Raw genomic sequence first — 56,352 nt, forward strand, 5'->3', positions numbered from 1 at the left:
TTGGCAGCTCCAGGGTCGCGACCAATTTGCAGCGCTGACGATTGGCGAAAGCAAGGCGGCAGTCCGATCTCCCCCCCGTGTGGGGGTTGAGGAGTGGTCCGCGCAGCGGACGGAAAGCCAATTGCTTGGCTTTCCGAACGACGAACGTCCGGCAGGCCAGAGGGGGGCTGTCCCGCCGACATCCGATATCCGCACGTTGTGGGCATCAGGAAAACAAAACCCGCCTCGTGGGCGGGTCGGTGGCGCAAATCAGCACCATGGACAAATCATAGCAAAGCTGCCCTCACCCGTCAATGCAGATAAGAAATAATTCCTACTCCGGTCAAAGCCTCGTCCTTGGCGGCGGCGCGCATTGCGCGAGGGCCGCATCGATGGGATGCTGGGTCTCGTCGGAGAGCGAAATGAGCGATGTGACCAGTCACTATGGCAGCGGCGGCATTGTCGAGCGCATCCTGTCGGCTGTGCCGGACGCAAAGGCCGGCAGCCTCGCAGCCAAACAACTCTATCCGTTCGATCAGCTTCATGGCCGCGAGCTGATCGCCACGCAGGACCATGCTGCGCGTCTTGCGCCCTCCGCCGGCGATCGGGTTCTGGACATCGGCAGCGGCATTGGCGGCCCGGCCCGGTTCCTTGCCGAGACCTATGGGTGCAGCGTCGACGGCGTCGACCTGACGCAGGCGTTCGTCGAGGCATCCCGCCGATTGACCGAGCTCTGCGGCCTCGGCGACAAAGTGCGTTTCCATGAGGCCGATGCGACAAGGCTGCCTTTTGCGGACGACACATTCGACGCGGCGATCTGCTTCTATGTCGGCATGAATATCGCCGACAAGGCGGCGGTCATCGGGCAAGCGTGGCGCGTACTGAAGCCGAAGGCCAGGCTTGTCTGGACCGAGGCGGTGCTGGCGGACGGCGAGCCTCACTATCCCTTGCCTTGGGCGGTGTCGGCTGTGGCCAGCCATCTCGTCGACCGCGAAACCCTGAAGGCTCTGTTTGCTTCAGCCGGATTCCAGGTCGACGACGTCATCGACGAAACCGGCGATCACGTCGAGCTGGCGTTGAAACGGGCAAATTCCAGCATGGTTCCGTCGCCCGCCCAGCAGCAGGCCAATGAGATCGTGCTCGGCGCCGAGTTCGTGCATCGGCGAAAAAACTACATAAGCAGCCTGAGCGAGGGAAAACTCGCGTCACTGGCCATCATCGCTTCCAAGCCGGCCTGAAACAAAAAACCCGCCTCGGCGGCGGGTTGGTGGCGCAAATCAGCAACATCGACAAATCATAGCATAGCTGCCCTCACCGGTCAAGATATGTCAGGAAAGAATTCCTACATCGACATCGATCGGAGACTCGGCGATGCTAGCGCTACCACATCCGGCGTCAAGTCATATGCATATGTTCTAAAGTGCCATGCCGTCGGCGGATGTTGTCTGATAATTTGTCCTTTGGCATCAAGGGGGCAAAAGAAGCCATGTCTGAGGACAAAATCCGAAATATAAATCTGACCGCCGACATCGTCGCGGCATTCGTGCGCAACAATTCAGTGCCTCCGGATAGCCTGCCGGCGTTGATCGAGAGCGTCAATGCAGCGCTCGCGGCCGTGGACAATCCCGTTGCTCCGCCGCAACCTGCGCCTGAGCCCGCGGTCAACCGCAAGCGCTCGGTAACGCCGAATTTCATTTACTGCCTCGAGGATGGCAAGAAGTTCAGGTCGCTGCGGCGTCATCTCGGCTCCGCCCATGGCATGACGCCGGAAGCCTATCGCGCCAAATGGGACCTGCCCGGCGACTATCCGATGACGGCGCCCAGCTACGCCGCCAAGCGCTCGGAGCTGGCAAAGGAGTTCGGGCTCGGCATCAGGACACCCGAGGCCCCGGCCGCCAAGGCGCCGGCCAAGAGCAAGACCAAGGCGTAAAGGCACGCCCCCTCCGTGCCGTACGCCTGCTGGAGGACGATCGTGGTGGCCGGAGAGCCCAATGACGTTCGCGTGGAACGTGTGGACCGCCGCCAATGGGCGGTGCTGGTTGCCGAGAATGGCACGGTGACCCAGCATCTGTTCATGGCCCAGGAAGCGGCCGAGGAGTTTGCCGACGGCGAGCGGACAAGGCTCGGCCTTCCCGCCAGGCCGCCGGCGGCGGATCCGCTGGCCTGAACAGTCCTTCAACGGGCTGCAGGATACAAGACGCAGCCTTCGACAGGCCGTCTAGCGACTGGTCATTAGCTGGCTCTTATGGAATCATTCCACTCCAACTCGGGGGAGAGCGGGATGGACAAACCAGCCATGGCATCCGTGTTCAGGATGCGGCAAGCGCCAGCCACTGTTTCGGGCGTTCGCAGCGTCGGCCAAGGCCAGGCCGATCCGGTCATCGGCAGAAGGCCGCTCGGCGAGGCGATCCGCTTCGTCATCGACGCCCATCCCCATTACGACATCAGCTGCGTTTCGATCGCCTATGGCGACGGCTCGGCCCCGCGCCTCGGCAGCCGGGAGGTCAAGGCGCTGTGGGCCGAATATGGCCGCCGCTGGATGGAAGAGTAGCGCAGGCCATCGGCCGACGCCTATCGCTTGCATCCCCGTCCGGATCGTAACAGCGGCTCATGCGTTGAGCGTGAGCCAAATGGGAGCAACAGCCATGAACGTCGCCAATCTGCAACTCGAAGGCCTGCTGATGGCCGTCGCCTCGATCAATCAGGTGCTGGTGCGCAAGGGCCTGCTCACGGTGGAGGATATCGACATTGCGCTGCGCAAGGCCGAGGCCATCGAAACCGGCGAGGAGCGGTCCGACGGCATGTCGGAGTCCAACCGCGACGCCGTCAACTTTCCGATCCGACTGCTGGAACTGGCCAATCAATGCCAGCCGGAGGCGGACATGCCGTCCTTCTCGAAACTGGCCCGCATGGTCGGTCAGATGAAGGAACCCTACAACGACCAGATGTGAGGCGGTCTGCCGACGCGGGGCCTCACCCTCGGCCAATCTTCGAGGCCAGCACGCTGCCCGGTCCATGCACGGCGGCGAACAGCAGGCCGGCGGCGAACGGGAAATGGGACATGAAGGCGCCGAACTCGGCCTGGTTGCCGGTCCAGTGCGACGGACCGTGGAAGGCAAAGCCGAGGAAGACCACGTAGACGGCGGCGACCAGGGCGGCCGGCGTGAAGAACGCTCCGGTCAGCAAGGCGATCACCAGCAGCGTTTCGAGGATCGCGGCGCACCAGGCCAGAAACAGCGGGAACGGGAAGCCGGCGGCGGCGATGTAGCCGGCGGTCATGTTCATATCCATGAACTTGAAGGCTGCTCCCATCGCGAACATGGCGGCCAAGGTCAGGCGGGCGATGAGAATGGCCGCGGTCTGCCACGGCGATTGAACGGCTTCCATGATGTGCTCCAAAGGTTTGCAACGGGTTTCGCCCCAAGGACGGGCGCCACGCCGCCGATCCTACACCAGCCCGCGAAATTCTTTCGCGGCAAAGCCGGACCTCGCAAAAGGAGGCGCTTGCAATCCTCTTGCCGCGCGTGGCCGCTCAGAGCTTCGCCATCAGCTCCCGCCCCAACCGTTTCGGCGGCTCGGCGCGCAGCACCACATTGGTCGTCACCGCGCCGTAGCGGCCGATGGCATCGACGATGCTTTCGAGGTCGGGCGGCGACGGCACGACCACCTTGACCAGAAAACAATCCTCGCCGGTCACCCGCAGCACCTCGACCACTTCCGGCATGGCCGCGAATTTCTTCAGGCAGGTCTGGATGTGCTCATGCGTGGTGCGCAGGCGGATCATGGCCATGGTGCCGAGACCGAGGGCGGTGGGATCGATCGCGGCCCGGTAGCCGGCGATGATGCCGCGCTCCTCCAGCCGCTTCACCCGCTCCGACGTCGCGGGCTGGGACAGGCCGACGCGGCGGCCGAGTTCGGAAATGCCGATGCGGCCATCCTCCTGCATGATCTCGATGATTGCCATGTCGGTGGGGTCGAGCCGTGGCCGGTAATCGCCGTTTGCCATGAACACCTTCAATCCATCGGAATTCTTCATCGCTTTCCGATGATCTCTCATTCCGCGAACAAGGAGAAGCCCTAGGATTGGGACATCATCTGCGGCGAAGAAACAGGATTTTCCATGACCGACTTCATCATTCTGCCGGGCAGCGGCGGATCGGGCGAGGCCCACTGGCAGACACGCTGGCAACAGGCCGACCCGGCGATGCGCCGCTTCAGCCCGGCAAGCTGGGAGCTGCCGGATTTCGACGACTGGGTGGCGGCGCTGGACGTCGCGGTGTCACAGGCACAGACCCCGCCGGTGCTCGTCGCCCACAGTCTCAGCTGCCTGCTGGTCGCGCATTGGCAGGCGGTGTCGAGCCGTCGGATCGGCGGGGCGTTTCTGGTTGCGGTTCCCGACCCGGCCTCGCCGGTCTATCCCGCTTACGGAATTCCCTTCGCCGATACGCCGCGCGGGCCGCTTCGCTTCCCCTCGCTGATCGTGGCCAGCACCGACGATCCCTATGATCCGAACGGCTATGCCGGTGAGAAAGCCACACAATGGGGCAGCGAACTGCACATCGCCGGGCCGCTTGGTCACATCAACAGCAATAGCGGGCTGGGCGACTGGCCGGCGGGAATGGAGCTGCTGACGGCCTTCGTGAGAGACAGACAGGCCGACCACGCAATCGCACCGTAGGCGCCCGAAGCGTGCGCGCGGGCTTGCCCCGACTTGTCCCGCCAGCTATCTCTCGGGAGGGGCGTTTGTGAGGGAGCCTGCGAATGGTGTCCGTCCGATATCTGGTCCGCGATGTCGATCTGTCCATCGCGTTTTATACGAGCTATCTGGGCTTCGCGCTGAAGCAGCAATTCGGTCCGGCGATGGCCATCCTGACGCGCGGCGACCTCTCGCTCTGGCTCGCCGGTCCCTTGGCGTCGGCAGCCAGGCCGATGCCGGACGGCCGGACACCCGAGCCGGGCGGATGGAACCGCTTCGTGCTCGAGGTCGAGCAATTGCCGTCAATCGTGACTAAGATGGTCGAGGCCGGCGTGCGGTTCCGCAACCAGATCGTCGAAGGTCCGGGCGGGCGACAGATTCTTTGTGAAGACCCGTCCGGCAACGTGATCGAGCTGTTCGAGCCCAGCTAGACTTCGGCCGTCGCCTCGGATTCGGCGCCGGGCTTTGCCTGGCCTTCCCACTGCCGCTCCGCCTCTGCTTTACGCTTCGGACAATCCTCGTAGTCATGCTCTCGCGAACCGCAATAGGAGCAGCATTTTGCCGGCGTGTCGGTTCGAAGCATTGTGGCCATGCACAAGAATGCACGAAAATTCATCCGGTTGCAGCAGCGTCCGCGACGTCGCTGCTGGGATGCGTGACCGCCAGCCTGGCACCGCCCTCAATAGCCGCCGCCGAGGATCGGCAGAATCTCGGCGGCAGACATTGCGCGCGGCGCGTATTCGTCCGGCCTATATCAAAGTTAAATGCGGATGCTGGGCGTGAGGTGGTAGGTGATCGCGATGGGGGGACTCTCAACGCGCTCGAGGTGTCCCATGGACGTTCGAAATCTGATTGCCAAATTGTCAGCCGCGGTATTGCACCGCCGCGCCGCGTCTTCGCCGATACTGTTCAGGCCGATCCGCAACTCGCTCGCCGACATCCCGTTGAAGCCGGCGCCGCGGCCGCCTTATCGTCCGCATCGGCCGATCTGGCCGGCAAGCAACATGTAGCTCGCCGGGCTGCAACCAGTTTGTGATTTCCTCGTTTATGGCGATCCCGTTTTCAAGGAGGCAAGTGATGAGATCGATCCGGGCGAGGCGCGAATGGTTTGGATGGTGAGCGCATGAGCCGTTTTCTGCCCCTGACGATCAGATTCGTGGACGGCAGCGCGATGACGGTGTCGTCGATCGCCGACGCCAGGAGGGCGCTAGGCGGAACATGGAAGAACAAGCAGACGGCGGCCTACAAGGCGGCCGACAGGCTGGTGGATGACGCGTTGAACGGCATTTGCCGCCCGGACATCGCCTTTGCCGCTTTCCAGAATGCCGCCGCCCAACAGGGCTTGCTGAAGCCGGCGAAGCCAAGTGCCGCCCTTGCCATGCTCGACGAATTGGCGTCGCTGGATGGGCATCGTTGAAAGACCGGCTGACGGATTGCCTGCGATGTCATGGCGAACGCCGGATAGCCTATCTCGGCTCGCGGTTCATGCTGAGATAAGTCGGGTCGAACTCGGCGATTTCCACCAGCTGCTGCCAGTCCAGAATGGTCACCATGTAATTTGCCCAGCCGATCACACCGATCTTGCGCAGCGCGCCGATGACCCGGTTCATGTGGACGACCGAAAGCCCAAGCACATCGGCCAGTTCCGCCTGCGACAGGGGAAGCCGGAAACTCATGCCGTTGGTCTGCTTGACGACCTGGAGCCGCACGAACAGCTCGCACACAAGATGCGCCAGATGCGAAGTCTTGGACCGCCGGCCCATGGCCACGATCCATTCCCGATGGATGGCGCCATCGACGAGCGTGTCCAGCCAAAGCAAGCGGCTGAGATGAGGTGCCTGTTCGGTGATCGTCCTTAGCCGACTGTGGTCGGCGGCGATCACCCGGCATGGCGACAAAGCTATAATGCCATGGTCCATTGTCTTGAGCAGGAAGGCGTGCAAATCGACAAAATCGCCTGGCACCTGCAACGAGGTGAACTGGCGCCCGCCATCCTCCAGCACTTTGTAGCGCGCCGCCAGACCCTCGATGATGAGCGTGCTGTAGCCTGGCCTCGATCCCTCGGAAACGATGTCCTGACCGGTGGCAAAATCCATCTCGATGGTCATGGCGGCGGCCAGCAGCCCCTTTTCCTGCTCGGACAAAGCGTCATGCTGGCCAAGGTTGAGATAAAGCGGTTCTAGCATCGAGGATCCAGTTCGAGATTTCGTGGACATTCGTGGCCTAGCCAAACGCCGGAGATCGGGTGCGGTTGCAATCGGCCGGCACGGCGACGGCTCCTGGCAGGAAATCTGCTCAGGACACAGTCGCATGGAACCATGGGTGCGGGTTGGGATTTAATCCATGTCGCTCAAAAATGGCCCCGATTTGAGACAACGACATGCATAAAAACACAGACCTGAAGCGCGTCGCCTGCGCCCTTTCAACCGCGACGCGCTTTAGCGTTCTCCAGCAGGGATCCTTGCACACATGGAACGGTTCTACTTCGACTTGTACAACGCCGAGACCCAGATTGACGAAGAGGGGCAGCTTTTTCCCAGCCGGGAGCGCGCGGGAGCCGAAGCGCTGCGCATATTGCACGATGTGGCGCGCGACGAGATACCGGAGGGCGACCACCGGCGGATCACCGTCAAGATGCTGAACGAGAACAGGGAGCAGATATTCGAAGCGTCGCTGACAATGGCGTCACTGTGGAGTTGAACTCGTCGACCCTGTCGAGGACTGTATGGAACCTCTTGCCCTCCCCTCTGTTTCCTAAGGAGGGGCCAGCGGCAGAAGCTGCACGGCTGATTGACTGGAGGCATCTATGTCCTTGCAAAAGCTTCATCCCGAGCAGGTCGACGACACACGCAGGCTTGCCTATTCGACCTTTGCCCCGGCGCTGATCGGTTGGCTCACCAAGCGTCTGGCGCGGTGTCAGGGCGTCAAGGAGCTGGGCGCCCTGGAAAAGTCGCTCATCCGCCTGATCGAAGACTCCGATGTCGATGGGCCGCAAGCCGAGGCGATGAAAGAGTTCGCCATCGAGCTGGTGGTGTCGACGATATCGGAAGCCCGCGCTCACCCCGACACCAAGAGCGATGTCGAAGCCGTTGGCGAGCGCCGCGCCGAAGGCCGCTCCGAGAACCCGCAGACGCTCGAGGAGCAGTTGCAATCAGGCCTCGAAGACAGTTTTCCGGCCAGCGATCCGCCCGCCGTCGTCTCGACCGCCATTTCCGGCGGCTCGAAGGACCTTGTCGGTACAGATGAGGTGTTGCGCCGCAAGAAAGAGGCGGCGCAGCGAAAGCAGGAAAAGGCCGACGCCGGTTAGCCGGACAAGTCGCGCGAGCCCGAGGCGATGAGAGCCGTCAGCCGAAGCGCTTTTCCGGCGACTGTCCGCTGGCCGGTGACTGTTCGCCGGCCCGCGCGACGATCGCCTCGAGCGGCTCCGGCCGGTGAAGCAGAAAACCCTGGCCATAGGCCACGCCCATGCCGCGCAGAATGTCGAGCGCTTCCTGCTGCTCGATCTTTTCGGCCACCACCGCGCAGCCGAGACTTTTGGCGATGCCCGCTATGGCCGAGACGATCTCGCGGTCGAAACGGCTTTCCGCGATATTCTCGATGAACGAGCCGTCGATCTTGATCTGATCGACCGGAAAGCGCCGCAAATATTCGAACGAGCTCATGCCGGCGCCGAAATCGTCGAGGCTGACGCGGCATTGCCGCTCGCGCGCCTTGCGCACGAACTGCTCGGCGGCGTCGAAATTGGTGACGGCCGCGGTCTCGGTGATCTCGAAGCCGATGCCGGAATGCGGCGCCCCGGTCTCGGCGATGACGGCGTCGACGAAATCCCACAGCAGCGGATCGCTCAGCGTCTGCGCCGACAGGTTGAAGCCGAGCATGATGGCGCCTGACCGCATCGCCGCGCCATGCTGCGAAAGCGCTGTCCTGATGATCCAGCGGTCCAGCCGCGAGGCAATGCCGAAGCGCTCGGCGACCGGAATGAATTCGTTGGGCGGGATCAGCTTGCCATTGCGCCCGGCAAGCCGCGCCAGCACCTCGACGTGGCGGCTCTCCTGCCAGGGCTGGCCGAGCAGATGGATTTCCTGGCCGAACAGTTTCAGCCGCCCGTCATCCATGGCGTCGACCGTGTCGGCGGCGACACGCGCCGCGTTGAGGCCGCCGGAGCCCGACGCCGCATCGGCCGAAAACACCGCGAAGCGATTGCGCCCGGCCGCCTTGGCGGCATAGCAGGCGTCATCGGCGCAGGCCAACGCATCGGCAACTGTGGTGGTGGTGTCCTCGACGAAGGCGATGCCGATGCTGGCCGCGAGTTTTCGCGAGGTCGCCGGCAGTCCGAGGTCGGCGTCACGGACCGCCGCAAGAATCGCGCCGGCCAGCGCCTCGGCCTTGGCCGATTGGCAATTGGGCACCAGCAGCGCGAACTCGTCGCCGCCGAGGCGCGCGGCACGCGCCGATGCCGGCAGGCAGCCCAGAATACCGGCGGCGACACCCCTCAGCGCCAGGTCGCCGGCGGCGTGGCCGGCAAAGTCGTTGAGCGCCTTGAAGTAGTCGAGATCGACATAGAACACCGCCAGCGGCAAAGCCCGCTCGGTGGCGATATGCACGGCCAGCAGCCGGTCGAAGGCGGCACGGTTCAACAGGCCGGTCAGCGCATCGTGGTGAGCGGCGTAGGCGAGTTCCCGCTCGCGCTTCTTGTCCTCGGTGATGTCGCGCACGGTGCCGAGAATCTGGCCCGCCGTCTCGGGCGCCGCGATGAAGCGCACCAGCGATTCGACATGGCGGATTTCGCCGTCGCGCCTGACGATGCGGTATTGCGCGGCGACGACGCCGTCGGTCGAAAGCGGCGCCAGATGGGCGCGCTCTGCGGCATCCTTGTCGTCGGGATGCAGATAGGAATGCCAAAGGTCGGCAGCCACCTCGTCGGTGTCGGCGACCAGGCCGAATATCTCCCTGGTGCGGGCGTCCCAATAGCTCTTGTTGGCGTCGATGTCGTGATGCCAGATGCCGGTGCCGCTGGCCGCCAGCGCCAGGCGAAAGCGCACATTGACCCGCTCGAGTTCGGCTTCCGCCTCTTTCTGCCGGCTGATGTCGGTCTGCACGCCCATCAGCCTGACCGGCTTGCCCGTCTCGTCACGCTCGACAATGCCGCCGCGGTCCAGCACCCAGATCCAGTGGCCGTCCTTGTGCTTGAGGCGCAGCTCGGTCTCGATCGAGGCGGTCAGGCCGGAAATGTGCCGCTCGCCGCTGGCCAGCGCCCGCTGGCGGTCGTCGGGATGCGTCAGCTTCAGCCAGAGGTCGTCGCTGTTGGCAAGCTCGCCATCCTCATAACCCAGCATGTGCGACCAGGTCGGCGAATAGAAACAGTCGCCGCTCAAAATATCCCAGTCCCATACGCCGAGATGAGCGCGTTCGAGCGCAAGCGCCCAGAATTCGCCGTTGCGTATTTTCTCTTCAGCCATGCCCTGGTTTCGCTCACTCCGTCGCCGCCACTATGCACGCAAGCAGAGAAGAAACCGTTACCGGGTGCGCCGCGCCCACAGTGCGGACAAGGCCTGCAATCGTGGACCATGCCGTAAGGCGTCATCATGCGATTGGGGCTCGTCATGCCATTGGCGCCCTGATTGGAACCGCCCTGGCCGGGCCTGGCTCGACGATCCTTATCGCGCGGCGGCGCGCATTGTCCTCGAGCAGGCCGCGCAGTTCCTCACGGCCGCGCGCGATGCGCGACATCAGCGTGCCGGCCGGAACGCCGAGCATCTCGGCGGCCTCGGCATAGGAGAAGCCCTCGATGGCGACCATGGTCAGCGCGGCACGGCGGTCCGGGCTGATCGCCTGCAGCGCGTCGATGATCTCGCGCGCGGCGACGTTCTCCAGCTGGTCGGCGGGAGAGGCTTGCGCCTCGCCGGCCTCCAGCGGCAGCATCGAGGCCTCGCCTCGCCGGTTCACCTTGCGCATCTGGTCGATGAACAGATGATGCATGATCGTGAACAGCCATTTTCGCGGGCTCTCTCCCGTCTGCCAGTTGTCCAGCCGCAGCAGCGCCCGCACCAGGCAGTCCTGGACGAGATCGTCGGCGGAATCGCGGTCGCGCAGCAGCGAGCGCGCATAGCGGCGCAGGCGCGGGATTTCGTCGAGAATGGCTCTCTGCTTTTCGTCCATGACATTTTGTCTTTGTTTCGGCATGCCGTTGCCGCAAAACCGCTGCGCCCCCGGGTGAGGACAGCTTTGGCTGATCTGAAAAATTCCTCTGTTCATGCCTGTCGTCGGCTCCAAAAACGCTGGGCACTTTTGGGCGACAGGCATGACGCGCTAGCGCGGCGTGGCGTCGATGGCGACCCGGTCGGGATAGAAGGCGCCGTGGGCGCGAATCTCGGCCATCTCGTCGAAGGGCTGCTCATAGGCCCACATCGCGTCGTTACCGGTTTCGCCCGCCGGCAGCACGTTCCAGTAGCTGGAGTCGCCCTTGTAGGGGCACAGCGTCGACCGCTCCGTCTTCCTGAGCTTGCGGAAGTCGATGTCCTCGAACGGGATGTAGAAGGAGAAGGGATGGGGCGGCTCGGTCACCATTTTGGCTTTTGCCGAGGAAGCGATGATGGTGCCGTTTGCAAACACGACGACACGCCCGTTGAAGGGCTCGACGGTGATCACCTTGCCCGGATTGCGCCTGAAGCCGGGTGACGGGTTCGCATGCTGATCCATGACTGCTCTCCTTGTCCGCTGGTGGCTCGATGCCGGTCGACGGCGTCAGCTCTCACTGGCCACTGATGGGCCGGCGACAGCGGTCACACGCGACAGCTTCTGGCGCTTTTCGAGCTGTGGCTTTTCATAGGTCTTCTTCATCGTTCTTCCTTTTCTGACGTCTGGCAGCCGGTCCGCGCGGCTGCCGGCCGTGGATCATGGCTCCAAGGGACAACAGGCGCATCTCCCGTCTGGCCGATGCGCCGCCGAAGGAAATCCGGGCCAGCGTGGCAAGAACGATTCGCATGTGTTTCGCCGCGATCCGACGGCGGTGGATTTATCTCAGCCGGGACGGCCATGCTTGGGCCGGGCGGAACACGGTTTTGGCGAATGCGGCCCTGTCAGCACGACCGCAAGGCTTGGACAGGCGCGAACAGCTACCGGCGCGGCTATGGCGATGGCCGCTTGGCGCCGGTGCACGCCGCGAAATATCGATAATAAAGGACGACAGGTGAGACTCTACAAAATCAAGATGATTTGCCAGATATTTTCGCCTTTTCGGCACGAGAAGCAAAATAAATTTTCGACAGACGAACTTTCATTTCGGAAAAATGTCCATTTCATCTCTGTTAACCAAATATTAACCAAAATTATCCGATACATACCGAAGTTATTCGCTGTCGTAATCCGAATCTAAGTTGTAATAATCATTGCACAGTTCGCTTCTGACATTACTGTATCGTTGATGTCTTGCGAAGCATGCAACGGAGGAGCTGTAGGAGTGAAATCCGGGTCAAGACTGTGTTGCGAGGAACGGTCTGCCCGACGGAGGAAACACGCATGAGATTGCTGAAATATGCGCTGCTGGCGGGAGCGTCGCTGCTTCCCATCCTGCCCGCGATCGCCGCGACCGCGACGGGCAGCATGAATGTCCGCATCACGATTACCGACGAATGCAAGGTGCAGACGGCGAGCGATCTCGATTTCGGCTCGCACGGTGTCATTGATGCGAATGTCGACCAGACCAGCACCATCAACGTGCAATGCACGACCGGCAAGTCCTACAATGTTGGTCTGAGCGCCGGAGCGGGCGCGGGCGCAACTGTTGCTGTTCGCAAGATGACCGGGCCGGCGTCGGCGACGATCGACTACACCATCTACAGGGAAAGCACCCGGACGCAGCTTTGGGGCACCACGATCCCCACCGACACGGTCGGCGGAACCGGCAACGGCGCCATTCAGCCGCTGACGGTCTACGGGCGTGTTCCACCGCAGACGACACCGGCGGCGGGCCTCTACACCGACACCGTTGCGATCACCATAACGTACTGACAATCGATACCAACACGAGGACGATCATGCGATCCATGCTTTCATGCATCGGAGCCACGGCTGTTCTGTTGCTGTGCGCCGGTCTCTCACAAGCCGCTTCGCTCAGGGTGGCGCCGACAGGTCTCGAGCTGATCTCGCCCGACGCCTCGGCGGTTCTCAACCTCAGCAACGATGACCCCAAGCGGCCGATCAATGTGCAGATACGCGTCTTCGCCTGGAGCCAGGCTGGCGGGATCGAGCAGCTGACGCCGACTACGGACGTCGTCGCCAGCCCGCCATCGACCAAACTCGGACCCAATGCCCAATACGTGGTTCGCGTCGTGCGCGTCAGCAAGGCGCCGGTGCGGGCCGAGGAAAGCTACCGCGTCATCGTCGACGAGTTACCCGACCCGTCGCGCAAGAAGGCCGGTACGGTCGCGCTCGCGCTGCGCTATTCGGTCCCGGTGTTTTTCCGCGACGCCGATGCCGCCGCGCCGGCAGTCGCCTGGAGTGTTTCGCGCAAGGGCGGCAGTCTTGTGCTGACAGCCAGCAATACCGGTGAAAGTCGTCTCCGCTTGTCCAACCTATCCCTGACCCAGAACGGCAAAAAGCTCGGCAACCGAAACGGGCTCGTCGGTTATGTGCTGGGCGGCGCGACCATGCAGTGGCCGATCGGCAGCGGCAAATCACTGTCCGCGGGCTCCGTGCTTTTGAAGGCACAGAGCGATCTTGGACCCTTCGATGCCAACGTTGCCGTCAAGGGCAAGTAGCGTCGCTGTCATCGTCGCGGTTGCGACTTTCACACCTTGCTTGGCGGTGCGTTCGCAGGAATTTCCGGCCGTGACGAACCTCGAACAGCCGGCTTCCGTTTTGCCAGCGGGCCGCAGCCTCTATCTCGAGGTGTTCATCAACGACGTTTCGACCAAGCTGGTCGGCAATTTTATCGAGATGCCGGATGGTGGGCTGGCGGCGGCGCCCCAAGAGCTGAAGGAGGTCGGCCTGAAACCGCCGGAGGACATAGCCGACGCCGGCGGCCTGGTCAGGCTCGACCAGTTGGCCGACGTTTCGTTTCGGATCGATGAGGTAGCCCAGCGCCTCTACGTCACCGCCGCCAATGACAGCCGCGAGGCGCGCATGGTGGATCTCGGCTTGCGCTTGCAGGACCGGCCGGCGCCGCAATCGGGCTTGGGCGCGGTTCTCAACTATTCGCTGTTTGCCAGCTCCAACACATTGTTCGACAAGGACGTCGAGCTGTTCCAAGGCGTTTCCGGCGGCTTCGATGCGCGCGTGTTCAGCCCCTATGGAACGCTCAGCCAATCCTTCATCGCCGGCTATTCCGACGGCAGGCTGGGCGGCTTCACGCGGCTCAACACGACATGGAGCTATTCCGACCCCGACCGGCTGATGACCTACCGCGCCGGCGACTTCATCTCCGGTGGATTGTCGTGGACGCGTCCGGTCTATCTCGGCGGCATCCAGGCGCAACGCAACTTCCACCTGCGATCGGACCTGGTGACGCTGCCGCTGCCCTCCTTCGGCGGCACGGCGGCGGTGCCGTCGACGCTCGAGGTCTATACGCAGAACGTGCGCACCTATTCCGGCGACATCCAGCCCGGGCCGTTCCAGGTCACCAATCTGCCGGTGTTCACGGGCGCCGGACAGGCGCAGGTGGTGCTGCGCGACAGCCTCGGCCGCGAGACCACGGCCACCTTGCCGTTCTATGCCTCCAGCATGCTGCTGCGCCAGGGACTGCTCGACTTTTCCGTCGAGGCAGGGATGGCGCGGCGCAATTTCGGCATCTCCTCCGACGATTATGACGGCCGCGTCATAGGGGTCGCCAGCGCGCGTTACGGCGTGACCGACCGGCTGACATTGGAAGCCCATGCCGAGGGCGGCGCCGATCTGATCAATGGCGGCATAGGTGCTGCCTTCCCGCTCGGGGCATATGGCGCGGCTTCGCTGGCGGTCGCCGGCAGCCATCATGACCGGCGCACCGGCTCGCTGGTCGATGCCAGTGTCGAATTCGGCTATGACGGCTGGGCGATCAACGCCCACATGCAGCGGGCCTTTGGCGGCTATGAAGACATCGCCTCGATGACGGCGGAGCCGGTTCTCGACCCCGACGACTTCACCCGTTTCAGCGCCGGCGTGCCGCGCGCGGTCGACCAGGTGACGCTCAGCGTGCCGATGCCGATCGATTTCTCCAGCTTCAACCTGTCCTATACGCATTTGAAGAGCGCCGAGGGCGAAAACAGCCAGATCGTCGGCCTGTCCTACAGCCAGGCGATCTTCAAGCGCAGCACGCTCTATGCCACCGCCTTCGCCGATCTCGACGACGACAGCAGCTATGGCGTGTTCGCCGGGATTTCGATCCCGTTCAACGACGACATCTCGGCGTCGACAGGCGTCGAGCAAGGCCCTGACGGCCTCAATGTCACTGCCGACCTCGCCAAATCGGAGCGGGCCGAGGACGGCAGCATCGGCTGGCGGCTGCGCACCTCGGAGGGCGAGGTCCCCAATCGTTCGGCAGCTGTCAGCTACCGCGCGCCGTTTGCGCGTTTCGAGGCCGGCGCCCAGCAATTCGACAAGGACTTTCGCGTGACCGGCCAGATGGACGGCGCCATTGCGGTCGCAGGCGGCGGGGTGTTCGCCACCAACCGCATCGACGATGCCTTTGCCGTCGTCGATGTCGGCACGCCTGATGTCGAGGTCTTGCATCAGAACCGGCCTGTAGGCAGGACCGACAGCAAAGGCCGCATCCTGGTCACCGGGCTCAACTCCTATGAGCTGAACACGGTCTCCATCGACCCGAAGAATCTACCAGTCGACGCGGATGTCCCTGCTACCAAGGAGACCGTCGTCCCAGCCGACCGCAACGGCGTCGTGCTGAAGTTCGGCGTGTCCGAGGCGGCGCAGGCCGCGCTGGTGACGCTGGTCGACTCGAGCGGAACGCCGCTCGAAGCCGGACTGTCGGGACGCGTCGATGGCGGCACTGAAGACTTTGTCGTCGGCTATGACGGGCAGGCCTACATCAAGGGCCTCGGCAAGCAGAATTCAGTGCAGGTCGAGCGCGCTGACGGCGGTTCATGCCGGGCAGAGTTTCCCTTCGAGGCGGCGCGCGGCCGACAAGTGGTGATCGGGAACGTGGTGTGCCAATGATAGCTGGAGGAAAAGTGCTGCGCGCCGTAATCATCGCCCTGCTGCTGGTGCTGCTCCCGTCGCTCGCCCGGGCGCAGAGCTGCAGTTACACCGTCACCAGTTTGAATTTCGGCCTCATCGACACGCTGTCGGGCACCGCGGCGACATCGACAGCCACCTTCACCGCGACTTGCAGCGGCAGTTTGCCATTGCTGCTGCCCGTCCTGGTCTGTCCGCATATTGCCGCCGGCACCGGCGGTGCAACCTCGGCGGCGGCCCGGCAGATGGCGAGCGGCGTCAACAGCCTCAACTATCAACTCTATTCGGACCCCGCAATGAGCGTTGTCTGGGGCACCTATAACTGGGCCTATGCCTCGCGCCCGCCACCGCTGCTGCTGAGCCCCAATCTCTTCGGCAACTCAATCGACACCCTGACGCTCTATGGCCGGGTTCCCGGCGGCCAGGCGACCGTTCCGCCGGGCACTTATCTGTCGACATTTTCGGGCGGGCAACTCGAGTTCCGCTCCCGGACAACCCTGTTGAGCAGCAGCTGCAACACCGGCGCGGGCAACTTGGGCACCAGTCCGACCTTCACCATCAACGCCACGGTCGCGGCAAACTGCCTGGTCGCCACCCAGAACATCGATTTCGGCTCCAAGGGCGTGCTCGACGCCAATGCCGATGCCACCGGCCAGGTTACGGTCACCTGCACCCCGTCGACCGCGTACACGGTTTCCCTCAATGGCGGCACGACAGGGGGCACACCGACCAATCGCAAGATGTCGAAGGGCGCCGAGAGGATCACCTACGGCCTCTACAAGGATCTGGCGCGCTCGCAGCCTTGGGGTGACGCCGGAACGCCGGGAAGCACGGTGGCCGGCACCGGAACCGGTACGGCCCAGGCGCTCACCGTCTATGGCCGCGTGCCGCCGCAGACGACGCCCTCGGCCGGCGTCTACACCGACACGGTGGTGGTGACCATCACCTATTGATCGCGGCCCGCCTCGCCGTTGGCCGGCGCCAGCCAGCGCGCGTAAATCTCGCCGACGATGCCGCGGCGAAAGACCAGCACGCAGATCATGAAGATCAGGCCGGTGGCGATGGTCACCGGGAAGCCTGAGGTGGCGAGCGTGTTTTCCAGGCCGACGACGAGGCCGGCGCCGACGACAGGACCGACCATGGTGCCGATGCCGCCGAGCAGCGTCATCAGGATCACCTCGCCCGACATCTGCCAGGTGACGTCGGTCAGCGTCGCGAACTGGAAGACGATCGCCTTGGTCGCGCCGGCAAGCCCGGCAAGGGCTGCCGACATGACGAAGGCGGCGAGCTTGTAGCGGCCGACCGAATAGCCCAGCGAGATGGCGCGGTTCTCGTTCTCGCGGATCGAACGCAGGATCATGCCGAACGGCGAGTTGACGATGCGCCAGACGGCGAAGACGCCGATGAGGAAGACGGCAAGCACGACGAAATACATGTTGAACGTGACGTTGAGATCGACGATGCCGAACAGATGCCCGCGCGGCACGCCCTGTATGCCGTCCTCGCCTTCGGTGAACGGCGCCTGGACGCAGAAGAAATAAAACATCTGCGCCAGCGCCAGCGTGATCATCGAGAAATAGATGCCTTGCCGGCGGATGGCGAGGAAGCCCATGACCAGGCCGAGCACGGCCGCTCCGGCGGTGCCGAGCAGGATGCCGGCCTCGGGCGGCCAGCCCCATGCCTTGACGGCGTAGGCGCAGAAATAGGCGGCGGCGCCGTAGAAGGTGGCGTGGCCGAACGACAACAGCCCGGTGTAGCCGAGCAGCAGGTTGAAGGCGCAGGCAAACAGCGCGAAGCACAGCATCTTCATCAGGAAGATCGGATAGACGAAGAAGGGCGCGGCTATCAGCGCCAGTATGGCCAATGCCAGCAATACCCGCTCCAGCCGCACGGAGGCGGCGGTGCGATGTTGGTGAAGGGTTGCCTCGCTCATCTCAGGCGTCCCTTCCGAACAGGCCGGCGGGGCGCAGGAGCAGCACGACCGCCATGATGACGAAGACGACGAGGTTCGACGCCTCGGGATAGAACACCTTGGTCAGGCCCTCGGCGAGGCCAAGCATATAGCCGGTGACGATGGCCCCGAGGATCGAACCCATGCCGCCGACCACGACGACGGCAAAGACGACGATGATGATATCGGAGCCCATCAGCGGACTGACCTGGTAGACGGGCGCGGCGAGAATACCGGCAAGGCCGGCGAGCGCCGCGCCGAGCCCATAGGTGAGCGTCAGCAGCAGCGGCACGTTGACGCCGAAGGCCTGCACCAGCTCGGGATTTTCGGTCGCGGCGCGCAGATAGGAGCCGAGCCTGGTCTTTTCGATCAGGAGCCAGGTGCCGATGCAGATAATGAGCGAGGCCACCACCACCCAGCCGCGATAGTTGGGCAGGAACATGAAGCCGAGATTGGTGCCGCCGGCAAGCTGCGCCGGAACGGCATAAGGGTTGCCCGACACGCCGTAGTAGAAACGGAACACGCCTTCGATGACCAGCGCCAGTCCGAAGGTGAACAGCAGCCCGTAGAGCGGATCCAGGCGGTAGAGCCGCGACAGCGCCACGCGCTCGACCGCCATGCCGAAGACGCCGACGATGAGCGGAACCAGGAGCAGCGCCGGCCAGTAGCCGATGCCGAGATGGACGAGCAGCAGGTAACCGATGAAGGCGCCGAGCATATAGAGTGCGCCATGGGCGAAATTGATGATCCGCAGCAGGCCGAAGATGACGGCCAGGCCGAGGCTCAGCATGGCGTAGAAGGAGCCGTTGATCAGCCCGACCAGCATCTGGCCGAGCAAGGCCTGGACGGGGATGCCGAAGATCATGGTCATGGCGTCACCGAGGGTGTTGCAAGCGGGATGCGTCTGTGCGGCACGTACCCCCACCCGGACCTTCGGTCCGACCTCCCCACAAGGGGGAGGTAGGGCGGTGGCCCTCCACCCTCCCCCTTGTGGGGAGGGTCGCTGCGCAGCAGCGGGGTGGGGGTACTGCCGTGGGCTGTCGTCATCATACCCCCAATACCTCGTGCAGCTGTTGCGTGTGAGCGGCAAGCTCGCTTACGGCAAAACCCTCCACCACCTTGCCGTGCTCCATCAGGTAGAAGCGGTCGGCCATGCGGGCGGCGAAGCGGAAATTCTGCTCGACGAGCAGGATGGTCATGCCGCGCTTTTTCAAGGTCGCCAGCAGTTCGCCGATGCGCTGGACGATGACCGGCGCCAGGCCCTCGGTCGGCTCGTCGAGCAGCAGCATCTGCACGCCCGTCCGCAGGATGCGGGCGATGGCCAGCATCTGCTGTTCGCCGCCGGAGAGTTTGGTGCCGGGGCTGTTGCGGCGCTCCTTGAGGTTGGGAAAGAGATCGAAGATTTCCTCGACGCTCATGCCGCCCTTGGCCACCACCGGCGGCAGGATCAGGTTTTCGTCGACGGTGAGCGTGGCGAAGATGCCGCGTTCCTCCGGCACGAAGCCGATGCCGCGATGGGCAACACGATGCAGCGGCAGGCGCATCAGGCCGCTGCCGTCGAAGGCGACGCTGCCGCTGCGCTTGCGGACCAGCCCCATAATGGCGCGCAGCGTTGTGGTCTTGCCGACACCGTTGCGGCCGAGCAGCGTCACGGTCTCACCGCGAAAAACGTCGAGGTTGACGCCATGCAGCGCATGGCCCTCGCCATACCAGGCGTGGAGATCGCGCACGGCAAGCATCGGCTCACTCATGCTCGGTTCCCCTGCTCGGTCCCCATGTAGGCGACCCTGACGCGCTCATCGTTGCTCACCGTTGCGTAGTCGCCGGCGGCGAGCACCTGGCCGCGCTGCATGACGGTGATCCAGTCGCAAAGGTCGGCGACGACGGTGAGATTGTGCTCGACCATCAGCACGGCGCGGTCCGTTGCCAGCGAGCGGATGATGCCGGAAATGAGGCCGACATCCTCGTGCCCCATGCCGGCCATCGGCTCGTCGAGCAGCAGCACTTTCGGGTCGAGCGCCAGCGTGGTGGCGATCTCGAGCACGCGCTTTCGGCCATAGGAGAGATCGCCGGCCGGACGATGCGCGACATCGTCGAGACCGACGACGGCAAGCAGTTCGCGCGCCCGTGGAGTCAGTTGGTCAAGCGCGGCCAGCGAGCGCCAGAACTGGAAGCCGAGCCCGCTCGGCCGCTGCAAGGCGACGCGGACATTGTCGAGCACGCTCAGATGCGGAAAGATCGCCGATATCTGGAACGAGCGGACGAGACCCATGCGCGCCACCCTGGCCGGCGCGGTGCGGGTGATGTCGTTGCCCAACAGTTCGATCCTGCCGCTGCTCGGCTGCAGGAACTTGGTCAAGAGGTTGAAGATTGTCGTCTTGCCGGCGCCGTTCGGCCCGATCAGCGCATGGATCTGGCCGTGATGGACGTCGAGGTCGACATTGTTGACGACGACGAAACCGGCAAAGTCGCGCCGCAGGCCGCGGGCGGAGAGCACCACCCGCGGCTTGATTTCGGCACCGTCCGGCTGGACGGCCACGGCTTGCGCCAGTGTCACTTGGTGACGAGCGGGCAGCCGCTGTCTTCAGCCTTGATGAAGGCCTTGTCGCCCGGAATGGTCGCAAGGTAGGTGTAGTAATCCCAGTCCTTCTTCGACTCCTCGGGCTTCTTGACCTGGTAGAGATACATGTCGTGCACCATCGAGCCGTCGGCCTGTACCTTGCCGTTGGCGTTGATGATGTCGTCGACGGGCATTTCATGGAGTTGCTTGGCGACCGCCTCGGTCTCGTCGGTGCCGGCCTTGTCGATGGCCTTGAGATATTGCAGCACCGCCGAATAGGTGCCGGCCTGGATCATGTTGGGCATGCGGTTGGTGCGCTTGAAGAAGCGCCCGGCGAAGTCGCGGCTCTTGTCGTCGCGGTCCCAGTAAAACCCTTCGGTGAGCACCACGCCCTGCGCCGCCTGCAGTCCGAGGCCGTGCACCTCGGCAAGCGTGAACAGAAGTGCTGCCAGCCGCTGGCCGCCGGCGACGATGCCGAACTCGGCCGCCTGCTTGATGGTATTGGAGGTGTCGAGGCCGGCATTGGCAAGGCCGATAACCTTGGCGCCGGAGGACTGCGCCTGCAGCAGGAAGGAGGAATAATCCGTCGATCCCAAGGGGTAACGCACCTCGCCCAGCACTTTGCCGCCGCTTGCCTCAACAACCTTTGTGGTCTGCTCCTTCAGCGAATAGCCGAAGGCATAGTCGACGGTGATGAAATACCAGCTGTCGCCGCCCTGCTGCACCAGCGCGCCGCCGGTGCCGACCGCCTGCGAGTGGGTATCGTAAGCCCAGTGGAAACCGTAGGGCGAGCATTGCTTGCCGGTCAGGTCGGCCGATGCCGCTCCGGTAACGATGTCGATCTTCTTCTTTTCCTTGGACAACCCCTGGACGGCGAGCGCCACCGAGGATGTCGTCAGTTCCATGATCGCGTCGACCTGCTCGGTGTCGTACCACTGGCGCGCAATGTTGGAGGCAATGTCGGGCTTGTTCTGGTGATCGGCGTTGACGATCTCGATTGGCGCGCCCTGCACCTTGCCGCCAAAATCCTCGACCGCCATCCTGGCGGCCTCGACCGACCATTTGCCGCCGAAATCGGCATAGACGCCCGACTGGTCGTTGAGGATGCCGATCTTGACCTTGCCGTCGGAAATTTCGCCGGCCGCCGCCGGCATCGCAGTCGACGCAAGCAGCGCGGCTGAGACGAGATAGGATGCTTTCACAGGTGGTTCCTCCCTTGTGGCCGACGCTGGAAAACGCGGCGGCCTTGCAATGGTTCAACAGCTCCGTCCGGTTCTCGCTGAAATCCGGGCCAGCGCCCGCCACTTCTCCTCTTGGCAACCCCTCCGCCCTGGGTGCGCCGGGAACCGTATCATCACATTTCGCGAGGCGAGAATGCTATTTTCGTAGCATGGCGTGCTAGCGCGGCCGCTACCAGTCGGGCTCAATTGGAGAGTCTTCGGAAAAGCCGCTCGGGCCAGGCAGCGAGAGCGTTGCGGCCGCAGCGTCCAGCAGTGCCCCCGGAAGCCGTTTGAGATGCTCGCTGTCCAGCGGAAGCGCAAGATAGCCCGTGGCAATGCGTGCAGCCGCTTCCGCCTGTTCACGATCTCTCATTGCCTTGACCGCAGACCGATCAGGCAGCGTGGCCAGCCAAGCCTTGTGCAGAGCGAACATTCGAGGGTCGACCGTCGGCATGCTTACGGGATAGCCACGCTCATCGATCGCCACAGCCTCCACCTTCGGGGCGTTGATGAGCCATTGCAGCCCCTCCATGGGTGCGCTGTCGAGGTCATCGACAAGCTGTGTAATCGAGGTAGTGGCGTTGTTCTTGAGGACATGTCTTGCCTGCGGACGGATCACGTCGACCAGATAGCCATCACGGTTCGCTGCCCTGAAGGCCCGGGGCTGGAGCGGCTTGAAGGACCTGTCCACTTTACGCAACACGCCTATCAGGCCGGACTGGCTTACCCTCTCGCCGGTCACGAAGCTGATGCGGCGTCGGGAATCGAAGAGCAGGTCAATGTCGCCGGTTGCCGTGAGACCGCTGGTGATCTGGACGCCCGCCAGAGCCTCGTAAGCGAACAGCGCATTCGTGCCGACGACCAGCAACTGCTTGCCCAGCAGGTCTGTTTCGGCGCACCGCCGCAATATCCGTGCGGCGATGGCCGGTACCCTGCCCAACCCCATTGCCACATTGACTTTCGCCAGGCCGTTCAGGCGATCGGCCAGACCTGCCAGCAGATCCTTGTTCTGCACCCTGCCCTCGGAAAACGCAGCGAACGCCTTCTCCGTCTGGCTGCTTTTCGGCCCGAGTGAATTCTCGACCTGCCGGACCTTCCGCAGCAGGTATTCAGCACCGCTGCGCTCAACCCAGCGCATGCTGCCTGCAAAGCGCCTTTGGCGCTGGTCATCAGCACGCTGCCAGGCCTCGTAGACCTGTTGCGTATCTATGAGTTGGCGCCGCTGCTCGCCGGTCAACTCTCTCAGCATCGTTTTCCACTCTTAAGCCAGGATCAAGTTAACATAGTGGAAAACTCTTAATTAACAATAAGTTGCTATGTTTTTTCCACTATCGCATCTATCACCCACACGCCGAGTGGAAAATACCGTAAAAACAATAGGTTATGTCCGAGAAAGGGAGGCCAGAACCTCACACGCGGGTTTTTAGCTGCGCGCGCCATGGCAGCCGCTTGCCGTCGCCTCACCGCTTCTGCGGATAGATCGGCTCGCCGCGCTTCAGCATCTCGACAAAAGCCTCGATCTTCTTCCTGCGCCCCGCCTCCGTCTTCATGTTGTGCGTTCGAAACGCCAGCGCGAACCGGTTCTGGGCGGAAAGCTTTGCCAGCATCTCCTTCGCCTTCGGCTCGGCGTCGATGGCGGCCTGCAGATCGTCAGGGATCTTCATGTCCTTGCCTGAGGCATAGGCGCGGTCCCAGCGGCCGTCGGCCTTGGCCGCCTCGACCTGTTTCAGCCCGTGTTCGGTCATGCGGCCCTCCTCGACCAGGCGGGCGACATTGTCGATGTTGATCTTGCTCCAGATGCTCTTCTTGCCGCGCGGCGTGTAGCGCTGCAGAAAGCTCTTGTCGTCGAGCGGCTTGCGTATGGCGTCGATCCAGCCGAAGCACAGCGCCACGTCGATGGCCTGCTTCGGCGTGATCGAGGCGAGGCCCGAGCCGACCTTGTGGACCTTGATCCAGACCTCGCTCTCGCCGGCATGATTTTCGCGCAGCCAGGCGTAAAAACTGTCGGGATCGGGGAATTTATGAACCTTGTCGGGATCGACCTTGAACGGCGCCATCATCACCTCGTTGTTGCCGGGCCGGCTGTATCGGCTGTCGATGCCAGTTTCCGTCAGCGGCGTCGATACCCCCTAGCCTATTGCGAGCCGGCTTGCGCCCAAGCCGGCGCTCATGGCAGTTTCCCGGCTGGTCGAGCCGGGCAAGGCAGACTGCAATTCGGGGGAAATGCCATGCGATCGATGTTACTCGGCCTCATCCTTCTGCTGCCGGCCTCGGCGCTCGCCGAACCCATCGAAACCCAGAAGATCATCACCGCGCTGACCGGCGACTTCAATGGGGACGGCGCCGCCGATCTGGCGATGATCGTCGAGACCGAGCCCGAAGACGATACCATGGACATGCATTTCTTCCTGAGGGACAAAAAGTACAATTTTCTGAAACCCGCCGGCGTCGTGCATGAGCAGGTCTACGGCGAATGGAACGACTACGACCAGCCGCATTATGAGGGCTCCGGCATCGAACCGGAGTTGACCTTGCTGCCCAACGGCTCGATCAAGATCTATCTGCCGGGGCTGATCGGCCCCGGCGAGCGGACCGACATGACGCTGACCATCGCCTGGCGCAACGAGGCCTTCGTCGTCGCCGGCGTTGCCTATGACCATTACAAATACCAGTCCGTTGTCGTCTACAGCAGCTGCGACTACGACGTGCTGACCGGCAAGGGCAAAAGTATGCAGACGCAGGATGATGACAGCAAGGTGAACAGTATCGTGTCTGTCGAAGGCCAGGTCGTGCCCTTCGCGGAGTGGGACACGGGGACGCCTTTTAGGGTATGCGGGGATTGAGGGGGCAGCCAATCTCCCCCCTCGTGGGGGAGATGGCCGGCAGGGGGGCCGCTGTCCCGCCAACGCACCGGCCAGTGTCAGCCACGTTTATCCCGCGATTCTTGTCAGAAAATATAGATTGAGAGGTCGCGATCCTTCGCGCCCCCCTCTGCCCTGCCGGGCATCTCCCCCACTTGGGGGGAGATTGGCTTCACTGCAGATGCGGTTTCTTCAAAAAGCTGTTTCGGTCGGCGGATTTCACTCGCAGCCAAGTCTCACGACCGTCACGCACGACCCTGAGAGGAATCTCCGAACCCGCCGGATTCTGCCATAGCTTGCGGTAGAAATCGGCGAGACCGTCGACCTCGCCATCGCGCACGTCGGAGATGATGTCGCCCTGGCGCAGGCCGGCCTTGGCGGCGGGGCCGCCTTCGGCGACGCTCATCACCACGACCGCACCGTTCGACTCGGCCGAGAAGGCGCCGAGCCATGGGCGCGGCGGCTTCGCCACCTGGCCGCGCGTCAGGAGATCGTCGAGGATCGGGGTCAGAAGGTTGATCGGCACGACCATGTTGATGTCGGCGACCTCGCCGTTGCGGCTCATCTGCAAAAGCAGCGAACCGATGCCGAGCAGGCTGCCATCCTGGCCGATGAGCGCCGCGCCGCCCCAGGACGGATGCGCCGGGGCAATGAAGATCGCCTCGTCGAGCAGATATTCCCAATAGCCGGCGAATTCCTGCTTGGTGACGATGTGTGCCTTGACCGAGCGGCCGGTGCCGTCGGCAAACACCACGGGGTCGCCGATCTTGGCCTTCGAGGCGTCACCCAGCGCCACCGCCGGCAGGCCGAGCGGCGCCAGCGCCTGCACTAGGCCGAAGCCTGTCTCCTGGTCATAGGCCAGCGCATGCGCCGGCACGACGCGGCCGTCCTGGTCGGTCAGCCAGACCTCCTCGGCCTCGGTGATGAGATAGCCGATGGTGAGCACCAGCCCGTCGCCGCGGATGACGACGCCGCTGCCTTCCCGGCGCGTGCCCAGGGCATTGGCCGTGAAGGCATCGTCGGGAACCATGGCGCGCACGCCAACGACGGAGCGCAAGAGCGGGGAAACGGGATCGATGGGCATGCTTTCATCCTGGCAGATATGCGTGGGCAGTATCCTCTATAGGTATGCCGCGCTGCACAGGGCGCAAGGGCTTGGGCAACAAGGCAATCATTTCAGAGGCTGGCGCTGCCCCTCATCCGCCTGCCGGCACCTTCTCCCCGTATAGTGACGGGGAGAAGGGAGATGGCCGCAACATCGGCGCTCTTGGCAACGCTGGCAATTGGGGAAATCAGTAGGCGACAGCGTCCTTCTCCCCGTCACTATACGGGGAGAAGTGCCCGGTGTTCGAACCGGATAGATAGGTAACAGAATGGACCGATAGCATGGGTGACAGTTTTCTTGTCCGCCGGAGGACCGGCGATGGTTTGGCGAGAGACTGGCATCATGGACGAGCGGCTACGGTTTGTTGTGGAGTGTCTTTCTGGGGATGAGACGATGGTTGCGCTTTGTGCGGCCTACGGGATCTCACGCAAGAACGGCTACAAATGGCTAGGACGCTATCGGACGTTTGGGCCTGAGGGTTTGCACGACCTGCCGCGAGCCCCGCTCAATCATGGCCGGGCGACAGCTCAGGATCTGGTTGAGCGGATTGTGGCGGCCAAGGAGCTGCATCCGCTTTGGGGTCCAAAGAAGATCGTGGCACGGCTCAGGCGCACGGCTCCCGAGTTCATGTGGCCTTCAGCCTCGACGGTCGGCGCGATCCTTGCGCGGCATGGGCTTGTCCGCGCCCGCAAGCGACCCCGCCTGCGGGCCTGCGGCAATGGACCCTGGCCACAGCCGCAAGAACCGAACGCGGTGTGGACTGGCGATCACAAGGGCTGGTTCCGGACCCGCGACGGCTGGCGTTGCGAACCCTTGACGGTGATGGATGCGTCGAGCCGCTATCTTCTGGCGCTCGAAGCGACGGGGTCGACGGCCGATAGCGAAGCCTGGCCGGTGTTCGAACGGCTGTTTGAAGAGCATGGCCTGCCGGATCGCTTCAGAAGCGACAATGGCCCGCCCTTCGCATCGGCCGGCGTCACCGGGCTGACGCCGCTTGTCGTGCGCTTCATCAAGCTCGGCATCACCCTGGAGCGGATCGCACCCGGCAGGCCACAGCAGAACGGACGTCACGAGCGCTTTCACCTGACCATGCTGCCGATGGCCGAGGCACCGGAAGCCGACCGAACGGCACAGGGCCAGGCCTTCGAGACCTTCCGCCACAGCTACAATGAGGAACGTCCCCATGAGGCGCTGGGCATGGATACGCCCGCCCAGCACTACCGGTCCTCACAGCGCGCCATGCCCAGGACACCACCCGAGCCCGTCTATCCGGCCGAGGCCTCGGTCCGCCGCGTGCGCCACAATGGCGAGATCCGATGGAATGGCGGCTTCATATATGTCTCGCAAGCGCTGGCGGGCGAACCGGTCGCTGCGTTGGAGACCGAAGACGGACAATGGACACTCTCATTCCATGCCCACCCGCTCGGCATCATCGACACACGGCACATGAAGCTTGTCCGCCGCAGCGCCGCGCCAACCAATCCGCTTGGCGCTGCGGCGGACGCATAGGGGGAGAGAAGTGTCACCTATGTATCCGGTTCAAAGTGTTACCCATCTATCGGCTGGACACCGGCAGGGCGATGAGGGGCGGCGCCGACATCGATAATAGTTCAACACAAGTTGAACCTTTCTGAATTGCACCTATGTGTTCCAGTATCTACGTTCCGCCGACTTTTCCGCCATCAGTCTCGCGCCGCCGTTTTCGCCCCGCCAAACCCAAGGAATTCCCCGCATGACCGAATACACCCCGCCGAAAGTCTGGAGCTGGAAGAAAGCCAATGGCGGTACGTTCGCCAGCATCAACCGGCCTATTGCCGGTCCGACGCATGACAAGGTGCTGCCGGTCGGCAAGCATCCGCTGCAGCTCTATTCGCTGGCGACGCCGAATGGGGTCAAAGTGACTGTCATGCTGGAGGAGCTTCTGGCGCTCGGCCACAAGGGCGCCGAATACGACGCCTGGCTGATCCGCATCAACGATGGCGACCAGTTCGGCTCGGGGTTTGTCGAGGCCAACCCCAACTCCAAGATCCCGGCGCTGCTCGACCGCAGCGGCAAGACGCCTGTCCGCGTCTTCGAGTCCGGCTCGATCCTGCTTTATCTCGCGGAAAAGTTCGGCGAGTTCCTGCCGACCGAACAGCCGGCGCGCGCGGAAACCTTGTCCTGGCTGTTCTGGCAGATGGGTTCGGCGCCCTATCTCGGCGGCGGCTTCGGCCATTTCTACGCCTATGCGCCCGAAAAAATCGAATACGCCATCGACCGCTTCGCCATGGAGACCAAGCGCCAGTTCGACGTGCTCGACCGGCGGCTGGCGGAGACCGAATACCTCGGCGGCGCCTTCTATTCGATCGCCGACATGGCGGTATGGCCCTGGTATGGCGGCCTGGCGCTCGGCCGCATGTACAATGATTCCGCCGAGTTCCTGTCGGTGCAGGACTACGAGCACGTACAACGCTGGGCCAGGGCGATCGACGCCCGCCCGACCGTGCAACGCGGCCGCATGGTCAACCGCGCCTTCGGCGACCCGGCCATGCAACTGCACGAGCGCCACGACGCCAGCGATTTCGAGACGAAGACGCAGGATAAATTGGTGGTGGCGGAGTGAGCTAATCTCCCCCCTTGAGGGGGAGATGGCCGGCAGGCCAGAGGGGGTCGGCTCGACTGGGCGCGACCTCCTGCGACTGATGAAGGTTAGCGCTCCACGCGCGGCGACCCCCTCTGTCGCCTTCGGCGACATCTCCCCCTCGAGGGGGGAGATTAGCCCATCAATTTCGCCAGCCTCGGCACGCCCTCACCCACGGCGCGTTCATCAGCCAGCGTAAAGCTCATCCGCATCGTGTTGCGGCCCGAACCGTCGGCGTAGAATGCGTTGCCCGGCACGAACGCCACGCGGGCTTCCTTGACCGAGCGGGCGAGCAGTGCCGTGGCGTCCGCACCTTCGGGCAGCGTCAGCCAAACGAACATGCCGCCTTCCGGTCGGCTCCAGCTGACGCCATCCGGCATTTCCGCTTCGAGTGCTGCAAGCAAGCCGTCGCGGCGCTGGCGATAGGCGCCGATCAGCTTTTCCACCTGGCTGTCGTACACGGCCTCGGAGACGCGGTGCATGACCAGCTGGTTGATCGACGGGCTGTGCAGGTCCGACGCCTGCTTCATCAGCACCAGCCGCTCGACGACACGGCGCGGCGCGCAGACCCAGCCGACGCGCATGCCCGGCGACAGAATCTTTGAGAACGAGCCGCAATAGAGCGTGCGGGCGTTTTCGATGCCGCCGGAGCGTTCGCAGTCGAGCGCCAGGATCGGCGGCTGGCCCTCGCCGTCATAGCGCAGCGCGCGATAGGCGGCGTCCTCGATGACGGCAATGTCGAGCTCGCCGGCAAGGTCGAGCACCGCCTCGCGCTGCTGGCGGTTCAGCGTCTCGCCGGTCGGGTTGGCGAAATCGGGCACGAGATAGGCAAATTTCACCTTGCCGCCTGCAGCGGCAGCCGCCGCCTGGTAGGCGGCGGGCGTCATGTTGCCGCCATCCGGCGTCAGCCGTTCGTAGCGCGGCTCATAGGCGTTGAAGGCCTGCAACGCGCCGAGATAGGTCGGCCATGTCACGAGTGCTGTGTCGCCCGGCGACAGGAACAGCTTGCCGAGATAATCCAGCGCCTGCTGCGAGCCGGAGGTGATGAAGATGTTGTGCTCGTCGCAGGCGATGCCAAGCTTGCCCATCTGGCCGGCCAGCCATTTTCTGAGCGGCAGATGGCCTTCGGAGACCTGATACTGAAGTGCTGCGCTCGCCTCCGCGCCGCCCAGCACCGAGGCGTAAGCATCGGCGATGGCTTGCGCCGGAAACAAGGCCGGATCGGGGATGCCGCCGGCAAAGGAGATGATATCGGGCTGGTCGAGCAGTTTGAGCAGCTCGCGGATTTCCGACGCCTTCATGCGCGAGGCGCGCGACGCCAACAGGTCCATCAAACTCACGAGCCAACCTCCCGGGATACGGCATCTGGTCCAGCATGACCGTCCCGGCCATGCGAATTTAGGTCAATCTGGCTGACCTATTATCAGGCTCCCCCACCCGCGGGAATAGCCAGACCGTCATTCCGCGTGGCCCAGACGAAAAAGCAAACACATTTTGACCCCTGCACAGGGAAAATTGTTGCGCGCCGAGGGGCGCGGATGCAACCTCATTCCGAGCGGACCGGCATAAAAAGAAAAGCGGTCTCAACCAGGGGAGATAAAATGGCGCTTGAGCTCATCGGGGCCGGATTCGGCCGCACCGGCACATGGTCGACCTTTGCCGCGCTGAACAGGCTGGGCCTTCCCAGCTACCACATGCAGGAAGTCATCCTCAACAAGGCCAACAAGGGCCATCTCGACTTCTGGCGCAAGGTGGCCAACAGCCCGCCCGGCAGCCAGCACGACTGGACCAGAGTCTTTGCCAACTACAAGGCGACGGTCGACAATCCGGGATGCTGCGTGTGGCGCGAATTGATGGCCGCCTATCCCGACGCCAAGGTGCTGCTCACCCTGCATCCGCGCGGCGCCGAGGCCTGGTACGACAGCACCATCGACACGATCCACTTCACCGAGACATTGTGGCAGTTCAAGGTGCTGGAATGGCTGACGCCGTTCGGCCGCAAATTCGGCGACATGTCGCACAGGCTGATCTGGGGCCGCACGCTTGCCGGCGTGATGGACGACCGCGCCAAGGCGGTGGCGCGCTACAACGCCTATACCGAGGAGGTGATAGCGGCCGTGCCGCCGGAGAAGCTTCTGGTGTTCAAGGTCAGCGATGGCTGGGCGCCGCTCTGCGGCTTCCTCGGCGTGGCGCTGCCCAACGAGCCTTTCCCCAACCTCAACGACCGCGAAAGCGTCAAGAAGATCATCCGCGACATCATCAAGGGCAGCTACATCATGCTGGGGCTGTCGGTGGTGGCGGTGCTTGCGGCGGTCGCGGCGCTGTGGTGGTGGCTGGGGTAGCCGCCGGACCGTCAGGGTACCGCTACTTGCGCGTGATCCAGCCGAGGAGATCCGGCTCGACATCTTCGTGGTCGGTCAGGTCGCGAACCAGGGAGGCGGCGAGCGCGCGCCAGCGCTTTTCCGGGACATTGTCTTCCATCACCGATTTGATGAAGGCGGCGCGCAGGATGGCGCAATCGAAGGCGGATACATCGAAAAGCAGTTCTGCCATTTCGGTTTTCCCCGTTCACATCGGGCGCGCGAGCCTGTCGAAGCCTCAGGCGCCAGCGCCCCATATACATGGTCGACGACAGCAGATTCATACTCTTGCCGAACCAAGGTTCAACACAATTCGATTGTACGGTTTTTACCAAGCCATTGCGGTTCGTTGCCCGCTTTTGCGCCGATGCTAGATTTGCCGGGCGGCCTCTCCCCAGACGGCCGCAAATGGCCGGCGCGGCTCTGGCAACATGCTTTCACCGGCATTCGCGTCGGCCATTTCCAGCCCGTGCCAGGCTCAGCCCAGCAGGCGTTCGTATTCGGCCTCGGCCTGGCCGTAGAAACCGTCGGCGACGGCGATCAGGCCATCCCGGTCGCGAATGACGATCTCGCCGCGCCGCGACCGGATCAGGCCGCGCCCTTCCAGGATCTGTAGGCCGATGGTGACGCCCGGACGCCTGACGCCGAGCATGACGGACAGGAACTCATGCGTGATCTGGATCTGATGGCCGACCACCCTGTCGTCACACATCAGGAGCCATCGGGCCAGCCGATCCTCGAGCTTGGCGCGGGCATTGCTCAGCGCCGTGGATTTGGTCTGGCCGTGCAGATAATGGGCATAGCGCAGCAGGAAGGCGCGAAGCGTCGGGCTTTTCTGCAGCGCTGCCTTGAACGGCTCGGAATCGATGCACACCGCCTCGCCCGGCATCTGCATGTAGCAGTCATGGGGCGCCCAGTCGGCGCCCATCACCAAAGCGGAGCCCGACATGCCTTCGTGGCCGATGATGCCGACCTCGGTGTCGAGCCCCGGCCGGTTCCTCGCCACCACCGAGGCCAGGCCGCTTTCCAGGAAACAGACCGAGGCGACCGGCTCGCCCGCCATTTCGAGCGGGGCTTTGAGATCGAGCACACGATGGTGCAAATGCGGCGCAAGCAGTGCGAAGTCGGCCGGGTTCATGCGGCGCAAGAGGCCGCTTTTCTCCTTGCTGACCGACTGGTCCATCGCTCTCTCCCGTCAAGGGCAAGAGCACATGTCATCTCCCAGCCGTCGGCGCCCTGCCCAAATGCAAACGGTCATTGGACGATAGCTGACTCGGATTCAGCCATTGTACTTCGTACAAAACCGACAAATCAGGGGCGACGCCCCATCAATCAATCCAGCAGCTTGTTCCTGGATCAGCGCTTCGGGCGGTCAGCCGCAACCATGCGCGCTTCGCGCACGATGGAGGGGCGATCGTTGCCGATCAGCGATGCGATCTCTTGTATCTGCTGCTCGGAGGCCCCGGTTTCCCGCGCCAAGGCCGCGAGCGCCTCGGCGCTCAGACCGGACTGTCTCGGTTGCTCCGCCATGGCTCCAATGCCTCCTGTCGGGGCAGGAGTGCGATGGTCGCTCCCAAGCGTCAGCGCCCATTGATGTGGCCGACGATGCTGCACTGTACGCTTCCGAACAATCGATGGCGAGCGATATATTAGCGACGCTGGATGCGGCCCTAGAACGGCAGCCTTATCTCATCGATCGACCTCGACTCCGTCCAGCCAATGTCCTTCTGGATCTCCGTCGGCAGCGCATTCAGTGCGCGGACGGTCTTCCTGTGCTTGCTGGCGCGCGCCAGGGCAGCGCGAATTCTGCTGAGACTTTCAAACATCGGTTACCTCCATGCAGCAGCAGAGCGCTGCCTTAGGCCCGCTCTTGCACGGCCTCTGTAACCGATCGATTGCGCGGCAACGGTGAAGCGCTTCACAAACCGATGCCGGCCAGAAACATTTGTATACAAATTAGTTGCACTCCCGCGGTGGCGTGATCCGACCTATGGCAGGGCGATCGCATATGGCGCTCCCTCGGGTTCGGCGACCCACCTACCCTTCGTCGGCGCAAGGCGATCACATATGAGTTCTTACGAAGAGGACCCCCACCCTAACCCTCCCCACAAGGGGGAGGGAACGCTGCCGCAAGCCACCCATTCTGGCGTGGAACCTAGGCGATTTGCGGCGATCAGCGCCTACCAAGTCTCCCTCCCTTGTGGGGAGGGATTAAGGGTGGGGGTATTCGTAGAGCGCAAACCTGTCATATTCGATTGCCCCGCTCCGCGGACGGAGAGGAAATGCCAATCACCGAGGTCGCGGCCTTGATGGGCCTGGGTTTCCTCTCCCCATGGACATGGGGGAGGTGGCCGCGGCGGACGGAGTGGGGCTGGCGCCGCCTTATGCGATTGCCCTGCCCTCCTCCGCGCCATCGCCGGCATCCTCGTCCGCCGCCTCGGCTATGGACGAATCCCATCATGCGCAATAAGGATGGGGTCTGCCGTGGCGCTTTCGCGCCGAGGCAGGCGACGTTCGATCAATGACGCTGCGCCGGGCGCCTTTTACGCCGCCCAGCAAAAGTGTCGATACCGGGGGATCTGGTCATGACCGACAACAAGCCGACCGTAGACGTTACCAAGGACTGGCAGGCAACGCAGGGCCAGAAGTCCGGCGCCACGCGGCTGCGCCTGTTCGCCGTGCTGTCGTGGGTCATCGCCATTGGCGGCGAGATCGCCGGGATCGTACTGCTCTACAAGCACAAATTCGACCAGGGCAACCTGCCGCTGCTGATCGGCATCCTGGTCGGGATCGCGATCTTCGCCATCGCCGGCAGCCTGCTCTGGAAGGCGGCCAACCGGAAGGACCCGGCCCGCGAATCCGACACGTTCAGGTTCTTTGTCCAGAACCAGCTCGGCGCGATCATCACCCTGATTGCCTTCCTGCCGCTGGTTATCCTGATCCTCAACGACAAGAACATGGACCCGAAGAGCAAGAAGGTGGCCGGCGGCATCGGCGCCGTGCTGGCCGTGCTGGCGACGCTGATCGGGGTCAGCTACCAGCCGCCATCGGTCGAGCAGTACACGCAGGACATGAACTCGTGCGCGGAACAGATCAAGGCGGGGCAGCCGACCACGGCCTGCTCGCCCGAAGTCGCCGCCCAGGCGCAGGCGATCGCCACCGACTCCACCACGGTGGCCGCGGCGACGAAGGACGCGGCACACCCCAATGGCCAGGATGTCGTCTACTGGATCGCGCCGGAAAACGGCGCCGCCAAGTCCGACACCGAGCACGTCTTCCACCTCTGCGCAGCCGTCAGCCCGCTGAAGGACAAGACCGTCAACAGCGGCTCGGTGACCGAAGCCTACGCCCAGAACGCCATCCGCATCACGAAGCAGATCGAGATGGAACAGAAGCAGTGCGGGTTCACGACCACGCCGTGAATGAGGCTGCGGGCTGGCGTGGCCGATTGGGTGCGCCAAACTGGTGGTCCACATCATAGTTGTCCGTCAGTGGCGTGCGGTCCCTCGTGGCGCGAAGGCTTACATGGCGGGACTAGACGCAACGTAAGCGGCTGGGGCACGTCAAATCCCTGGCAGGGGCACGACGAAAATTGAATGTCGCATTTGGGCCGCTTCCTGCCTGTCCGGTTTCGGGTGGTAGCATTCGGAAAGCGGACACACTCGTTGACTGGCGCGACAGCTAAATCCCGTTTGCCGGACACGGCGAGGATGCCGAGGGCCTCTCGGATATCGATGTGATGAAGCCTTTCGCGTTCGTGTCGACAGGATTCAATGGATCTCGGCCGGCGGTGACAACCAGGGCGCACAACATGGCCATCGTGCGGAACTCCCGTCGCCAGTTATGTCGCCGAGCCGATGCGCCCCACGCCCGCCCTCTAGACCGAGGACAGCCCCGAGACCAAGACACGGAAGGCCGTACCCAACCCGCGGAATGAGAGTCTGATCAACCGTCGTCTCTGAGCTCCACCCCCCAGCCCTGTGCAGCTTCAGCCGATCCGACTGCATGGCAAACCTGCCAAGCAGGCGAGCCTTCTTGCCTTCAACCTTGACAGGGAACATGAGAGACTAGTCGCTCAGCTTTCCGCCACGGTGTCCCATCGTCATCTTGGATGCGTACATCGTCGGTGAACGCTTGCCTGGAAGGTTCGCCTCGAGGACGATCTGTTCGACAAAGCCCTGGTTCATCTCCAACTCCACGCATTCGTTGAGCTTATCGACGAGCCAAACCGCGTAGCCTTCAGGTTCCTTGGCGTCAAATTCCGAATCGTCCGCCGGAATCTTGGGTTCCGGAAACGCCGGGATGATCATTATCTTGGGCTTTGGCAAATCGTAGGTATGTCCCTCATAGGCATAACCGACAATTATCCCGCACGATGTTTTCTGTTCTGGAGATGATCCGAGCATGAAGGTACTGCCTACCGTTGAAAGGACCGCAGCGCCAAAATTCTTCAGGTCGATCTTGAAATGGTAGGAGACTCTGATTGGTATTTTTGGAAATGGGATATTTCCATTTATTATATCTTGGCGGCCTTTGTTGCTGTCATACTTCTTCAATACTTCAAGTGCGTTGACATGTTGCTCGTCGGTGATAGGTTCCCCAGGCGCGGTTTCGACATACATGCCGGTGTCACCAAAGGGTGCTGGCGCACCGGGCACGCTGAGTCCAATTTCCGCCCCCAAGCCATAGAGCCTAACCTGTGTTGCGTTGTAAGCGCCTGACGGAAAGGTTAGTGTCGGTCGGTGATAGTCGTCGCTCATTTTCCTCGCTCCTTTTTGCTGCATCCTTCAGTTCACAAGATCTCCCGCCAGCTGAAGTTCTCATCGAATTTTTCCGCGAGCATCGGCGCGACGCGATCGCTGGAGTCCACCACCAACGCCGCGGCCTTTTCGAACGACAGGTCGTCCGCATCGAGGCGTGGCCATGCCTGAGCAAGTGCGAGAGCCACCTCGTCCCTTGCTCTGATCAGCATGCTCTTGAACATGAAGGGCCGAGCGCGGAAGGCGCGGGACGTGAAATCCGAAATGCGCTGCATGTCGGATTGGTCGACATCCTTGATATCGATCCCCAGCAGCCGCTCGTCGGCCAACCCCTCGTGCACCAGTGCCGCGTGGTAGACGTGGACGATCGTGTCGAACACAGCCCCCGTGAATGGCCGTGACCTGTCATGGATTTCCGCCGTCACCTCCGACATGCGGCGTGCGTTGCTGGCGAGGCGGATCTGCCGATCGCCAGTCAGCTCGGCAATCCGGTTCAACTCATTGAGAACAAGCAGGTTGCCATTGCAGTGCCGCAGCAGCCGGTCCATGCCGCTGTCGAAATTCAGGAAGGACAAGAGCGAGACCAGATCCGAGCTGGCTTCGTGGAACGGTCCGAAATCGCCTTGAGTCAGGCCGCCAGTTGGTGTCCCGAACAGCGAAAACAAGATTGCGTGGCCGACCTCATGTGCGATCACATCGAAGTTGAGCGCATAGGGATAGTTGCCTCCGTCGATGCCGCGCTCTCGGCCGAGTTCCAGATAGCCATAGCCCGATTGCGCATTCTCCCAGTCGACGAAGGGGATGATTTCGAGCCGCTCGAACGTCTCGGCGAAATACCAGACAATCGGTTTGCCGAGGTAGCTTTCCCAGATGTCCAGCACGCGGCTGACCGAGGCGAAAGCGTGCGCAGAAAGGAACTGCCGCGAGGTCAAGGAAAGCTGATCGAAATGGCCGTCAAAGCCAGCCTGTGCAGGTGGAAAGGTTTCGCCGACAAACGGTGGCAGATAAGGGTAGTCGTAAGGCTCCTTGTCGAGGAGCGGATCGCGAACGTAGATGCGGTGATCTTCCGGGCCGGAGCGGATCAGATCGGGTGGAGTAGAAATCCATACTGTTTCGGGTGTTCCGTAACCCGAAAGGTGAGGGACCTGCGGGTAGACCAGGAACCGCGTACCCAGCACACCTTGCGCAACGGCACGATCGACCGCGTCCAATTGCTTGGCCCCCTCTGACGATGCCACGCTATCACGGTGCTTACGTTACGTAAATCGTCGGCCGCCAAGAGGTCAGGGCCTATAGCGCCAGCCCCGCATCATCCATATCCTTGGAGAAGGCCGTGGTTAGCTGTAATTCCGGCACGGGGTATGCTTTTTCAAATGCTTGCTCTCGCAAAAGTTCGAGTGCCCGCAGGGCATCTTGCTTTTTTTGCTGGACGAAAGCGGCGCCGAGCTCCCTGCACAATTTCTCGACGTCGTCCTTGCCGTCGTGCGCATCCCGGACCATCCGTGCCAGGGTGCGATCGCGAAAATTGACGGCCTGTGCCGCACCCTCGAGCCTCGCCTGCTGTTCGGGTGAAATCACGCCGCGCCGGCAAGCAGCACGAAGGGTCCGGCGCAGGTCAATCAGCGCATGCGTCAATTGAGCGAAATTCACCTCGGCCGGTCCATGCAATACCGCTACTGCGTCGTCGGGTGCAAAGGCGCAGCGGCGATACCATCGGTAGATAAGCCCGACGCCTTGCATATGGGGGAACAGCTCGGCTGCTCGAAGGGCACCCATGCTGGCCGCGCCGACGACATGAATGCCGCGGCTGAGGGCCCACAGGATTTCCTTGTGCCGAACCGCCGGCTCGGTCTGAAAACCGCCATCTATGAGAAGGATCGCACTCGGGTCGAAATGCTGCACGGCCGAAACGATCGAGCCTTGCACGGCCGGGGGAAGGCATACCGCATCGACGACCTTCAACGCGTCGGAATGGGACACGGTAGGGCCAGTGAAGACGAGTTTCGGGCGCATAATTCCTACCCCTGCAAGAGCGGCTGCAAGGCAGGGATGACAATCCTGACAACCGACAGGGCGTCGAACGGTTTCGTTCCCACCCGGATTAGGTGAACCGCATCGAACCCTCTCTCTTCGAGAATTGCCAAGAGGACCGACAGCCCGTCCGACGCCGTGTTGAACTTCTGCTCGGCGAACGCGCCGAAATCCACGCTGCGCGGGCCGTCGCGGAGGAGCCGGCGATGCGCTGCAATCACCTGCCGATCGGGGTATTTCGGATAGGACGCGCGCGTCAGGTCATCGCGCGCGCCCGAGATCGCCGCCAGACGGGCCTGGGCCGCTTCGTAGATGGCGTGCACCGCCGCGCCGGCGGGACTGAAACCGGCAGCCGAGCCATCAGCCGGATGATCCAAAAGGACCGTTTCTGTCGGTTCGTCTTCCAGCAGATGGCACCACACCACCGGTATGCCCAACGGCGACAAAGCTTGCCAAAGGCCAACCAGCACGTTCTTGGCCGCCAAAGTTTCCAGGAGATCGCGGAGCGACGGATCATCGATCGTCTCGGGATCGATGCGTTGACGGTGGAAAAACCCGTGGGTCCGGTATGCCGTGGCGATCGCGTCGCGTTCGATGCATTCAAGCATGCCATGAACGATGGCATCCGGCTCCGCGAAGCCTGCTGCCAAACCGCTCGTCGATGCCGCGAAAATGCCGTCATGGGGCAGCGACGGCAACACATAGGCGGTGTGCACGAGCTCGAACGGGACCAGGTCGCGGCTGCCGGTAAGAAGATTGTCTGCGGCTACCCACGCGGTCTCCCTGCCGCGCCATCCCGGCGCGGTGCCCCCTTGGAGATACCTTTCGAAACGATCTGGCGGGATGCCCAATTGATCGGCGCAGCCGACGACTGGTTCGAAATTCGCCACCTGCTCTGCAAAGAAGCTCTCGGCCGATTCCAGCATGGCCGATATCCCGGCTTGCACCAGGGTGGCGCCCTTGCCTTGCGCGACCGCGTTGGAGAGCGAGAAAGGTCTTGTCACCTGCACGACCGGGATGCCGAGCTGGTCGAGCCCGGTGATGTCGGCGATCCGCGTGATGCCCAGGCCTTCGCGCATCTTCATCAGCCTCGCCAGCGCCTCGTCGGGCGGCGGACCAAGGCGTTGATATCGCTCCAGCATCGCGGATGCTCTTGCAGGGCCCGCTAGTGCCGAACGGCCGATTCGGGATTGACGATCAGCGCGGCGCCCGGCTCGAGAGCGGATTTCGCACGTTCGACCCGATCGCGATAGCGCGACGACAGTTCAGGCGACAGGCCTGATGATTGAAGGGTCTCGTATGTACTGACGAGGAAAGGCACGGCACTTTGCTCCGCGGCTATGGCGATGCTCTTTTCGAGGGCAGCGATTACGTCCGCCTCCGCATCGCCCTGGAGAAGAAGTAGCTCCGCCCTTCGCCTGTAGAGCTCTGCCAGCCAGAAGCGGCTGCCGCCGGCCTCGGCCTGCGCCACAGCCGAGCCCAGCAACGCGAGCGCCTCATCGACCTCGGCAGTTCGTGTCAAAAGCTCTGCCAGCATGCCGCAATAGACCGGTTCGTCCTCAGGCGTCTGGAACTCGCCATGGAGGCCAAGGCCTTGCCGCATTTTCTCCCTGCCGCTCTCGACCTGGCCGGCGTTGCCGTCGCACCAGCCTTCGAAGATTTGCGCTGCGGCGGCGAGGGCGGGCATATAATGGCGCTCCGTCAAGTGGCGCAGATCCGCTATCACGCTTCGTAACCTCGAAAAATCTCGGCGATAGCAATGCAGCATCGCCTCGTTGAGATAGGCATGTGCGATGCTGCCGGCATGTCCGGTTTGCTGCGCCCAGCTCCTAGCTTCCGACATCGAATGGATCGCGCTTGCCGGCTTTCCGACAAACCAAAGCGACAAGGCGCGGTGGGCGAGCCCGCAGACCCTCGCGTCATGCCCGCCGAACAACGCAGCATTGGCTTTGCCCTGGCCGTGCTCATAGAGCGAAAGTCCTGCGTCGACTGCCGCGATGCAGCGGTCGTGGCGGCCAAGATTGAAGTCGATTGCCCACACGCAATGCCTGGCCTGGAGTTGCACTTCGGCATCCTCGACATCCCTGAGATCGCTGAGCACCACTTCCGCGCGCTCGCCGTCCATGACGGTATCCGTGAACCACCAGCCCCAGTAGATCGGGAACCACTTGGCCCGCTCGGCCACCGGCCGCCGCCGGGCTATCACCACGCCGTCCTCGTACAATTTGCGGGCGGGCCCCGAGTTCGGACCTTCGACAGCGGTCAGGATGGGACCGAGCACGATCATGGCCGATAGCCGCAGCGCGTCTCGCCTGTCGGCTGCCGCAACGTGCTCGCAGAGCGCCAATGCATGCTCGAGTATCTGCCTCGCTTCCGCCATTGCCGAGCGCGACGAGCTTTCCGTGCCTGCGATCACGAACTGAGCGATCGCGTCCTCCATAAGGCCTGCGCGCTCGGCGTGCTCGGCGACCTCGGCGGTGCTCAGCCACCCGGCCAGGTTTCGGTTGCGGCTCACCGCGGCAAACAGGTGGCGATGCAAGGCCTGCCGTTTCTTGCGCAGCGTTGCGTTGTAGATCGTCTCCTGGATAAGCGCATGGCGCACGCCATAGACCGGAACGCCAAAAGGCCGCACGCGGATCAGGAACCCGGCCTCGCTCAGTGAATCCAGCGCGTTTGCGATGATTTCGTCGTCGAGCTCCGGCAACAACGCGCGCAACAATTCCTGATTGAAACGATTGCCCGCGACGGCCGCGGCGCGCGCGACTTCGCGTGCCGGCCCTAGCGTTTCGAGCCTGGCCTCGATCACGCTTTCAAACACCGAGGCATGACTGCGCGTCGCGGTCTGCGCCAGCCGATCCGTTGCCGAGGCCGCGTTCTCGGCCATCCACTGGCAGATTTCTTCGATGAACAGCGGGACGCCTCCGGTCACGCGTTCCACCACGTCGAGCAATTCCGGGGAAGTTGAAGGCTTGCCTTGCGGCCACATGGCCGCGATCGCCAGCCGCGTTTGCTCGCGGTTGAGCGGCTTTAGCGAGATATGCCTTGGATTCGATGCTGCCAGCCAGCTCCCGGATTCAGGGCGCGTGGTCGCGATGACAAGCGCCCGGAAGTGACGGGCCGACTGTGCAAGCTCAGCCAACAATTGTCTAGACGTCAGGTCGATCCAATGGATGTCCTCGACCACCAGGACGATCGGTCCGCTGGCGCACAGGGCTTCGAGCGAGTGGCGAACCGCCCAATTGGCTTTCGCGCGCATCGCCTCGGCGTCGATTTCCTTAAGCATCGGATCGGCTCCCGCAGCGCCGAGCAGGAACGAGAAGACGTCTATGATTTCAGGATCGCGGACGTCATGATCGCGGAATACTTCTGCCACAGCGGCAGCGCTCAGCTGTCCTTCGTTGCCGGCGAAATCGCCGCGTACGTTCTGTAGCAGCGGATGCAGCGCCGAGCGCAAGCCGCCGGGCGTGCACTGGAAGAGCAGCAGTTTCGCGCGCTGGTGACGCGTGCGCCGGCGCACTTCGTGAAGAATGCGCGACTTGCCGATCCCGGCCTCGCCCTCGATCACCACCACGCCGCCGTTTCCTGCAACGGCGCTGTCCCATGCTTCGGCGATCGTGGCAAGTTCGGCCTCGCGATCGACGAGCGGACTGCTCAGCCGCCCGAAGGCGAAGAAGCGGTCGACCTCGCGCTTGTGACTCAGCGCGCGCCAGACCAGCTCCGGCTCGGCAAAACCCTTGATCGTATGGCTGCCCCTAAAGCTGAACACATGCGACCGTCGCGCCAGGTTGCGTGTCGCCTCCGAGACTAACACCGTATCCGGCTGCGCGATGGCCTGGAGCCGCGTGGCCATCGCGAAGGCAGGGCCGGTGACATTGTCACGACCCGTCTCGGCGTCACCCTTCTGGATCAGGGTCATCGATGTCGCGATTCCGACCCGGACATGCAAATCGGCGCGGCCTTGGTTCGAACCGACGCGCCTGCAGGCGTCGATGATTTCGAGCCCGGCCCGGATCGCCAGCGATGCCGCATCCTTGGCGTCTATTTCGGCAGGAAACAAAGCAACGCCGCCATCGCCGACCTCGACCTCTACGGCACCCGAGCACGACGCGACCGCCTGTCTCGCCGCCCGCTGGAAGGCTGATATCAGTTCCTCGAACTCTTCGATGTCCAGGATGCCAAGAAGGTCGGTCGATCCGACCAGGTCGTAGCAGAGCGCGGTCAGGATCCGGCGCTCATGCCGGGCTTCCGACGCATTGTTGCCGTTGCCGCCCAGAAAACCTGTTGCCACCGACACCGCCGGCAACGCGACCGGACTCTTCTCCGACATGCTGCGATTTCCTCGCCGAGCGCAGTGACGGCAATATTAGCAAAGTGCGATGCTGTTCACAAAACACTTGATCGGTGGGCAGGGCAGGAAAAAGCCGATGCTGGGATCATTATGGAGAGATATGCTCACGGCGCAAACTCCCCATGGCGTCGACACCAACTGTGACCGCTTTTGGCGGGCGGCCGGGATGACTTCGATGACCGAGATGAGGCGCGAAGCGGCCGTTCCCATACGTTGCCGCAATGCAACAAGGCCCCTCGGGGCCTTGCGCATCACCTCAATAGACGAGCTCTGCCCGCCCCTCACTTCCCCATCAACTGCTTGGCATTCTCGGCCGTGATCGCGGTGGTCTCCACCGTCACCGTCTTGTCCACCTCGGTCGCGCAGTCGAGCAGGATCTTCTTCGACATCTCGATCGCTTCCTTGGCGCCCGTCGGGTAGGTGAAGGTTGCGACCCAGTCGCCCTTGGCCACCGCCTCGATGCCGCCAGCCGGGCCCGGCAGGCCGTCTGTGCCGATGATCTTGACGTCCTTGCCCGCGCCCTTGGCGGCGAGCAGCGCGCCGGCGGCCATCATGTCATTGGAGGCGTAGAGCACCTTGATGTCGGGGTGCGCCTGCAGCATGGCGGCGAAGGCGACCTGCGCCTTGTCCGGCACCCAGTCGGCGGCCTGCTCGGCGACGATCTGGACCTTCGGGTTGCCTTTCACGCCTTCCTTGAAGCCGTTGAGGCGCTCCACCGCCGGCGTCGAGCTCGGCAGGCCTTGCAGCACGGCCGCCTCGCCGCCATCGGGCAGCAGGGTCTTGGCGGTGTACTTTCCGGCTTCCTCGGCGATCTTGAAATTGTCGCCGCCGATGAAGGCGGTGTAGTCCTTGCCCGGGTCGCCGACCGTCTTGCGGTCAAGCTCGATGACCGGGATGCCGGCATCCATGGCGCGCTTCACCGCCGGCGTCAGCGGTGCGGCCTCGAAGGGCGAGATCAAAAGGATATCGACCTTCTGGGTGATGAAATTGTCGACCTGCGAGGTCTGCGTGTTGACGTTGCCGGCGCCGTCGGCGATCTGCAGCGTGAAGCCAGGCACTTCCTTGGCCGCCGCCTCCAGCTCGTCATTGACGTGCTGGCGGTAGGGCTCGGCATTGTTGGCCTGCGAAAAACCGATGACGAACTGGCCGTCCTTGGCGCAGGCTTTCACCAGCGGCTCGGCGGCGTAAGCGGAGCCTGCAATGCACAGGCCGGCGCCTGCCAGCAGCACGGCCTTGAGGGTCGATCCTCTTAGTGTCGTTTTCATAACTCACTCTCCTCCTCGTCCGGCCGGGGGGCCAGACCTTGGTTTGACGTTCACGTGTTGCCGTCTCCTCCTTGTTTGTTTGTGCATGTCGTCATCGCAAAACCTTTTGCGCGACATGCACTAACGACCCAACCCCTCGCGGCGGCGAACGAGGGATTGAAGCACTGCCGCCAGGACGATGATCGCGGCGGTCGCGAGCAGCTGCATGGCGGGCGTGATGTTGTTGAGCTGCAGGATGTTGGCGAGCGCGCCCAGCATGATGGTGCCGGCAACGGTGCCGACCATGGAGCCGGCGCCGCCGAACAGGCTGGTGCCGCCGATGACCACGGCGGCGATGGCCGTCAGCTCATAGCCCATGCCGTCATTGGCGCTGCCGAAATTGAACTGGCCGGCATGGACGATGCCGGCAAGGGCGGCGGCAAAGCCGGTGATGGCGTAGACCGAGATCTTCACCATCGACACCGGCACGCCGGATATGCGCGCGGCGCGCTCATTGCCGCCGACGGCAAAGACATAGCGGCCGAAGCGCGTGGTGTTGAGCACGATGGTGGCGATCGCGGCAAAGACGACGAACACAAGCGTCGCCACCGGCACGGTGTTGTTGAACAGCCGCTCGCCCAGCACGGCGAACACCGGCGGCGCCAGGCCCGGCCCTTCGCCATAGGAAATGTTGATGTACTGATTGCCGGAGACGACCAGCGCCAGCCCGCGCGCGGCCTGCAGGCCGGCCAGCGTGACGATGAACGGTTCCAGCCGAAAGCGGGTGGAGATGGTGCCCTGGATGGCGCCGAAGAAGATGCCCAAAGCGAGCACGGCGAGGATGGTGGGGATCAGGCCGAAGCCGCCGGAGATCATCATCGAGGCGGTGACGACGCTGGACAGGCCAAGCACCGCGCCGACCGACAGGTCGATGCCGGCCGTGATGATGACGAAGGTCATGCCGATGGCGATGATGCCGGTCTCCGACACGGCGCGCACGATGTTGGCGATGTTGTCGGGGTTGAGGAACAGGATCTCGCCATGGCGGCGCGGCGAGAAGATGATGCCGCCAATCGCCACCAGCACCAGGCCGATCAGGCTCTGAAAGCGCACGATGAGCGCCAGCGGGTCGCGATGCTTTTGAGGCGCCGCCATTATTGGGCTCGCTGCCACTGGATTGTTGTCCTGAGACATCAGGCCTCCCTGCCGTTAGCCGCGGCCAGCACCGTGTGCTCGTCGACGCCGCCCAAAAATTCCGCCACATTGCGCCCCTGGCGCAGCACCACGATGCGGTCGCACAGACCGATCAGTTCCGGCATCTCGCTGGACGCCACCAGAATGCCGAGCCCTTGCGCGGCGAGTGCCCTGAGCCGCTGGTAGATCTCGCCCTTGGCACCGACATCGACGCCGCGCGTCGGCTCGTCGAGCAGCAACAGGCGGGGGTTGCCGAGGATTTCTTTTGCCAGCACCACCTTCTGCTGGTTGCCGCCGGACAGTGCGCCGACGGCGATATCAGGGTTCTTCGGCCGGATGTCGAACTGACCGAAGGATTCCTTCACCGCCTCGGCCTGGCGGCGCGGCGAGACCAGCCAGTTCGGCGAGATCCTGGATATGACCGACATCACCAGATTGAGGCCGACCGCCATGCGCAGCATCAGGCCCGAGCCCCGGCGATCGTCGGTGACGAAGGCGATGCCGGCGCGGCGGGCAGCACTGATCGAATCCAGTTTCACCAGCTTGCCCGATATGGCGACCTCGCCCTCCCAGCGGCCGGACAGGCCGGTGCCGTATAGCGCGGAGAGCAGTTCGGTGCGCCCTGCCCCCATAATGCCGGCCAGGCCGACGATCTCGCCTTCATGGACATCGAGCGAAACACCTTGCGGCGCCTGCCAGCCGGCGCTATCGCGGGCGAGCCTGAAGCTGGCGTTCCTCAGGCTGAGCAGCGGCTTGCCCGCCGCTTTGGCGCGCTGCGGATAGAGCTCGTCCAGGGGACGTCCGACCAGCAGCCTGACCAGCTCCGCCTGCGGCGCGTGCGGCTCGGTGATGCCGGCGACGCGGCCGTCGCGCATCACCGTCACCCGGTCGGCAATCCCTGGCACTTCCTCCAGCCGATGCGAGATATAGACGATGCCGACGCCGGTGGCTGCGAGTTTTCTCATGATGTCGAACAGCCGCTCGACTTCGCCGACGGTAAGTGCGGCCGTCGGCTCGTCCATGATCAGCACGCGCGAGGCGTAGGACAGCGCCTTGACGATCGCCACCACCTGGCGCTGGCCGATCGACAGGTCCGCCACCATGGCGGACGGATCGATGGCGATCTCGATCGCCTCCAGCCGCTTCTTCGCCTCACGGCGCATTGCCGGCACGTCGAGGAAGCCGCCCGGAAGCATCAGTTCGCGGCCGAGGAAAAGATTGGCCGCGACATCCAGCGACGGCACCAGGTCGAGCTCCTGGAAGATGGTGGCGATGCCCGCCGCTTGCGCCTCGCGCGGGTTGTTGAAGCGCACGGGTCTGCCGTCGATCTCGATCATGCCTTCGTCCGGCGTGTAGACGCCCGACAGAAGGTTCATCAGCGTCGACTTGCCGGCGCCGTTTTCGCCGAGCAGCGCATGGATCTCGCCCGCCTTGAGGTCGAAGTCGACGCCGCGCAGCGCCTGCACGCCGCCGAAGCGTTTGACGGCGCCCGTCATCACCAGAAGCGGCGCCTTCATTTCGGCCTCCCGCAGGAGGCGCGCGCCCGCAGCGTCGCCTGCAGCCGCACCGAACGTGGCTCTGAACCGGTCGCCGCGATGCGGGCGCTGAGCAGGGCTGCCGCCTGCCTGCCTATCTCGGTGCAGGGCTGCGCGACCAGCGTCAGGCGCGGTTCGAAACAATCGGCCCATTCGAAATCGTCGAAGCCGGCCAGCGACAGATCGCCCGGAATGGTGAGGCCTTTTTCGCGGATGGCGCGGACGGCTCCGATCGTCGTCATGTTGTTGCCGGTGACCAGTGCGGTTGGTGGCGACGGCAGCGACAGGATGGCGTGGGTGGATGCGGTCGCCGCCGCCGTGTCGACATTCTCGGCCGAGAGATAGTGCGACACGCTTTCAAGTCCATTGGCGGCGAGCGAAGCCTGGAACGCCTCGATGCGCTCGCGCGTCGTCGTCAGGCCGGGCTGTCCGGCGATATAGCCGATGCGCTTGTGGCCGAAGGAGGCGACATGGTCGATCAGCGCGCGCATCGACGTTTCGTTCTCGACGCCGATCTGATCGAAGCGCTCGTCGGCGAAACGGTCGATCAGAACGCATGGCATCTTCTTGTCGGCGAGGTAATCGATGGCGCGCTGCGGCGAGCCCGACGGGGCCAGGATGACGCCGTCGACGCGGCGCTGATGGAAAGCGCGCACCACCTGCAGCTCGCGGTCGGGATCTTCCTGGGTGTCCGACAGGAAGACCATCAGCCCGAGCCGCGCGCATTCGGCCTCGACCGCGCAGATGATGTCGGTGAAATAAGGGTTGGAGATCGCCGAGATCGCCAGGCCGACGCTGTTGGTGGTCGAGGCCTTCAGTGAGCGCGCCAGCTCGTTGGGCTGGTAGCCCATGGCGGCAATGGCGTCGTTGATCAGCCTCGCCTTTTCCAGCGAAACGAAGCGCGTGTTGTTGACGACATGCGAGACGGTCGACACCGACACGCCGGCGCGCCGCGCCACTTCAGCCATTGTCGGCAAGACATATCAGCGCCTGCAAGCGCTCCTCCCTTTTGCGTTTCCCGTCCGCTCTGATGGCGGATTTTAAGGGAGCTTAGGGCGATCGAAACGTTTGCGCAATCGATTCGATGCAATTTTTAGCGGGGCTTATCTCCCCCCTCGAGGGGGAGGATGTCGCCGAAGGCGACAGAGGGGGTCGCCGCGCGTGAGGCGCCAACCTTCCATCTGCAGCAAGGACGTCGAGCCCAGTCGCACCGACCCCCTCTGGCCTGCTGGCCATCTCCCCCTCAAGGGGGGAGATTCGCAGTTTCAGCAAACTCGGCCACCAGCCCCTCATACGCCTCGAAGGCCGGCAGCGCCTCGTAACTATGCACCGCCGGCGTCGTCGCCCAGGGCAGTTTCTCGCTGGTCCATGTCTCGATGAACGGCGTGAACCAGCCGGGCTCGTCAAGCATGGTGGGGCGCAGATTGACGAACCAGTCGAGCCCTTCGGGGCGCGTGAACATCCAGCTCATGCAATAAGGGCAGAAGTAATGACGCGAGGCGCCGTGCAGCCCGCCGATCACCGGCTCGCCTTGCATGATTTCGAAGCCGTCCGAGGGAATGGCGGCGCTCAGTGAATAGGCGCTGGCCGACATGCGCTGGCAGCCGGTGCAATGGCAAGCCATGGTCAAAAGCGGTTTTGCGGAAATCTTGAGCCGCACACGTCCGCAGCGGCACCCGCCTTCGGCCGGCAATTTCAGGGTTGGCACGGTAGTCTCCCAGTATTCGAAGCGCCGGCGCTTCAGTCGCCGGTCAGCGCCTTCGTCGTCACCAGCGTGGCGCCGGCATCGGTGAAGTCCGCATTGTACCGGGCGATGATCTCGGTCGCGGTTTCGCCTTCAGTGTCCAGCGTGGAATGGGCATCGGAAACGACGGTAACGCCGAGGCCCTCGGCCAGGGCGCCCTTGACGGTGCCGGCGATGCAGAAATCGGTTTGCGCTCCGGCGAGCACGACTTCGCCGGCCCCCTGCCCGGCCACCCAGGCGCCAAGCTCGGCATTCGAGAAGGCGTTACGGACGGTCTTGGAGAATGTCGGCTCGTCCTTGGCCTGGCCGAGTTCCGGCCATACCGGCCAACCCGGCTCGCCCGGCGCCAGCGGATCGCCGGCCGGCCCGTCATGCCGCACGAACGCTATCCGGCGCCCCTCGCGCCGCGCCCAGCCGATCAGCGAGCGGGTACGCTCGGCTATGCCCGGCGCATCATGGATCGGCGGCTCGACGCGGCCGTCGAACATGTTGGTCTGGAGATCGATGACGATGAGGGGAGAGAGGTTTGGCATGGCGCGAAGATAGCGCGGGCGATGCGAGGGTCAAGACGGCGAAGCTGCTGATCTCCCCGTTGGGAGATTACATGTACCTCACCCGATTCCACCCGCGACCACGTAAGCACCAGCCGTGCGTCCATCCTCCAGCCGGATGACGGCCGTAACGATCGAGCCGTAAGCGCCTCGCCACACACTGTGCATTCTTTCGTGCTCGCCGGCCGGCACCAGGATGCGACCGTGAAAGCTTGTGCCGCTGCGCCGCAGAGCGACCGGTTCGCCATTGACGTGAACCTTGACGCCAGCGGTCTCCGCATCGAGTTCAACCGTCACGGCGATCTCGGCCTGGTCTCCTCGCCGCATCGTCTCGGCAACAAGCGTAAGCCTCGGCGCCGGCGCATCGCTGGCCCGTAATCCACCAGGCCGCCCCGCAAACACATCGTCCGGCAATTCCGGCGTGCGCGGCGGGCTGGTGCGGCGTTGGGTGGCGCGCTCGTAATCGCCGGCGAGCCGCAGCAACTCCGCATCATCATAGACCTTGCCCGCAAAGGTCAGCCCGACCGGCATGCCGATATCGGCCATCGTTCCCATCGGCACGGTGACGGTCGGGATGCCGAGATGACGCCAGACCAGATTGCCGTTGGCGACCCAGGTGCCGTTGCGCCAGGCGATTGCTGCACAGGTCTCGTTGACGTCGGCATCGGCCGGGCCGACATCGGCGACCGCCGGCAGCACGACGGCGTCGAGCCTGTGCTCGTCCAGCCAGTCCTCGAAGTCGATGCGCCGCGTCGCCTCCAATCCCTTCAGACCTTCCGCCAGCGTTGGGATATCCAGCAATGGCATCACGCCCTGCTTGGCGCTCGTGACGTAGTCGGCCAGATCGAAACCGTCGTCGCCATAGCGGTCCGGCAGCGCGCCCGGCGGCCGCGGGAAGATTTTTGGCCCGTCGACCGTGGCCAGGTCGGGGATGGCCGGGTCGGCATTGGCGCGCAGGAAATCGTCCCAGCCCCAGATGCAGAGATCCCAGATTTCGCGCTCGGCGAATGCTTCCGGCACCAGCCCGCGTTCGACCATGGTTTTTGTGCCCGGACGGTCGCGCTCATAGTTCGAGACGACGGGGAAATCGACCTCGACCACCTCCGCGCCGAGCTTTTCCAGATCACGCGCCGCCTGCCGCCAGAGGTCGAGCACCGAGGCGCGGGTCTCGATGGGTTTGGGCGCGCCGCCATCGCGGCCGATATACATTTTCGGCACGCCGAGGCGTTTGCCTTGTAATGAGCCTTGCAGTTGGAGCGCAGTGTAGCTTGGCGGCCTGAGAGCAGCGCTCTTCGCGATCGACACCCAGGGCTGCACACGCCAGAAATCGCCGCGCGTCTCGGCATCGTCGGCGACGATCACGTCGAGCAGTTCCAGCATGTCGGCGATGCCGCGCGTGTGCGGCACCACCACATCCATGGTCGGCACCAGCGGCCAGTTGCCCCTGACCGAAATGACGCCGCGCGACGGCGTGTAGGCGACAAGTGCATTGTTGGACGCCGGCGCGCGGCCGGAAGACCATGTCTCCTCGCCCAGCCCGAAAGCGGCAAAGCTCGCAGCGGTCGCGGTGCCGGAACCGTTGGACGAGCCGGAAGCGAAAGCGGCGGTCAGGTAATCTGCATTGTAGGGGCTTTCGGCGCGGCCATAGACGCCGCGCTGCATGCCGCCATTCGCCATTGGCGGCATGTTGGTCAGCCCGATCAGCACCGCGCCGCCGGCCCGCAGCCTGGCAATGGTGAAGGCGTCCTCATTGGCGACGAGATGCTCGAAGGCGGGCGAGCCGGCGGCCACCGTCAGGCCCTTCACCTTATAGCTGTCCTTGGCGGTGTAGGGGATGCCGTCGAGCGGCCCGAGGGAAGCGCCTTTGCGGCGGCGCAGGTCGGACGCCGCCGCCTCCTCGAACATTGCCGGGTTAAGCACCGGCACGGCATTGAGCGCAATGCCATGGCGGTCGTAGTGCGCGATGCGCCTGAAATACGCGCCGGCCAGCTCGACGCTGGTGACGGTACCGTCTTCCAACGCGCGCCGCAGATCGGCAATCGAGGCTTCGACGATGTGGAGGTTGGGCATGGGATTCTCGAGATGCAGCGGCAAATGAGTCTTCGCATCGTGCGATGCGAGTGTCACGCCTCAAACGGAAGGCGTGACGGCGACGCTGCTGATCTCCCCCAAGTGGGGAGATGGCCAGCAGGCATAAGTGGCCTCCGAAATTGACTGATGAAAGACAGTTTTGGTATCCGCTGCCGATGTCCATTATATGACACGACCTCACCGACGTCATCGGCGTTGCCTGACCCTGAGCTCACAGCGTCTTGCTGTCGAACTGGCCTTTTTCCTTCATCATTTCGAGGAAGGTCCTGGCCTCGGCGTTTCCGTGGCTTGCCGATGTGGAAAACCACTTGGCAGATTCCGGATAGTTCGGCTTGCCGCCGATCCCGGTGTAATAAAGCTTGCCAAGGTTGAGTTCTGCTTCGACATTTCCCGCCTTGGCTGCCTCCAGCAACCAGAATTCGGCGGATTTTTCATCCTTGGCTATCCCTCTGCCGCGGGCATACGCAACAGCCAGGTACAGTTCAGACGAAACGTCCCCCTGCTTTGCGGCCTTGAGCCACCACGAAACGGCATCAGCGTCGCTCTGAGTCAGTCCGGCGCCCGTCCAATATGCAAGGCCGAGGTTCGCCTGCGCATAGGCGTCTCCCTGGCTCGCCGCCTTCAGCCACCAGGACGATGCTTCGGCATCACTTTTGGCAATGCCCTTGCCCGTAGCATAGGCAAAGGCCAGCGCAGACTGCGCCCGGACATTGTCCTGTTCCGCCGCCTTGACCAACCAGGCGAACGACTGGGCGTCGTCCTTGCCGATGCCTTTTCCCAATTCATACGCATTTGCTAATGAGTATTGCGCTTCCGGCACACCGGCGATCGCGGCTTTTATCCACCATTCGAAGGCCAGGCGGTCATCCTGACCGACGCCGTGACCAAGCGAATACAGCGTGCCCAACAAAGACTGGGCATTCGGCTCACCCATGTCGACCGCCTTTCGCACCCACATCACGGCGAGTTGATCGTCCTTCTCGACGCCTTCACCGAGATAATAGGATCGACCGATGCAGTAAGCAGCTTCGGTACTGCCGCCATCGGCTGCCTTGCGCCACCAGGAGAGAGCTTGCTCATAGCTTTGCGGAACACCTTGGCCCTGCGCGTACAGGGTGCCGATGGCATAGTAACCATTCGCGTTGCTCTTGTCGGCCGACTGTGTGGCAAATTTTAACGCCAGTTGGTCGTTTCTTTCGACACCTCGGCCATGGGAATAGGCCTGGGCGAGCAAGGATGCCGCATCTGAATTTCCTTGCTCGGCTGCTTTGCCCCACCAGTAGGTCGCCTGCCTGTCATTTTGGGCAATACCCTGGCCACGCCAGTACAATAATCCCAGATTGTACTGTGCGTCAGCATTTCCCATGTCGGCCAGCACGGAGATCTGATGGAATTGCTCGCGATAATCCTTTGCCAGGACAGCCGCTTGAATCTTCTTAATGGCTGACCACTGCACATAGTAATTTCGGCCAGGACCGAGCAGCACAAAAGCCGCCAGCAACACCAGAACGACGGTAAGGACCCCTCGGCGACGCGACTTGGGCGGGCTGTAGACAGGTGTATCCACTTTGGGCGCCCAGTCGTTGTTGCTCACGGTCCCCAATCCATTTGCAGCCACCAGTAATTCATAGCGCAAGCCAGGCTGTTCTGGAATATCCAAAGCATTTGATATCGCTACTGCGCCGCGCCGGCAAAGAGGATCTCGCCATCGCCGCCAGCCGCCGGCCAATCCCTGATGGTGCGATCGTCGCCGCCGGTGAGCAGCGTGCCGTCGGTGGCGAAGGCAACGGCGTAGATCGGGCCGGTGCGGCTGTCGAACATGGCGGTCTGGCCGCCGGTGCCGACATCCCACAGCCGCGCCGTGCCGTCGAGCGAGCCGGAGGCCAAGCGCTTGCCGTCGGCCGACAGCGCCAGCGTATAGACGGTGCCTTCGTGACCCTCGAAGCGGCGCAATTCCCTAAACGTGTCGAGGTCCCAGAGCTTGATCGTGTAGTCGCCGCTGCCGGTGACGACATGATGGCCGTCGGCGGTGAAGACAGCGCCGTAAGTGCCCTGCTCGTGGCCGTGCCAGCTTCGCAATTGCTTGCCGCTTTCGACGTCCCAGAATTTCAGCGTGCCGTCGATGGAGCCGCTGAGCGCGCGCGTGCCGTCGGGCGAGATTGCGACCGTGCTGATCGGCCAGTCATGTCCGGTCATCACATGCAGCACCGATTTGTTGACGAGATCCCAGACGATGACGTTGCCGGTGTCGTGGCCACTGACGGCGCGCTTGCCGTCCGGGCTGATCGCCAGCTTGCGCACGCCGCCATTCGCGCCCGACGAGAAGACATGCAGCACCGCGCCGTCGGCAAGCTTTCGCAGCACGATCTCGCCATCGTCGCCGGCGGTCAGCGCGGTTGCGCCGTCGGGCATGAACAGCGCCGTGCGCGCCATGTCCTTGTGTTCACCAAGGTTGCGGATCAGCCGCTTGCCGGCGATGTCCCAGAGCTTGATCATGTGGTCGGTGCTGGCGCTCATGACGTCGCGGCCATCGGCCGAGACGGCGAGCCAGACGACGGCGTCGCGGTGGCCGTCGGGCTCGGTCGGCAGCGCCGGCGGAGGCGGCGGCAACGGCGCGACGGTCTGAGGTGGCGTGGCCGGAGCCGGCGGTGGAGCAGTCTCCGGTGGCGGTGTCGCCGGAGCGAGTGCGACTTGTGGCGGCTGAGGGGGAGCAGCCGGAGGCGTAGGCTGCGCCGGCTCGGGCGGTTTGGCTGCCTGCACCGGCGGAGTTGGCTCGGGCGGCATGGTGACCTGCGGCGAACTCGGCGGGGCCGGTGGCGTCGCCAGGGCCGGCGGGACACCGTCGATGCCCTGGTTCTTCGGCTCGGCTTTGGGTTCGTTCGGGGCGGCCACCTCAGCGCCCGGGCCGGCGTCACGCGCCCAAGGGAAGTGGTCGGCCAGCAGCGCCAACACGGCGAGCACCGGCAACATGAGGAAGGCGCGCCGCAGACCGGGGCGGCCCTTTGGGTCGATCTCGGCGTCGCGGCCAAAAAGCGGCGTTCCAGCAGGCTGGCTTCGCCGACCCGGCAGCAGTCCGGCCCAGAACAACAGGGCGCCAAGCAGGCAAAGCCCGCCGACGGTCAGGAACACCACGGGCTGCAGCGTGGCTGGGCCGTGCAGCATGTGGTCGATCCCGCTCCAGCTGAAATCTCTGTCGCCGAGCAGCAGATACGCCCGCACCAGACAAGCCAAAGCGGCCGCCAGCAGCGGAAGCGCAAACAGCCTTTCGGCCAACCTGTCCATCGGACTCCCCCTCCGGTGCCGCACCTTGCTCATCATGCGGCCGCCGCAGCGAAACAAATAGCGCGAAACTGCGCCCACGAAAGTGGGCGCGATCACGCAGCCAAATTCACTTCAATTCGACCCATACCGGCGCGTGGTCGCTGGCGCCGTCCTCACCTCTGACATCGCGGTCGATGCCGGCAGCGGTGAGGCGGCGCGCCAGTTTCTTCGACAGCAAGATGTGGTCGAGCCGCAGCCCGGCATCGCGCAGCCAGCGGTTGCGGCGATAATCCCAGAATGTGTAGAGCGTTTCCTTCGGATGCTTCTTGCGGAGCGCATCGGTCCAGCCCTGCTCGAGCAGACGCTGGAACGACGCCCGGCTTTCCGGCTGCACCAGCGCGTTGTCGTCATAGGAGCGGGTGGCGTAGATGTCGCGCGGCTCGGGCACGATATTGTAGTCGCCGACCAGCGCCACCGGCAGGCCAGTGTCGAAGAGTTCTGCGGCATGCGCCTCCAGCCTTTCATGCCAGGCCAGCTTGTACTGGAATTTCGGCCCCGGCTGCGGGTTGCCGTTGGGCGCGTAGACACAGGCGACGACGATGCCGTTCACGGCCGCCTCGATGTAGCGGCTCTGCTTGTCGGCGGTATCGCCGGGCAGGACGTCACAGGTCAGCACCGGCTCGGACCCGCGCGCGAGTATCGCGACGCCATTCCAGGTCGGTTCGCCCTTCCACACCGCGCCATAGCCGGCCGCCGCAAGCGCCGTGCGCGGAAACTGCAGGTCGCGCGCCTTCAGCTCCTGCAGGCAGACGACATCGGGCTTGGCTGCCGCCAGCCACGCCAGCAGGTTTTGCAGCCGGCTGTTGACGTTGTTGATATTGAAGGTGGCGATTTTCATTTGGCGATCAGGAAACGATCCGCCCTGTCCACGCCTTCACCGTCCCGGCCAGCGTCTTCAAATGATCGGCGGTCGAAAACCCCGACACGCTCTTGCGCGGCTTCAGGTCGTGGTCGCCATCCTCCAGCCAGATCACCTCGATGGCTTTGGAAAGGCCGTAGGTCGCGACCTCTTCTTTCGTGCCGAACTCGTCGCGGGTGCCCTGGAAGATCAGCGTCGGCGTCTTGAGGTCGGCGAGATGTTTTGTCCTGAGTTGCTCGGGCTTGGCCGGCGGATGAAAGGGATAGCCGAGGCAGATGAGGCCCGAAATCTCGCCCTTGGCGAACATCTCGTCGGCGACCATCGAGGCGACGCGCCCGCCCATCGACTTGCCGCCGATGATGAGCGGACCAGCGACGCCCCTCGCCCTCAGATCGGCGATGGCCTTGATGTATTCCGGGTCGACCGTCTCGGCGCGCGGTGGCGGCTTGCGCTGGCCATAGCGGCGGGCCGCCATATAGTGAAATTCGAAGCGCGCGACCTGGAAGCCGGCGGTGGCGAGCGCCTTGGCGGTGTCGGTCATCGAGGGGGAATCCATAGACGCGCCGGCGCCGTGGGCCAACACGATGGTGACCGGGGCTGTGTCAAAGCCGTCGAAGAGGAAGCTAGTGGGCATCAGGCTGCGGGACCCCGATATAGTGGTAGGTGGTTTTGGAACCGTGAACTTCCTTACGCCACTGCTCCGGATGCAGGGTAACATGGGTGAAAATGGCTGCAAAAAACCCCACGAGCACGATGAAGAATGGCCGGCCGAAGCAAACGCGCTGCTTGTTCGACATACGGTCCTCGGGGCGCTGGGGAAATGGCCAAGTTCTGCGGTTGTAATATGTGGCCCAATTGATTTTGCTGTCTTCGAAAAAATTCCAGCCATTGCTCCAGTAGAAGAGCAGCTCGCGGGCCTCCTGCACCGCCAAAACGATGAAGCACGCGGTTAGTCCCATACTCGAAATCTGAACAAGATTATCCACGGCAGCCTCACCCCGCCGTCCGCGCCAGCTGCAGATCGACGAACTGTATCCCCTTTTGCGCAGTGCGCGCCCATTCGCTGTCAGCATCGAGTTCGAGATAGCGCACCCAGTGGCGGCGGGCTTCGGTCAGATTGCCGGCGTCGAACTCCAGCCGGGCAAGGTTGAACACCGGATCGGCGTAGCTCTTGTCGAGCGCGATGGCCTTGACCAGATGCCGGCGCGCCGAGGCGATCTTGCCTTCGTCGCTCATCAGCCCGGCGAGGTTGAACCAGGCCTCGACGAACGCCGGATCGAGCTTGATCGCTCTTGCATAGTCATGCGCCGCGTCGGCCACGCGACCGGCGCCACGCAAGCAATTGGCGCGGTTGAACGCGGCGATGGCGTCGCTCGGATCGATGCTGAGGCAGCGTTGGTAGAGCGCCGCGGCATCGTCGTGCCGGCCCTCCTCTTCCGCGCTTTCAGCCTCGGCGAACAATTCTTCCAGCGTGTCGTCGCCGGCTGCGCTTGCGCTGCCGAGATCGAACAGCAGCTGGCCGTCGAGTTCGCTCTGGCCATCCTCGAGATAGATCTGATCGGGCCGGCCATGCTGCGAGCCGACATTGAGCGATTTGGCGGTGAGCGAAGCGACCGGACCGGAGCGATGCACGGAGCGCGCGATCGCGCCCCAGGATGCACCGCCGGCGACCAGCCCGGCATATTTGCGGGCAAGGATCAGATCGCGGAACGAGTAGGGTTCACAATCGTGCTCGAAGGCGTCGAACAGGCTGAGCAGGTCGAGGTCGGCACCGGACAGTCTGGACTGGTCGACGAGAGACTGCCTGGACAGCGAAGACGCCTCCGGCGCCTTCATCAGACCAAGCAGGCGCAGGAAGCCATTTTCGCTAAGGAGTGTTCGGCCAGCGGAGCCCTCGGCTGCAACGCGGCGCTCGATCTCGGCATCGCCGCCCTTCGCCGTGCCGGCCTTGGCGATCAGCGTTCGGCCGAACACAACATGGCTGGTGCGCCTGGTGACGCCGCGCCGCAACTGGCCGTGCTGACGCTCCACCTCACGGGTCGCGAGCCGCAGCGGAAATGCCGCCAGCGCGCCGATGGCGCCGAAGACGGCGCCCAGGATTATACCGGTAGGCGCCGTCACCCCTTGCTCTTGCCGACGGCCTTGAGCAGATTGGC

At 63.6% G+C, this 56,352-nt stretch carries 58 protein-coding genes (1 of these 58 cut by a window edge); 20 read left to right on the plus strand and 38 right to left on the minus strand.

Annotated elements, in window-relative coordinates; translation table 11 throughout:
• Window positions 1-401 precede the first annotated feature (401 nt).
• The 5 genes from NLY42_RS25905 to NLY42_RS25925 all read left to right on the plus strand — a co-directional run bounded on the left by NLY42_RS25905 (window position 402) and on the right by NLY42_RS25925 (window position 2,930).
• Complete coding sequence (locus tag NLY42_RS25905) at window positions 402-1,217, plus strand: class I SAM-dependent methyltransferase (protein ID WP_023693742.1); 816 nt, start codon at window positions 402-404, stop codon at window positions 1,215-1,217.
• 248 nt (window positions 1,218-1,465) lie between these two features.
• The gene (locus NLY42_RS25910) at window positions 1,466-1,909 is read left to right on the plus strand and encodes a Ros/MucR family transcriptional regulator (protein ID WP_023671447.1); all 444 of its coding nucleotides are present in this window, start codon (window positions 1,466-1,468) and stop codon (window positions 1,907-1,909) included.
• 72 nt (window positions 1,910-1,981) lie between these two features.
• Complete coding sequence (locus tag NLY42_RS25915) at window positions 1,982-2,146, plus strand: hypothetical protein (RefSeq protein ID WP_023685951.1); 165 nt, start codon at window positions 1,982-1,984, stop codon at window positions 2,144-2,146.
• Between the two features lie 114 nt (window positions 2,147-2,260).
• On the plus strand, window positions 2,261-2,530 hold the full coding sequence (locus tag NLY42_RS25920; RefSeq protein WP_023671445.1) for a hypothetical protein: 270 nt from the start codon (window positions 2,261-2,263) through the stop codon (window positions 2,528-2,530).
• 94 nt (window positions 2,531-2,624) lie between these two features.
• Complete coding sequence (locus NLY42_RS25925; RefSeq protein WP_023671444.1) at window positions 2,625-2,930, plus strand: hypothetical protein; 306 nt, start codon at window positions 2,625-2,627, stop codon at window positions 2,928-2,930.
• 22 nt (window positions 2,931-2,952) lie between these two features.
• Here NLY42_RS25925 and NLY42_RS25930 read toward each other — a convergent pair whose 3' ends face one another.
• Together NLY42_RS25930 and NLY42_RS25935 are read right to left on the minus strand one after the other, a co-directional pair.
• Complete coding sequence (locus NLY42_RS25930; protein ID WP_023700688.1) at window positions 2,953-3,366, minus strand: DoxX family protein; 414 nt, start codon at window positions 3,364-3,366, stop codon at window positions 2,953-2,955.
• A 145-nt stretch (window positions 3,367-3,511) separates the two neighbouring features.
• Window positions 3,512-3,985 carry an Lrp/AsnC family transcriptional regulator gene (locus NLY42_RS25935; protein WP_023693744.1) on the minus strand — a complete coding sequence of 158 codons (474 nt, stop codon included), beginning with the start codon at window positions 3,983-3,985 and terminating at the stop codon, window positions 3,512-3,514.
• Between the two features lie 114 nt (window positions 3,986-4,099).
• Between NLY42_RS25935 and NLY42_RS25940 the strand changes: the two genes are divergently transcribed.
• The 4 genes from NLY42_RS25940 (at window position 4,100) to NLY42_RS25955 (ending at window position 6,092) form a co-directional block, all read left to right on the plus strand.
• Window positions 4,100-4,657 (plus strand): RBBP9/YdeN family alpha/beta hydrolase, encoded by a 558-nt coding sequence (locus NLY42_RS25940; RefSeq protein ID WP_023697757.1) that lies wholly within the window; start codon window positions 4,100-4,102, stop codon window positions 4,655-4,657.
• A gap of 83 nt (window positions 4,658-4,740) precedes the next feature.
• Window positions 4,741-5,106 carry a VOC family protein gene (locus tag NLY42_RS25945; RefSeq protein WP_023697758.1) on the plus strand — a complete coding sequence of 122 codons (366 nt, stop codon included), beginning with the start codon at window positions 4,741-4,743 and terminating at the stop codon, window positions 5,104-5,106.
• Between the two features lie 402 nt (window positions 5,107-5,508).
• Window positions 5,509-5,685: a hypothetical protein gene (locus NLY42_RS25950; protein WP_023671438.1), complete on the plus strand. Its 177-nt coding sequence runs from the start codon at window positions 5,509-5,511 to the stop codon at window positions 5,683-5,685.
• Between the two features lie 113 nt (window positions 5,686-5,798).
• Window positions 5,799-6,092 (plus strand): DUF982 domain-containing protein, encoded by a 294-nt coding sequence (locus NLY42_RS25955; protein ID WP_023685943.1) that lies wholly within the window; start codon window positions 5,799-5,801, stop codon window positions 6,090-6,092.
• A gap of 49 nt (window positions 6,093-6,141) precedes the next feature.
• Here NLY42_RS25955 and NLY42_RS25960 read toward each other — a convergent pair whose 3' ends face one another.
• Window positions 6,142-6,861, minus strand: a complete 720-nt coding sequence (locus tag NLY42_RS25960) for a Crp/Fnr family transcriptional regulator (protein ID WP_023671436.1) — start codon at window positions 6,859-6,861, stop codon at window positions 6,142-6,144.
• A gap of 283 nt (window positions 6,862-7,144) precedes the next feature.
• Between NLY42_RS25960 and NLY42_RS25965 the strand changes: the two genes are divergently transcribed.
• Both NLY42_RS25965 and NLY42_RS25970 read left to right on the plus strand, forming a co-directional pair.
• Entirely contained in the window at window positions 7,145-7,375 is a 231-nt protein-coding gene (locus tag NLY42_RS25965) for a DUF6894 family protein (protein WP_023671435.1), read from the plus strand.
• A gap of 106 nt (window positions 7,376-7,481) precedes the next feature.
• Entirely contained in the window at window positions 7,482-7,982 is a 501-nt protein-coding gene (locus NLY42_RS25970) for a hypothetical protein (RefSeq protein ID WP_023753171.1), read from the plus strand.
• A gap of 37 nt (window positions 7,983-8,019) precedes the next feature.
• Here NLY42_RS25970 and NLY42_RS25975 read toward each other — a convergent pair whose 3' ends face one another.
• From NLY42_RS25975 to NLY42_RS25985, 3 genes are all read right to left on the minus strand, one after another.
• A complete protein-coding gene (locus NLY42_RS25975) occupies window positions 8,020-10,134 on the minus strand; it encodes an EAL domain-containing protein (RefSeq protein ID WP_023755880.1) in 2,115 nt (704 codons plus the stop codon).
• Between the two features lie 142 nt (window positions 10,135-10,276).
• Window positions 10,277-10,834 (minus strand): RNA polymerase sigma factor, encoded by a 558-nt coding sequence (locus NLY42_RS25980; protein WP_023697760.1) that lies wholly within the window; start codon window positions 10,832-10,834, stop codon window positions 10,277-10,279.
• Window positions 10,835-10,984: 150 nt separating this feature from the next.
• A complete protein-coding gene (locus tag NLY42_RS25985; protein ID WP_023697761.1) occupies window positions 10,985-11,374 on the minus strand; it encodes a DUF427 domain-containing protein in 390 nt (129 codons plus the stop codon).
• A gap of 819 nt (window positions 11,375-12,193) precedes the next feature.
• Here NLY42_RS25985 and NLY42_RS25990 point away from each other — a divergent pair.
• The 4 genes from NLY42_RS25990 to NLY42_RS26005 are packed head-to-tail and all read left to right on the plus strand — an operon-like array spanning window position 12,194 to window position 16,794.
• A complete protein-coding gene (locus tag NLY42_RS25990) occupies window positions 12,194-12,685 on the plus strand; it encodes a Csu type fimbrial protein (protein ID WP_023685937.1) in 492 nt (163 codons plus the stop codon).
• 26 nt (window positions 12,686-12,711) lie between these two features.
• Window positions 12,712-13,434, plus strand: coding sequence for a fimbrial biogenesis chaperone (locus tag NLY42_RS25995; RefSeq protein ID WP_023730420.1), 723 nt, complete (start codon window positions 12,712-12,714; stop codon window positions 13,432-13,434).
• Complete coding sequence (locus NLY42_RS26000; RefSeq protein ID WP_023756419.1) at window positions 13,406-15,823, plus strand: fimbria/pilus outer membrane usher protein; 2,418 nt, start codon at window positions 13,406-13,408, stop codon at window positions 15,821-15,823. The genes NLY42_RS25995 and NLY42_RS26000 overlap by 29 nt, the downstream gene beginning before the upstream one ends.
• A 14-nt stretch (window positions 15,824-15,837) precedes the next feature.
• Entirely contained in the window at window positions 15,838-16,794 is a 957-nt protein-coding gene (locus NLY42_RS26005; protein WP_023712558.1) for a Csu type fimbrial protein, read from the plus strand.
• On the opposite strand, the gene NLY42_RS26010 is transcribed toward NLY42_RS26005, so the two are convergent.
• The 7 genes from NLY42_RS26010 to NLY42_RS26040 form a co-directional block, all read right to left on the minus strand.
• Window positions 16,788-17,774: a branched-chain amino acid ABC transporter permease gene (locus tag NLY42_RS26010; protein ID WP_023712557.1), complete on the minus strand. Its 987-nt coding sequence runs from the start codon at window positions 17,772-17,774 to the stop codon at window positions 16,788-16,790. The two genes, NLY42_RS26005 and NLY42_RS26010, sit on opposite strands and share 7 nt — an antisense overlap.
• A gap of 1 nt (window position 17,775) precedes the next feature.
• Entirely contained in the window at window positions 17,776-18,663 is an 888-nt protein-coding gene (locus NLY42_RS26015; RefSeq protein WP_023671423.1) for a branched-chain amino acid ABC transporter permease, read from the minus strand.
• Between the two features lie 175 nt (window positions 18,664-18,838).
• Window positions 18,839-19,543, minus strand: a complete 705-nt coding sequence (locus NLY42_RS26020; protein WP_023712556.1) for an ABC transporter ATP-binding protein — start codon at window positions 19,541-19,543, stop codon at window positions 18,839-18,841.
• Window positions 19,540-20,331 carry an ABC transporter ATP-binding protein gene (locus NLY42_RS26025; RefSeq protein ID WP_286488882.1) on the minus strand — a complete coding sequence of 264 codons (792 nt, stop codon included), beginning with the start codon at window positions 20,329-20,331 and terminating at the stop codon, window positions 19,540-19,542. The genes NLY42_RS26020 and NLY42_RS26025 overlap by 4 nt, the downstream gene beginning before the upstream one ends.
• Before the next feature lie 14 nt (window positions 20,332-20,345).
• Window positions 20,346-21,554 (minus strand): ABC transporter substrate-binding protein, encoded by a 1,209-nt coding sequence (locus tag NLY42_RS26030; RefSeq protein WP_023755878.1) that lies wholly within the window; start codon window positions 21,552-21,554, stop codon window positions 20,346-20,348.
• Between the two features lie 208 nt (window positions 21,555-21,762).
• Entirely contained in the window at window positions 21,763-22,821 is a 1,059-nt protein-coding gene (locus tag NLY42_RS26035; protein WP_023756420.1) for a GSU2403 family nucleotidyltransferase fold protein, read from the minus strand.
• Window positions 22,822-23,032: 211 nt separating this feature from the next.
• Window positions 23,033-23,629 (minus strand): YdeI/OmpD-associated family protein, encoded by a 597-nt coding sequence (locus NLY42_RS26040; protein WP_023756421.1) that lies wholly within the window; start codon window positions 23,627-23,629, stop codon window positions 23,033-23,035.
• Between the two features lie 171 nt (window positions 23,630-23,800).
• Between NLY42_RS26040 and NLY42_RS26045 the strand changes: the two genes are divergently transcribed.
• Window positions 23,801-24,415 (plus strand): hypothetical protein, encoded by a 615-nt coding sequence (locus NLY42_RS26045; RefSeq protein ID WP_023715162.1) that lies wholly within the window; start codon window positions 23,801-23,803, stop codon window positions 24,413-24,415.
• Window positions 24,416-24,605: 190 nt separating this feature from the next.
• Here NLY42_RS26045 and NLY42_RS26050 read toward each other — a convergent pair whose 3' ends face one another.
• Window positions 24,606-25,517 carry a S1C family serine protease gene (locus NLY42_RS26050; protein ID WP_023671416.1) on the minus strand — a complete coding sequence of 304 codons (912 nt, stop codon included), beginning with the start codon at window positions 25,515-25,517 and terminating at the stop codon, window positions 24,606-24,608.
• A gap of 339 nt (window positions 25,518-25,856) precedes the next feature.
• Between NLY42_RS26050 and NLY42_RS26055 the strand changes: the two genes are divergently transcribed.
• Together NLY42_RS26055 and yghU are read left to right on the plus strand one after the other, a co-directional pair.
• Window positions 25,857-27,047, plus strand: coding sequence for an integrase core domain-containing protein (locus NLY42_RS26055; RefSeq protein ID WP_023826017.1), 1,191 nt, complete (start codon window positions 25,857-25,859; stop codon window positions 27,045-27,047).
• A gap of 223 nt (window positions 27,048-27,270) precedes the next feature.
• Complete coding sequence (gene yghU, locus NLY42_RS26060; protein WP_023754593.1) at window positions 27,271-28,140, plus strand: glutathione-dependent disulfide-bond oxidoreductase; 870 nt, start codon at window positions 27,271-27,273, stop codon at window positions 28,138-28,140.
• Window positions 28,141-28,292: 152 nt separating this feature from the next.
• On the opposite strand, the gene NLY42_RS26065 is transcribed toward yghU, so the two are convergent.
• Entirely contained in the window at window positions 28,293-29,489 is a 1,197-nt protein-coding gene (locus NLY42_RS26065; protein ID WP_031244617.1) for an aminotransferase-like domain-containing protein, read from the minus strand.
• A gap of 270 nt (window positions 29,490-29,759) precedes the next feature.
• On the opposite strand from NLY42_RS26065, the gene NLY42_RS26070 reads away from it, so the two are divergent.
• Window positions 29,760-30,500, plus strand: a complete 741-nt coding sequence (locus NLY42_RS26070; protein WP_023754595.1) for a sulfotransferase family protein — start codon at window positions 29,760-29,762, stop codon at window positions 30,498-30,500.
• Between the two features lie 22 nt (window positions 30,501-30,522).
• On the opposite strand, the gene NLY42_RS26075 is transcribed toward NLY42_RS26070, so the two are convergent.
• From NLY42_RS26075 to NLY42_RS26090, 4 genes are all read right to left on the minus strand, one after another.
• Window positions 30,523-30,711: a hypothetical protein gene (locus NLY42_RS26075; protein ID WP_023671412.1), complete on the minus strand. Its 189-nt coding sequence runs from the start codon at window positions 30,709-30,711 to the stop codon at window positions 30,523-30,525.
• A 285-nt stretch (window positions 30,712-30,996) separates the two neighbouring features.
• On the minus strand, window positions 30,997-31,701 hold the full coding sequence (locus tag NLY42_RS26080) for a Crp/Fnr family transcriptional regulator (RefSeq protein WP_023685922.1): 705 nt from the start codon (window positions 31,699-31,701) through the stop codon (window positions 30,997-30,999).
• Window positions 31,702-31,874: 173 nt separating this feature from the next.
• Window positions 31,875-32,048, minus strand: a complete 174-nt coding sequence (locus NLY42_RS26085) for a hypothetical protein (protein WP_023754596.1) — start codon at window positions 32,046-32,048, stop codon at window positions 31,875-31,877.
• Window positions 32,049-32,188: 140 nt separating this feature from the next.
• A complete protein-coding gene (locus NLY42_RS26090) occupies window positions 32,189-32,344 on the minus strand; it encodes a DUF1127 domain-containing protein (protein ID WP_023671409.1) in 156 nt (51 codons plus the stop codon).
• A gap of 759 nt (window positions 32,345-33,103) precedes the next feature.
• On the opposite strand from NLY42_RS26090, the gene NLY42_RS26095 reads away from it, so the two are divergent.
• Window positions 33,104-33,940 carry an SLC5/6 family protein gene (locus NLY42_RS26095; protein WP_023754597.1) on the plus strand — a complete coding sequence of 279 codons (837 nt, stop codon included), beginning with the start codon at window positions 33,104-33,106 and terminating at the stop codon, window positions 33,938-33,940.
• A 645-nt stretch (window positions 33,941-34,585) separates the two neighbouring features.
• Here the strand turns inward: NLY42_RS26095 and NLY42_RS26100 are convergent.
• The 19 genes from NLY42_RS26100 to ku all read right to left on the minus strand — a co-directional run.
• Entirely contained in the window at window positions 34,586-35,278 is a 693-nt protein-coding gene (locus NLY42_RS26100) for a hypothetical protein (protein ID WP_155922509.1), read from the minus strand.
• A gap of 32 nt (window positions 35,279-35,310) precedes the next feature.
• The gene (locus tag NLY42_RS26105) at window positions 35,311-36,489 is read right to left on the minus strand and encodes a gluzincin family metallopeptidase (RefSeq protein ID WP_023689836.1); all 1,179 of its coding nucleotides are present in this window, start codon (window positions 36,487-36,489) and stop codon (window positions 35,311-35,313) included.
• A gap of 79 nt (window positions 36,490-36,568) precedes the next feature.
• On the minus strand, window positions 36,569-37,291 hold the full coding sequence (locus NLY42_RS26110; protein WP_031244619.1) for a TfuA-like protein: 723 nt from the start codon (window positions 37,289-37,291) through the stop codon (window positions 36,569-36,571).
• 5 nt (window positions 37,292-37,296) lie between these two features.
• Window positions 37,297-38,451 (minus strand): YcaO-like family protein, encoded by a 1,155-nt coding sequence (locus tag NLY42_RS26115; protein ID WP_023689834.1) that lies wholly within the window; start codon window positions 38,449-38,451, stop codon window positions 37,297-37,299.
• Between the two features lie 23 nt (window positions 38,452-38,474).
• Window positions 38,475-41,636 (minus strand): AAA family ATPase, encoded by a 3,162-nt coding sequence (locus tag NLY42_RS26120; RefSeq protein ID WP_023754599.1) that lies wholly within the window; start codon window positions 41,634-41,636, stop codon window positions 38,475-38,477.
• Window positions 41,637-41,938: 302 nt separating this feature from the next.
• The gene (locus NLY42_RS26125; RefSeq protein ID WP_023689831.1) at window positions 41,939-42,922 is read right to left on the minus strand and encodes a substrate-binding domain-containing protein; all 984 of its coding nucleotides are present in this window, start codon (window positions 42,920-42,922) and stop codon (window positions 41,939-41,941) included.
• Window positions 42,923-43,042: 120 nt separating this feature from the next.
• A complete protein-coding gene (locus NLY42_RS26130; RefSeq protein ID WP_023697779.1) occupies window positions 43,043-44,056 on the minus strand; it encodes an ABC transporter permease in 1,014 nt (337 codons plus the stop codon).
• Window positions 44,057-44,094: 38 nt separating this feature from the next.
• Window positions 44,095-45,612: a sugar ABC transporter ATP-binding protein gene (locus NLY42_RS26135; protein WP_023754601.1), complete on the minus strand. Its 1,518-nt coding sequence runs from the start codon at window positions 45,610-45,612 to the stop codon at window positions 44,095-44,097.
• A complete protein-coding gene (locus NLY42_RS26140; RefSeq protein WP_023754602.1) occupies window positions 45,609-46,607 on the minus strand; it encodes a LacI family DNA-binding transcriptional regulator in 999 nt (332 codons plus the stop codon). Before NLY42_RS26140 ends, NLY42_RS26135 begins: the two co-directional genes overlap by 4 nt.
• Window positions 46,608-46,873: 266 nt before the next feature.
• Window positions 46,874-47,338 carry a GFA family protein gene (locus NLY42_RS26145; RefSeq protein WP_023754603.1) on the minus strand — a complete coding sequence of 155 codons (465 nt, stop codon included), beginning with the start codon at window positions 47,336-47,338 and terminating at the stop codon, window positions 46,874-46,876.
• Window positions 47,339-47,370: 32 nt separating this feature from the next.
• Complete coding sequence (locus NLY42_RS26150; protein WP_023754604.1) at window positions 47,371-47,907, minus strand: isochorismatase family protein; 537 nt, start codon at window positions 47,905-47,907, stop codon at window positions 47,371-47,373.
• A gap of 78 nt (window positions 47,908-47,985) precedes the next feature.
• Entirely contained in the window at window positions 47,986-49,995 is a 2,010-nt protein-coding gene (locus NLY42_RS26155) for an amidase (RefSeq protein WP_023754605.1), read from the minus strand.
• 232 nt (window positions 49,996-50,227) lie between these two features.
• Window positions 50,228-51,610 (minus strand): SEL1-like repeat protein, encoded by a 1,383-nt coding sequence (locus tag NLY42_RS26160; protein WP_156933771.1) that lies wholly within the window; start codon window positions 51,608-51,610, stop codon window positions 50,228-50,230.
• 80 nt (window positions 51,611-51,690) lie between these two features.
• Window positions 51,691-53,298: a WD40 repeat domain-containing protein gene (locus tag NLY42_RS26165; RefSeq protein WP_023754607.1), complete on the minus strand. Its 1,608-nt coding sequence runs from the start codon at window positions 53,296-53,298 to the stop codon at window positions 51,691-51,693.
• Window positions 53,299-53,404: 106 nt separating this feature from the next.
• On the minus strand, window positions 53,405-54,175 hold the full coding sequence (locus NLY42_RS26170) for an exodeoxyribonuclease III (protein ID WP_023754608.1): 771 nt from the start codon (window positions 54,173-54,175) through the stop codon (window positions 53,405-53,407).
• Between the two features lie 7 nt (window positions 54,176-54,182).
• Entirely contained in the window at window positions 54,183-54,830 is a 648-nt protein-coding gene (locus tag NLY42_RS26175; RefSeq protein ID WP_023699157.1) for an alpha/beta hydrolase family protein, read from the minus strand.
• The gene (locus NLY42_RS26180) at window positions 54,820-55,182 is read right to left on the minus strand and encodes a hypothetical protein (protein ID WP_155923794.1); all 363 of its coding nucleotides are present in this window, start codon (window positions 55,180-55,182) and stop codon (window positions 54,820-54,822) included. The genes NLY42_RS26175 and NLY42_RS26180 overlap by 11 nt, the downstream gene beginning before the upstream one ends.
• Before the next feature lie 7 nt (window positions 55,183-55,189).
• Entirely contained in the window at window positions 55,190-56,317 is a 1,128-nt protein-coding gene (locus NLY42_RS26185) for a tetratricopeptide repeat protein (protein WP_286488884.1), read from the minus strand.
• Window positions 56,314-56,352, minus strand: partial view of a non-homologous end joining protein Ku gene (gene ku, locus NLY42_RS26190; protein WP_023685883.1) — the end only. The gene runs 867 nt beyond the window's last position; the window shows 39 of its 906 coding nt (coding positions 868-906); its start codon lies beyond the right edge, outside the window; the stop codon is at window positions 56,314-56,316. The genes NLY42_RS26185 and ku overlap by 4 nt, the downstream gene beginning before the upstream one ends.

This window comes from Mesorhizobium sp. C372A (assembly GCF_030323245.1).
Lineage (GTDB): Bacteria > Pseudomonadota > Alphaproteobacteria > Rhizobiales > Rhizobiaceae > Mesorhizobium.

Coding starts and splice junctions, on each gene's coding strand:
- NLY42_RS26045 (WP_023715162.1), top strand. CDS start 23,801: ATGCGATCGATGTTACTCGGCCTCATCCTTCTGCTGCCGGCCTCGGCG.
- NLY42_RS25970 (WP_023753171.1), top strand. CDS start 7,482: ATGTCCTTGCAAAAGCTTCATCCCGAGCAGGTCGACGACACACGCAGG.
- NLY42_RS26090 (WP_023671409.1), bottom strand. CDS start 32,344: ATGTTTGAAAGTCTCAGCAGAATTCGCGCTGCCCTGGCGCGCGCCAGC.
- NLY42_RS25950 (WP_023671438.1), top strand. CDS start 5,509: ATGGACGTTCGAAATCTGATTGCCAAATTGTCAGCCGCGGTATTGCAC.
- NLY42_RS26120 (WP_023754599.1), bottom strand. CDS start 41,636: ATGTCGGAGAAGAGTCCGGTCGCGTTGCCGGCGGTGTCGGTGGCAACA.
- NLY42_RS26000 (WP_023756419.1), top strand. CDS start 13,406: ATGCCAACGTTGCCGTCAAGGGCAAGTAGCGTCGCTGTCATCGTCGCG.
- NLY42_RS26135 (WP_023754601.1), bottom strand. CDS start 45,612: ATGAAGGCGCCGCTTCTGGTGATGACGGGCGCCGTCAAACGCTTCGGC.
- NLY42_RS26050 (WP_023671416.1), bottom strand. CDS start 25,517: ATGCCCATCGATCCCGTTTCCCCGCTCTTGCGCTCCGTCGTTGGCGTG.
- NLY42_RS25940 (WP_023697757.1), top strand. CDS start 4,100: ATGACCGACTTCATCATTCTGCCGGGCAGCGGCGGATCGGGCGAGGCC.
- NLY42_RS26015 (WP_023671423.1), bottom strand. CDS start 18,663: ATGACCATGATCTTCGGCATCCCCGTCCAGGCCTTGCTCGGCCAGATG.
- NLY42_RS25955 (WP_023685943.1), top strand. CDS start 5,799: ATGAGCCGTTTTCTGCCCCTGACGATCAGATTCGTGGACGGCAGCGCG.
- NLY42_RS26065 (WP_031244617.1), bottom strand. CDS start 29,489: ATGGACCTGTTGGCGTCGCGCGCCTCGCGCATGAAGGCGTCGGAAATC.
- NLY42_RS26010 (WP_023712557.1), bottom strand. CDS start 17,774: ATGAGCGAGGCAACCCTTCACCAACATCGCACCGCCGCCTCCGTGCGG.
- NLY42_RS25965 (WP_023671435.1), top strand. CDS start 7,145: ATGGAACGGTTCTACTTCGACTTGTACAACGCCGAGACCCAGATTGAC.
- NLY42_RS26130 (WP_023697779.1), bottom strand. CDS start 44,056: ATGGCGGCGCCTCAAAAGCATCGCGACCCGCTGGCGCTCATCGTGCGC.
- NLY42_RS26170 (WP_023754608.1), bottom strand. CDS start 54,175: ATGAAAATCGCCACCTTCAATATCAACAACGTCAACAGCCGGCTGCAA.
- NLY42_RS26115 (WP_023689834.1), bottom strand. CDS start 38,451: ATGCTGGAGCGATATCAACGCCTTGGTCCGCCGCCCGACGAGGCGCTG.
- NLY42_RS25930 (WP_023700688.1), bottom strand. CDS start 3,366: ATGGAAGCCGTTCAATCGCCGTGGCAGACCGCGGCCATTCTCATCGCC.
- NLY42_RS26100 (WP_155922509.1), bottom strand. CDS start 35,278: ATGAGCGACGACTATCACCGACCGACACTAACCTTTCCGTCAGGCGCT.
- NLY42_RS26055 (WP_023826017.1), top strand. CDS start 25,857: ATGGTTTGGCGAGAGACTGGCATCATGGACGAGCGGCTACGGTTTGTT.
- NLY42_RS26095 (WP_023754597.1), top strand. CDS start 33,104: ATGACCGACAACAAGCCGACCGTAGACGTTACCAAGGACTGGCAGGCA.
- NLY42_RS25980 (WP_023697760.1), bottom strand. CDS start 10,834: ATGGACGAAAAGCAGAGAGCCATTCTCGACGAAATCCCGCGCCTGCGC.
- NLY42_RS25990 (WP_023685937.1), top strand. CDS start 12,194: ATGAGATTGCTGAAATATGCGCTGCTGGCGGGAGCGTCGCTGCTTCCC.
- NLY42_RS25995 (WP_023730420.1), top strand. CDS start 12,712: ATGCGATCCATGCTTTCATGCATCGGAGCCACGGCTGTTCTGTTGCTG.
- NLY42_RS25935 (WP_023693744.1), bottom strand. CDS start 3,985: ATGGCAAACGGCGATTACCGGCCACGGCTCGACCCCACCGACATGGCA.
- NLY42_RS26125 (WP_023689831.1), bottom strand. CDS start 42,922: ATGAAAACGACACTAAGAGGATCGACCCTCAAGGCCGTGCTGCTGGCA.
- NLY42_RS26070 (WP_023754595.1), top strand. CDS start 29,760: ATGGCGCTTGAGCTCATCGGGGCCGGATTCGGCCGCACCGGCACATGG.
- NLY42_RS26165 (WP_023754607.1), bottom strand. CDS start 53,298: ATGGACAGGTTGGCCGAAAGGCTGTTTGCGCTTCCGCTGCTGGCGGCC.
- NLY42_RS26155 (WP_023754605.1), bottom strand. CDS start 49,995: ATGCCCAACCTCCACATCGTCGAAGCCTCGATTGCCGATCTGCGGCGC.
- NLY42_RS26085 (WP_023754596.1), bottom strand. CDS start 32,048: ATGGCGGAGCAACCGAGACAGTCCGGTCTGAGCGCCGAGGCGCTCGCG.
- NLY42_RS25945 (WP_023697758.1), top strand. CDS start 4,741: ATGGTGTCCGTCCGATATCTGGTCCGCGATGTCGATCTGTCCATCGCG.
- NLY42_RS25920 (WP_023671445.1), top strand. CDS start 2,261: ATGGACAAACCAGCCATGGCATCCGTGTTCAGGATGCGGCAAGCGCCA.
- NLY42_RS25925 (WP_023671444.1), top strand. CDS start 2,625: ATGAACGTCGCCAATCTGCAACTCGAAGGCCTGCTGATGGCCGTCGCC.
- NLY42_RS25910 (WP_023671447.1), top strand. CDS start 1,466: ATGTCTGAGGACAAAATCCGAAATATAAATCTGACCGCCGACATCGTC.
- NLY42_RS25975 (WP_023755880.1), bottom strand. CDS start 10,134: ATGGCTGAAGAGAAAATACGCAACGGCGAATTCTGGGCGCTTGCGCTC.
- NLY42_RS26040 (WP_023756421.1), bottom strand. CDS start 23,629: ATGGCGCCGTTCAAGGTCGATCCCGACAAGGTTCATAAATTCCCCGAT.
- NLY42_RS26020 (WP_023712556.1), bottom strand. CDS start 19,543: ATGAGTGAGCCGATGCTTGCCGTGCGCGATCTCCACGCCTGGTATGGC.
- NLY42_RS25985 (WP_023697761.1), bottom strand. CDS start 11,374: ATGGATCAGCATGCGAACCCGTCACCCGGCTTCAGGCGCAATCCGGGC.
- NLY42_RS26080 (WP_023685922.1), bottom strand. CDS start 31,701: ATGGACCAGTCGGTCAGCAAGGAGAAAAGCGGCCTCTTGCGCCGCATG.
- NLY42_RS26075 (WP_023671412.1), bottom strand. CDS start 30,711: ATGGCAGAACTGCTTTTCGATGTATCCGCCTTCGATTGCGCCATCCTG.
- NLY42_RS26110 (WP_031244619.1), bottom strand. CDS start 37,291: ATGCGCCCGAAACTCGTCTTCACTGGCCCTACCGTGTCCCATTCCGAC.
- NLY42_RS26175 (WP_023699157.1), bottom strand. CDS start 54,830: ATGCCCACTAGCTTCCTCTTCGACGGCTTTGACACAGCCCCGGTCACC.
- NLY42_RS26035 (WP_023756420.1), bottom strand. CDS start 22,821: ATGCTGAGAGAGTTGACCGGCGAGCAGCGGCGCCAACTCATAGATACG.
- NLY42_RS25960 (WP_023671436.1), bottom strand. CDS start 6,861: ATGCTAGAACCGCTTTATCTCAACCTTGGCCAGCATGACGCTTTGTCC.
- yghU (WP_023754593.1), top strand. CDS start 27,271: ATGACCGAATACACCCCGCCGAAAGTCTGGAGCTGGAAGAAAGCCAAT.
- NLY42_RS26150 (WP_023754604.1), bottom strand. CDS start 47,907: ATGCCAAACCTCTCTCCCCTCATCGTCATCGATCTCCAGACCAACATG.
- NLY42_RS25905 (WP_023693742.1), top strand. CDS start 402: ATGAGCGATGTGACCAGTCACTATGGCAGCGGCGGCATTGTCGAGCGC.